Origin of the sequence: Lentzea roselyniae (assembly GCF_039537795.1) — a bacterium.
Taxonomy (GTDB): Bacteria; Actinomycetota; Actinomycetes; order Mycobacteriales; family Pseudonocardiaceae; genus Lentzea; species Lentzea atacamensis.
In genome coordinates this window covers 339,403-395,609 of the sequence record NZ_BAABBE010000001.1, presented here as the reverse complement: position 1 = coordinate 395,609, position 56,207 = coordinate 339,403, and the positions used below count along the sequence as shown (strand labels likewise).

The window sequence follows — 56,207 nt, the reverse complement described above, 5'->3', positions numbered from 1 at the left end:
GCGGCCAGCAGCGCCACCGCGAGCCACGCCACGTCGGCGATGAAGATGAACATGACGCCGGCGACCAGGTTCACGAACGCGGTCAGCAGGTTCTTCACCGCGTTCAGCCGCTGCAGGTGCTCGGCGACGAGCACTCCCATGAGCCCCATGACCAGCACGCCCTGGGCGGCCCCGAAGTAGCCGCCGTAGATGCCCGCGGCGAACACCCCGATCCACAGCAGCACGCCGCCGTCGTTGTGGCTTCTGCGGTGAGCGAGCTTGCGGTTGAGCCACGGCTGGATCACCACGAGAACCAGCGCGATCACGATCAGCACCGGCACGATCGCGGTGAACGCCTTGTCCGGCAGTGTCACCAGCAGGATGGCGCCGACGATCCCGCCCAGGATCGACGCGGGCAGCAGCCGCGCGATCCGGCTCTTCTGCCCCTTGAGCTCCTCGCGGTACCCCCACGCGCCGGACAACGAGCCGGGCACCAGACCCAGGCTGTTGGAGACGTTCGCGACCACGGGTGGATAGCCGACGGCGAGAAGCACCGGGAAGGTCACGAGCGTGCCGCTGCCGACGACGGTGTTGATACCGCCTGCGAACACACCCGCGATCACCACCGCGATTGCTTCCCAGACCGTCATGTCACCCCCAGGTACCCAACGGTTAGCGACGCTAACACTCCACTCGGGACGGCGAAGTGTGGCGCTCACGACAACAGGGCCGACACTCAGCGTGAGTGCCGGCCCTGCAGATCTTCAGTTAGGCCGTGCGACGGCGTCCGATGATGCTGGCGCCGAACCCGAAGGCCACGAGCAACGCGCCGATGACACCGAGGCCGAGCACGCTGGCACCGGTCTTGGCGAGCGCGTCACCCGAACCACCGGCACCACCGGCGCCGGCCGGACCGGCCGGACCAGCCGGGGCCGGCGGGGTGACGGTGACCTGGTCCTCCGGCAGCGGGTAGCCGGGGTCCTCGACCTCGGGACCGGGCACGAGGTGGAAGAGCTGCACCCAGCTCTCACCGCCGGCCCGCACGAGGAACCACGGGTTCATCCGGCGGATCTCGACCTTCCACGGGCCGGGGACGACCACGTCGTACTTGCCGACCGGCAGCTGCGTGACCCCGAACTTGCCGTCCGCGTCCGTGACCGTGCGCGCGACAACCTTCTTCGTACCGGAGTCGACCACGACGACGGTCGTCTTGTCCTTCGGGACCTCACCGTTCGGGCCGTCCGTCAGCAGCATGCCGACGGCGTCGGCGCGCAGGCCGGGCACCCGGAACTCGTCGCCCGCGTGGGCGGCACCGGGGTCCGACAAGTCGGGAGCGAAGGAGCAGTGAAGGGTCGCGTAACCGATGGACGCCGACTCCTTCGGCTGGTCACCCTTGACCCGGAAGGCGCGCTTCTCGCCGTTCGGGACCGACACACCGCCACCGTCCCAGGCCAGACCGCCCCAGCCGGAACCGTCGTTGTAGATCTCGCCCGGCTCGCCGGGACCGCTGCAGAGCGCGTTCACCGCGGGCAGGTCCGCACCGGTGCGGTTCTCCAGCGTGATGTCGGCCTCGAACCTCTCGCCCGCCGCGTACTCCTCCTTCGTGAAGTTCAACGTCGCGAAGAAGTTGTCGGACAGCGGACGCTCCGCACCGAGCTCGAACACGGTCTCGGCGTCGGCGCTCACGGTCATCTGGTCGCGGGAAGGCCGCACCCAGCCGTCGGGGTACTCGGCGTACACCTGGAACAGGCCGACGGGCAGGTCGGTGAACACCGCGCGCCCGGATGCGTCGGTCGTGGCCTCCACCGACTTGTACGGCCGGTTCCCGCCGTTGACGAACACCCGTGCGTTCGAGAACGTCCGCTCGTCCGCGTCCTTGCGCTTGTTCTTGTTGGCGTCGGCGTACAGCACGACTGCCGCGTCACCGCTCTTGTACGTGACCGAGGCCGTCGCCGACGCGGAGTTGTTGGCGGGACCGTGGTCGATCGGGGTGAAGAGCCTGAGCGCCAGCGACACCTTGTCGTCGTTGCCCATGAAGTACGGCGCGGTGCCGACCACCGTGATCTCACGGCTCTCACCCGGCCACAGGAACACCTTCTTGGTGGTGTCGGCGAGTTCGCCCAACTGCGACCGGTCGAACTCCAGCAGTCGCATGTTCGGGTTCTGGTAGTCGTTCTCCAGGCGTACCTCGGCCTCGCGACCGGTGCCGACGTTCTTCACCGTGACGTTGACCCGCATCGGCTCGGCGATGTCGTAGGTGTCCTTGTCGAACTTCATGGTGATCGCCATGTCGGGACGGTGACCGGCGTCGGGAACCACGACGTCGCTCGGCACGACGGTGAGATCGCGGGTCGTCGTGGTGTCGGCGACGACGTCGATGACGAACTCGTTGCCGTCCTGCGGCTTCCACGTGCCGGCGACCTGGAGGACGGTCTTGCCCGGCGTCAGGCCGTAGATCCTCAGGTTGCCGTTGCCGTCGGCGTTGATGACGTCCTTGAGCGGGCGGCGCGTCACGGGGTCGAGCACGTTGACGCGCGCGTTGGGGATCGGCGCACCGGTCTCGGCGTTCACGACCCGGCCGGAGTAGTCACCGTGCAGGCCGTGCACCTTCGCGGACACGTTGCCCACCCACGTGTAGGTGCCGATGTTGCGGCCGACGTTGCCGAACCAGCAGTTGGCGTAGATCCACGGGTTGTTGATCTTCGGCATGTTCGTGGTGACGAACACCTTGGTCTCACCACCCGCCGGCACGGTGACGCCTTCGCCGTCCGGGTGCAGCTGCGAGAAGTTGTCGCTGTTGAGGAACTCCGGGCCGGAGAGGCCGCCACCGCAGACCGCGACCACGCGGTGGAGCGGCTGGGTGCCGGAGTTCTTCAGCGTGATGTTCAGCCCGACCTCGTCCGTGACGTGGTACGACGCCTTGTCGAACGCCATGGTCGCAGACAACGAGTTGCGGACCGGGGCGACCACGGGCAGCGCGAGCTTCGTTTCCTTGTTGTGCTCCACCACGAAGTCGGTGAAACCGGGCTGCACCGCGTACCTGTAGTTGTCGACGTTCACCACGGTGTGCTTGCCCGCGACGACGCTCCACATGTTGAACTTGCCGTTGGCGTCGGTGTAACTCCAGTTCGAGCTGTCCGGTGAGCCGCCCTTGGTGCCGAACGTGACATTCGGCAGGCCCTCGCCCTGGTCGAAGGCGCCGTTGCCGTTCGTGTCGGTGTAGAGCACACCGGTGACGGTGCCCTTGAGCTGGCGGATCGTCAGGTGAGTGCTCGTGCCGTTGTCGCCCGGCGTCGGGTCGCCGACGCCGTCCACGGTCGCGCGGAACTGGAAATGCACCGAGTCCGAGGTTGACGACGTCGGCCGCAGGGCCACGCGGAAGGACTTCTCCTGACCCGGCGCGAGCGACGGGCGGCTGCTCAGGTCAGCGGCGCCGGCGGCCAGCCAGGCCTGGCTGGACTCGTAGCCGAGCCTGATGTCCGTCGCCGGCGCCTCACCCTTGTTCTTGACAGTGAGGGTGAGTCCGATGTCCTCGGCGGGCAGGAACTCCGGCTTGTCAGGCGTGACCGTCACGGAGAGATCCGGACGCGGCTCGCCGGTGAGAGCGGCGGGCGGCGTTTCCTTCTTCTCCTCCTCCGGCTTCGTGTCCGGAATGGACGGAGTCGAGGTGGACGGAGTCGTGGACGGCACCGGCGTGCTCGGTTCCGCGGGTGCGGACGGTTCGCTCGGTGGCGTGGGCTCGCTCGAGGACGGCGGCGTGGACTCGGTCGGTGACGGCGGCGCCGGGTCCGTTGTGGACGGAGGCGTGCTCGGCTCGCTCGTAGGCGTCGGCGCCGGTTCGACGCTCGACGTCGGCGTCTCCGGCTCCTGCGCGAGCGCACCGGTGGTGGCTCCGCCGAACGCCAGGACGACAGCGGTGGTCAGGGCCCCGGCTCTCAGCAGGGCGCGGCTGATCGATCTCTCTGACAATGAATCCCCCTGGTTCCGAGGATGGTGTGGCCGGCACTCGTGACGAGCACCGGCCACGTGCGAATTCAGTTGTTATGCAGTCCTGCGACTGCCGAACACGCTGGCGCCCAAGCCGAACGCCACGAGCAGCGCGCCGAGCACGCCCAGTCCCAGGACGCTGGCACCGGTCTTGGCCAGCGCCTCGTCGCCACCACCCGCGGAAGCCTTGACGGGAGGAGTGTTCGTGCCGGGTTCCTGGTCCTCCGGCAACAGATGGCCGGGGTCCTCTGTCACGGGACCCGGCACCCGGAAGAGCAACTGCACCTGCGGCTCCTCGCGCGCCTTGACGAGGAAGAACTTGTTGCTGATCCGGCGGTAGTCGACCCGCCATGGACCCTCGAGGACCACCTGCGCGAGCGCGCCGGTGGTGGCACCACCGAACTCCGGCAGCGCGGCGGTGGTCAAAGCCCCAATTCTGAGCAGGGCACGGCTGACCGTTCTTTCGGACAAAAAATCCCCCATGACCGAAGTCGGTGTGGCTCGCAGACGTCGAAGCCCCCGCACGTGTCTGCAGAACGCGGTCAAGCTACCTCAGCTTCGCCGCAGGTGGAAGCCCTTTCCGGCCTCAAACGTTCCACTGTGGAGGGAGCTTGTGAGGTTGGACTCAAGGTGTAACGCACTCGGCGCTACTTGAGTGCGGACTTGCGGCGCATCGCCGCGCCGGCGTGGGCCGTCAATCTGAGCAGGCCAGTTCTCGCGGATCTCTCGGACATCTGGTTCCCATGAGTAGTGCGGATGGATCAAGAAGTCCTGCGGCGGCCGGCTACGCGAGCGCCGAGGCCGAAGGCGACGAGCAGCACGGCGAGCACACCGAGCCCGAGCACGCTGGCACCGGTCTTGGCGAGCGCACTGCCCGTGCCACCACCGGCGCTGTCGTCGGTGTCGCCGGTGTCCACGGGATCGCCGGTGCCGGGGTCGCCACCCGGCTCGGGTCCGGGCGGCGGGCCGGGCACGACCGGGAAGCCGGAGCTCGCGACGACGTCGCCGAAGACCTGCACGTGGCCGCCCCACTCACCCTCGAACTTCCACGGCCCGTCGACCCACGCCCACCAGTTGCCCGGCGGAACCTGCTCGAAGCGCACCGTGCCCTGGTCGTCCGACACCGTCTCGGCGACGGCGAAGCCGTTCTCCTTGTCGGTGAGCAGCAGGATCCGGGTGTTGGGGATGGCCTCGCCCGCGTCGACCACGTAGTTGCCGTTGCGGTCGTGGTACAGCGGTCCCGTCAGACCGCCAGACCCACCGGGCACGCTGGCCCAGTCGAAGCCGTACGGGCCGTCGGTGTTGTAGCCGGGGTTCGGCGCGAAGTCGCAGGCGATGACCACCCTGCGCTTGTTGCGCGCCGCCGTGGGCACCTTCTCGGTGACGACGAACGTCCGGGTCTCTCGGGGGCCGACCGTCACGCCCTTGCCCCAGTAGCCCAGATCGCCCCAGCCGGTCATCGGGTCCTCGTCGCTGCCACCGAGGTGGTTGCCGTCGCCGATCCTGTTGCACGCGGCCTGGATGCCGCTGATCTCGCGGTCGCCGGTGTTCGTCAGCGTGATGGTGATCTTCGCGAGGTCGCCGACCGCATAGGTGGCCTTGTCGAGCACCACGGTCGCCTTCAACGTCTCGCGGTACGGCCGCTCCGCGCGTGCGGTGAGCTGGACCGAGGCTCCCGGCTCCACCCAGCTCTGCGGGCCATCGCCCTCGATGTGCACGAGCCACCCGTCGGCCAGCGTGTACCCGACCCAGTACGAGCCGGACGGAACGCCCTTGAACGAGAAGCGGCCGAAGACGTCCGTGGTGGTCTTGAAGTAGCCGTGCGGCGCACCGCCGTTGGCCTCGACGACGACGTCTGCGGCAGCCTCGCCGTGATCCTGCTGGCCGTTGCGGTTCCGGTCGGTGTAGACGACGCCGGTGATGTCGCCCCTGGTCTGCACCACCTCGACCAGGCCCTCGAACCCGCTGTTGTGCGGGTTCGGCCGGCCCAGGTAGCTGATCCACCGCCAGAAGCGCAGCTGGCCGCCGTAGATGTCGCGGATCTTGCCCGTGACCTCGAACGTGCGGGACTCGCCGGCGGGGATCCGGATGCCCGCACCGCCGTAGCCGAACTCGCCCCACTGCGACTCGGGGATGTCCAGTTCCCTGATCGGCGTCTCCAGGCGGGCGCGCTCAGCGGTCTGGCCACCGATGTTCGTGACGGTCAGCCACATGCGCACCGTCTCGTGCGACTCGTAGCGCGTCTTCTCGAACTTCACCGCGCCGCGCAGGTCCGCTGGCCTCGCGTACTTCAGGATCCGGTAGCCGGACCCCTGCTCGCCGGTGATGCGCACGAGATCCTGACCGGCATCGCGGAACGCCCACCCGCCGAGGACCACCGCCCGGTACTCGCCGGGCGCCAGCCCGGTGAACTCGATCTTGCCGTCCTGTCCGCTGCGCCCCTCGGCGACCTGCACGCCGGTCTGCTGGTGCAGCAGCACGACCTCCGCACCGTGGATGGCCTCGGCCGGGTCGACGCGGTTGTCGGCGTTCCAGTCGTAGCCGAGCAGCATCGTGTAGCCGCCGACGCCACCGGTCACCGCTGCCTCGTCGTGCACGGACGGGCCGTCGGGGTTCCAGTTGACGAACGGTGCGAAGTCGCAGTCGAGCGTGACGGAACCCTGCTCACGGGCGCCCGCCGGGATCTCCTCGACGATGAAGATCGTGCGCTGGTCACCGGCTTCGATCCGGAGCCCGCTGCCCTTCAGCTGCTTCCAGCCCTCGGCGCGGCCGAGCGAGTTCGCGGACTCCTCGCGGTCGCAGGCCGCCTGGATGCCGTCGATCGGGTGGTCGGTGGTGTTGGTGAGCTGCAGCTTGATCGTCGCGTTCGCCGGGTGCTTGTAGCTCTCGCGGTCGAGCGACGCGGTCACCTTGAGCTGTTCCGAGAAGGGCCGCTCAGCCCGTGCGGACACCTCGGTCGTCTGGTTCGCGGCGACCGTGATCAGGTCGCCGGCGGCCGTGGTGTGGTGCACGACCCAGCCGTCGGCCAGCGTGTAGGTGGGGTGGTAGGTCCCGGGCGTGAGATCGCGGAACGCGAACTTGCCGTCGGTGGCGCTGATGGCCTTGTGCTCGGAGCTGTCGCTGCCGCCGAAGATCGTGACCGTGCCACCTGCGATCGCCTCACCGGGGTCCTGCCGCCCGTTGCGGTCCTTGTCGGCGTACAGCACGCCGCTCACGCTGCCGGTGGTCGCCAGCTGGATCGGCGGGGGCGCCGGTTCGTTGCTCGGCGGCGGGGGCGGGGGCGTCTGCGAGGTCGGCTGGGGCGTCGGGGTCTCGGCCGGCGGTGTGCTCGTGGCCGTCGGTTCGGTTTGCCCGAACGCAGCAACGGACGTTGAGCCGAACGCCATCGCGGCCGCGGTCGTCAAAGCGGCGAACCTGAGCAGAGCGCGGCCGACCGATCTCCCGGACAATGAATCCCCCAAGACCCCCGTGACAATGCAGTCCGCCGACGTCAACGCCCCCGCACGCGCCAGCTGGACGTGCGAAAAGTACCGCACGCACAGTGTCCGGGGAAGCGTCAAGAGGTCACGAAAAAACACGCAAGATTATTTTGGGACGAGGGCAACCTTCGGCCGGAGAAAAGCGTGAGCAGAGCGCGGACAGCTGTGCCCTCGGTGGCATGCTGGTCGTCGTGACGCCTTCGGACCTCGCGCACCTGCGCCGGGCGCGCGACCTGATGGACCGCGAGTACGCCAAGCCGCTGGACGTACCCGCCATGGCCCGCGCCGCCCTGATGTCACCCTCCCACTTCGCCCGCCAGTTCCGCGCCGCCTACGGCGAGACCCCGTACGGCTACCTCATGACCAGGCGAATCGAGCGCGCGAAGGCGTTGCTGCGCCTGGGCGACCTGTCGGTGACCGAGGTCTGCATGGCGGTCGGCTGCACGTCCCTCGGCTCGTTCTCGGCCCGTTTCACCGAACTCGTCGGCGAAACCCCCTCCGCCTACCGGGCACGCGTGCACGACTCGCTGGCCGCGGTACCGGGATGCCACCTGAAGGGCCTGACGCGACCGAGCAGGTTTCGAGAAGCGACGCGCCCCAGCTCTACCTAGGGTCTCGTGGCATGAAGCTTTCGCACACGTTCCTCTTCGTCCACGACCAGGACGCCGCCCTGAAGTTCTACCGCGACGTCATCGGCCTCGAAGTGCGCACCGACGAGTCCGTGGAGGACTACCGCTGGCTCACCGTGGGTCCGGCGGACCAGCCGGACATCGAGATCGGCCTGTCCCGCATCGGCCCGCCCATCCCGCCGACCGACTACGAGGCCCTGAACGCGTTGCTGGCCAAGGGATCCCTGCAGGGCATCATCTTCGAGATCGACGACGTGGACGCGAAGTTCGAACAGGTCCGCGCGGCCGGCGCCGAGGTGATGCAGGAGCCGATCGACCAGTTCTACGGCGTCCGCGACTGCGCGTTCCGCGACCCGTCGGGGAACATGATCCGCTTCTCCACGCCGCGTTCCGTCTCTTAAATCGCTTCTGCTGGTCGGCGCGGGTGTGCTTGAGTAGAGCCTTCTGACGCACTCACCCAGACGAGGTCGATGCCATGGGCACCCCCGGACACACCGGGTGCCTTCGCCGTACCCGGTGACACACACGTCCCTTTACGTGTTTTGTGCGCACCAGGAGCTTCTACCTTGACTTGGTACACCTCGTTCTTCACCGACCTCGCCAACACCTTCTGGCGCGGCGCGGTCCAGCCCTCCCAGACGGTCGCCGAGATCGACTTCGTCGTCGGGTTCGCCGACGGGACCCGCGTGCTGGACGCGCCGTGCGGAAGCGGCAGGCACAGCATCGAGCTGGCTCGCCGCGGTTACACCGTGACCGGTGTCGACATTTCCGCCGAGGCCATCGAACACGCCCGCGCGCAGGCCCCCGCATTGGACTGGCGGCTGGGAGACATTTCCTCGCTGGCGTCTCAGGGCGTTCGCGCAGATCTGGCTCTTTGCATGGGCAACAGTTTCGGCTATTTGGATCACTCGGGATCCTGCCGCTTTCTGGCGGATCTCGCGGCTGCCGCACCGGTCCTCGTGATCGATTATTCGTGTGCGGCGGAGTCGTTGCTGCCGTCGTTGCCGGGTTCGATCGAGCTGTCCGCGGGTGGCGTCGACATGGTCGCCGTCAACTCGTACGACGTCGCCTCGGGGCGGCTGCTGATCGACTTCACCTTCAGCGACGGGGTGCGGACGCAGCGGTCTACCGCCGTGCAACACGTCTACACGGCTGGTGAGCTGACGCGGATGCTGCGGGCGGCCGGGTTCGCGTCTGTCGAGCTGTTCGGCGACACCGATGGGGGTGCGTTCGAGGTCGGCAGCCACCGGTTGCTGGCCGTGGCGCGCCGCTGACAAACCAGGAAGGCCCCTGCCGGGGTCCGGGGCGGCGCCCCGGCTGGGGTCTGGGGGCTCGGTCCCCAGAAGACACCTGGAGCGAGGACGGTCGACGTTTTCCGTCGACACACCTCACCCACGAGCGGAAGCGGAGGGATTTGAACCCCCGGATGGTTTCCCATCTCCCGCTTTCAAGGCTGCATCTTGCTGTTCCGGTTCGTTCGGGCTAGTCCGCGGTTGTCGGTGTTGCCTGGTCAGGGGTGCTGTCCCGTCCCAACCCGTCCCGGACCGTTGCTACACCCGTCGCTACACGTCGTCCTGGGCGCGCCTGGTAGCTGTCCCGTCCCGCTGGTCCTCGGTGGGGCGGCTTTGGCATGTCCGCTGGCCGATGACGCGGAGCGTTGGCGGGCGTCGATCGCCGTGCCCGGCTCGGTCAGGTCTTGGATCGCGCGATCGTCCTGACGCCTGGGTGCTGGAGCTCCTGCGCGTCGCCGTCGGTGGCGCGTTGCCGTGGATGGACGCCGACCGCGCCGCACGGCCGACGGGCGGAGCGAAGCGGGAGCCCGGCGTGCCGGGATGGATGGGAAGCCGGTGCCAACGTGACAGGCCCCGTGCGCGCCGCCGACGGCGGCGCGCCTTGATCCCATAGAGCCAAGTTCGGCAGCCGGTCTTCTGAGCCGTGACGAGGGCTATGAAGGGATTGCCCAGCCTCAGTCGCTTGCACGCTTCTTGGCCACTCCGCCAGGCCCAGCCGGAGGCTTTGGAAGTTCAGCCGGAGAGCTGGTCGGCTGATTTGGGGAGACCCAGCCGCCACGCTCTTCGTGATCCACCATCCTGGCGGCGTCACGCGAGATCCAACCACCACCCTGCACGCGGCGATCAGTGCTTCCATCGACGCTGCCGATGTCGATAGCCCGCCGCACCGCGCGCGCGGCGTCAGGGCGTGGATCCCCAACCATCCGATGGTCGGCACGCCGGCCGCCCACATCCTCACCGGCCATGGTCGCTCTCCTTGTTCTGCTGCGGCTGCACGCCGGTTACTACCCCGCCTGTGCCCTTAGGCGGAGGTGGCAGACTACGCCCAGCCCGCTCTGCTGGTGTGTTAGCTGTGTTGCTCGTGTAGCCACCGTTGCGGGGCGGAACCCAACCTTGACGCCTGCGCTGTGCCATGGTGAACCAGCTCCTCGGTCGCTCGTCGTCTCAATTCTCACCCTGAACGGCCTGGGTGTCACCTGTCTCGGCCGGACTACCCGAATCCAACAATGCTGCCTCACTCGGAGATTTGAACAACTGAATCGCAAGAATTTCCGCACAGTTGATCCACATCCCCGCAGTGTCGGTTACCTCGTCGCCGAACTCACCGTTCGCGTCAAGACTGAAAGCTCGATCAAGAAATATTTCTCGACTCTCAGGGTATGCGCTTACAAACTTTCTAGCGCCCGCGTATCCACCAAGCCAAGTCCCGTCTTTGGTTAGAATCCTGACATACCCGGACACATCCGGACCGATGTAATCCCAAGCCGTTGGGATTGGACTGTATACCCGGAACACCGACCATCGAAAGCAAGCCTGCCATCCGACCGCCCATGCCTTAATTCCCGCGACACATCGCCACCATCCCGGAGCAAGGTAGGGCGCTTCGCGAGAATGGATGAACCAAATTTGCCCGAGCGCCGCAAGAAACGCCGGAAAGGCAAAGATAAGCCCAAATGCAAGCATCGCCGATCGCTCAACGTGCAGAAGCATGTTAACCGGCTCACGGATACGCCACACCAATCTGTCCGCAAGCAGAATAAAGTACAGAATGCTGAGTATTGCAGACATTCCGAGAGACCTCAGAACTCTCGCGATCGCTTCCCGATCTTCAGGAGTTGGCCCTCGCAGTCGAGATCGCACTGCCTGAAATACGAATCCAGGAAGGATGAAGAGCGCCAGTACAACGAGCTGCTGAAAACCGGTGGGAAGCATCGAAGCTCCAAGAATTTGCCCTACAGCGAGTGGACGACACCCAACGGCCAACCGTGCGTCGTGTAGCAGGTAATCGATTCTAGGCGGTCGTACTGTTACATCAACTCAAGCCCCCGTCCGGGTGAACCGTGCCTGAGAGCCAAGCTAGCCCCGCTACCAGCAACACCTCCTACCCTGCGCTCATAGCTAGTGATCACGTCATCGACTCCTCCGGCGTGTCTTGAGGCGGACCACATCAGCGTCAGGGTGGCGACTAGATCGACTATGGAGGTAACAATACGAATACACACTGTTACGCCGTTTGGGTAACGCTCGATGGTTCGCATAGGACGACATGTTGATCGGAGGTACCTTGCGGCCATGGTGACCAGCGGCGAAGCATTGCATGAGAAGGGCCGTGATGGTGCTCGCCGCGCAAAGCGCTGGCTAGAGGCCACAACGCGGGTGAAGATGGCCTGGCTTAACACGGACCCAATCATCGGTGATCGCTGTGAGTTTCAGTGGCCACACGGGCGGCAGTTCTCTTTTGACATCGTCGGATTCCTGTCTGGCGGCCCGGTCGAGGGTCAGTCCTTCCTTGCAGAGGTGAAGAACTACTCCACTCCCGGAAATCAACCTGTAGAGTATCCTGAGTACCTGGCGAAGTGTTATGTAACATACGCTCAGCAACCTAAGTACTCAGACAACTTCATGTGGATCACCTGGCATCCGTTCAAGCAGACGGAATGGACTTCCCTCTGCTCCGCGGAGATGGTAAGGCGTTGCGTGATCGGGGAACACAAACGTGTTTTCGGCGTTGGTTCGCCAGAAGAAGCCGAGTCGCTTGTCGACATGGATATCGTCAACGCCGTTGCAGAGCGACTGTGGGTGATTGTACTTTCTGACAAGCAAGAGAAACTAGTCATTTCTCTCGATCATCTCGCCGTGATCCGTGCATACGAAGTTCGAGAAGGTGAGGCGTCGTGAGAGTACCATCTTTTACTGATGCCTTGTTCGACGCTCTACGGTCCCAGGACCAGCTGGATGGGATTTCGCGGATAAAGCAGGTTGTCATCAATGAGCTTCGCGCCACCGATGAGCGGGTATCCATCCAGAAGACTGACTACTTCAACCACTCGTTCGTGCCGGACATGGTACTCAACTGGCCCGGCGAGAAAGAATCAAGGCATCTCTTTCTTCGCCCTGAGACCACACTGGCAGACTTGCAGGATGATATCGCTCTCTCTTCCGAGACGCGGCCAATATTCTTTAGCCTGACGGGCATGGCTGGCAAGCCTAAAGGGCTCCTGGCACAGCTTGATCAAACTTCACACGGGGCCGACTCTCTAGTTACAGACTCCCAGGGTATCCAGGAACTGATTTCGCAGCGTCAAGAGCATCCGGTAGTGCGCCTTGCTTCAAGTGCCGTGCTACAGGGAGCCCGCGGACTGTTGGATGACGATAAGTCCGCTGCTGTAGCTGCTGCGCTTACGTCAGGCCTGGACGCCGCTGCCCATGTGCAACGCGAGCGGACGGAAGCCGCAACGCGAACGATCGCGTCGACATTCGACTCAACTCGATCGACTCGCCTAAACAGGCTGCTCCAGGCTGTCTGGATCGGCTCAGGTGGCAGTGCGAGCACGTTCCCTGGCCGCTACGAGCTCGCGGCCGGCCTGGATGAGGATGCACTCTCGTACCTGCTTCAACTTGAGCATGTTGAAGACTTTGAGTTTTGGAAAAGGATTGGCCGGAGACTCACCCTGGCAACCCTCTCGAAGATTCGCATAGAGCACCCGTCGGCCAACTTTCAGGCGTTAGTGACTGCCAACCTAGACGTTCTGAATTCCAAAGCGTGTCGCGTATCCCGCACGCTTCCCTACCTCACTGCTGACTCGCGTCAAGATCCTGGATATGCAACATGGGAGCTTGATAGAGGCATGCTGGTGTATAGGAGCGACCGGCACTCTGTTCACGTGGCACAGAGGAAGGACGAACTCGAACGCATATCAGGCGCAGGGTCGGCCACGCGATTTGATCAGCTCCTTCAAAGACTTGATGGGCAAGACATTGCGGTCACGGAACTCAGCTTGGGCGCAGGAGGTCGAACGGTTGCTTACTCATCCGATCGTCCCATCAATGTCATAAATGACCAGCCGCTAGCCACGGTCGCATCTGCACTTGGTGCTTCTGTCGAGGTTCGCCAGTTGGTGGCAGCGATGCGTGGACATAGTCCGGTCACCTGTGATTTTCCCACCTCGATCGTCAGTGGCAAAACCACGGCGACATACCCTGTCATGGACCTAATAGAGCTTGCGATGACCCTATTCGCAGACATGTCCAATGAGGAGCTGCTTGCGATCGAAGAGCTGACTCCAGAAATTGAAGATCTGGGTCCGCCCACACTCTTCTAACACCGCTGCGCGATCAATTTCATTTCCGTAATGATGGTATCAGGCTCGGCGGCCGCGAATTCCTCTAGTTTAGACGGTTTGTTGGCGTAGCCGATGATACGCACACCTGCGGAGCGGGCAGCCTGAATGTCGGTCAACGAGTCGCCAATAAGCACCGAATTCGAAGCTGCAGTACCGAGCGCGTCGTTTGCTTGATTCAGCAGGAAGGGGTTCGGTTTCAGGAGGCCGGGATCAGCTTCTCTTCGAGCAGACACGTTGTCGACGCAATGGGTCAGATCATGGGCATGAAAGTAGGACAGGACTGCTGCGGCGCTGTTATTACTTACGATTGCAAGCTTTCGGCCGCTGGCGTGCCACTCACGAATAAGATCATGCGTATCGGCGGTCGGCTCAGCGGTCGCTACTGCCTCAACTTCATGCGCCCGCAATGCGGCCTCGACGTATCGCGCCTCGACGTCGCCGATGGTGGCTGCAAAGCTGAAAACGTCGAACGGGTCTGCGCTCTTCTCAACTTCGGGAGGGAGATCCCCATGCCCGCCATCCGCCAGCACTTCGCGAAGTTGATCAGCCACAACCGGTGCAGGAAGGCCGGCGAAGACTGAACAGACCGGGCCATCGAAGTCCAGAAGAAGCGCGCTTGCGTTCGCCAGAATGCGATGGACGGCTGTTGGATCGTCTACAGGCACACTGCTGTCTGTCATCGCTGATACTCCGTCGACACGGTCGTCCACATGGAGTCGAACCACATGCGTGCTTGCTCGACGTACTGACTTCCAGTGCTGGTGTCGTCATCAGTGACGCTGTGGTGGAAGAGAATGGCTTCCTTGCCCACGAGGTCATAGATGGGCTTTGGTTCGCCGTCGAAGCGGATCACGTGCTCGCGGACTGGGTAGAAGCCGAAGAAGGCTTCCTCGTTGTTGAGCAGGTAGAGCTTGAACAGCGGTGCGGCGCGATGAACCTTGATCTCGACGGAGACGTCCTTGACGAGGCCGAGATCTCCGAGTTCCTGGACGTTGTCCACGATCGCGAGAGTGTGGCGACGCATGATCTCGTCCATGCGGTTGCGGAAGCCTGGGCTGTCCTGCAAGTCCTCGACCTGGCACGGGATCGCCCACGGCTGAGACGTGTCTGGGACGAGCATCCGGATGTTGATCGAGGCAGGCGTCAGCCGGCCGATTCGGATCTTGTCCAGCGGCTCCTGCATGACGCCTTGCAGGGTCTCGCCGGAGAAGCCAGCAAAGTCGATCGTGACGTGCTCCGCCTCGAACGCGCGCTCGATGTGTGGGCGGAGGCCAACCGGGCGCTCCGTGCGCTCGCGGACGAAGACGCCGCTGCCCTGTCGGGAGACGATCAGGCCTTCGTCGCGCAGCTCGCGCAGCGCGTTCTGCACCGTCATAGGCGCGACTTCGTACTTCTTCGCCAGCTCTGCGCGCGAGGGCAGCTTGTCGCCTGCCTTAAAGACCTTGGTCAGAATGGCAGCTCGCAGAGCGTTCGCGACCTGCACGTATGGCGGTCGCGGGTCGTCCGGATCCAGTGCCATGACTGCCTCTCGGTCTGTGGGAAGCGCCAGGTTCCTAGCGCTGCTCATGCATGCACGTACATAACGCACGTGCATGCATGACCCAAGGATAGGGCGGCTTGTCTAGCCCGCCTAGTGAGCTAGCTCAACCGAGGGAAACCAACCTGCTTGACTTGGCTAGACAACCTAGCTAGCTTGTAACTTGGCTAGGCCGTACAGACGGCCTAGAAGAGCTAGGGAGGTTGTCATGGCGGTTCCGTACGGGACGCGCTTCGACGCGGTGTTTGACCAGGTCTTTCCGATGGGCGCACTGATGGTCGGTGAGGTCGCTCCGGACATGGAGTACATGAGCCAGGAGGACAAGGCCCGCGGTAAGCAGGCCAAGCAGAAGATCGACGAACGCTCGGGCAAGCGGCAGTGGAAAGTCGTAGTCACCGATCCGTCGGCGGAGAAGGAGCGCGACGCCTCGGTCACGGTGACCGTGCTCGCGGACGTCCAGCCCGTTCCGCCGCACGCGGTGCAGGTCATGCCCGGTGTCGAGGTTCGACCGGTTGCGTTCGAGGGACTGACGGTCGAGCCGCGCGTCATGGGCGACCGGTTCAAGTACCAGGGCTTCACGATCCGGGCCACGGGCATCGCCTCGCCGCAGGTCGGCACCCCGCCGAAGCGTGAGGGCAAGCCTGCGGGTCAGCAGGGCCAGGGCGAGCAGAAGACGGCGGCCTGACGGTGGCGCGGCCGTCGCGTGAGGCGGTCGCCCGCTGGAACACCGCGTACGCGGAGCAGACGGCGGCGCTGTTCGCCGCTTCCAGCATCGGGGATGCACGTGCAGTGCTCCGTCTCGCTCTCGGTTATTCGGCAGTGGCGCAGGCGTGGCGGATCTTGGCCGCTGACCTGGCGGTGCCCTTGTGGGCTCGGCACGCCTGCTCCATTGCGGCTGAGGAGTTCGAACGTCGGGCGCGGGTCGAGGAGTCACGCGCGGCCCTGGCTGATCAGGACGAGGAATGAGCATGGCGAAGTCGGAGCAGTGGGTGCCTGCGCAGGAGGCCCGCACGCTGATGGAGGCGCACGACGTCGTAGGCAAGCTGATGCCTGCGCCGAACTCCGCGCCCAAGGTGATGCGGGACTTCTACGTCCGGTCCGCGGCTGTGTACGCGCGGATCGCTGAGGTGGATCGGGCCCACCACCACGAAGCCCTCTACTGGGCAACCCGTGAGCGGGAGAAGGCCGAAGCGATCGACAAGGAACTCAGCAGCAAGAAGGCCTAGCTAGTCCTTTTTAGACGGAACGCGTGACGCTGCGGGGTCACGTGGCGATGCCGCACGTCTTCTTGCGGCGTAAGGGAAACGTAGGCGCAGAAGCGGAAACCGGCTACCAACCATGCCGCTCCTGCGCTTGTCCACCCAACGTGGGAGTGAACAACGATGAGCGTAGAGCCTGGGCGCATCTGTGCGCCAGATGTGGCTACGAAACGGCGAATCTGGGACCAGATGATCGCCAGCAAACAGACGGTCTCCGCCTACACCGTGCACATGCTCGACGGTGACGTCGTCGGGATGCGGCTGACTCAGGCACAGGCCGAGGGTTACGAGTGCCTGACCTGCAAGACGGAGTGTGGCCAAGGACTTGAGGCGTTCCGGCCGGTGGGCAACATCCCCAACGTCAGCAGGGTCTTCTGCTGCGTCGCCTGCCTGGACGGTGTGCGATGAGCGGGACGAAGTGGGTTGATCCGGCTCCGTTCGAGGGTGCTCGGCCGCGCTTTCCCTGGTGGATATGGCTTCCTCGGTGGGCCAAGGTCGTTGCGCTGCCGTTCGTACTGGCGGGGCTCGTGGTGTGGCTCGGCGTCCGCCTGGTCCTCCTCGGGCTGCGGTACCCGGTCGGGGCCGGCGTGGTCGTCGTCGGGCTTCTGGCCTACCGGAACTTCGGGCTTTCGCCGCTGGTGTTGGCGCTGCTCGCGCTCGTTGCCGGGCTGCTGGTCTGGTACGGCCTGCATCGGCGCTCCTTCCTGCGGCACTGCTGGTACCGCCTTGTCACTGAGTGGCGGCGGGCCACGGTTTACGTGCCGAAGTGGCGCACGGTCGTACGGCTGGCAGATCTGGCCAAGGAGCATCGGGGCAAGGAGTACCGGCCTGCTCTCCGGCGCGTTCGGGCTGAGGGCTGGCGGGACAAGGTCCGGGTGCGGATGATCCCGGCGCAGTCTCCGGAGCAGTGGGAAGCGCGTCGGGACAACCTGGCGCACTCGTTCAACGCCCGGTCGTGCCGAGTGAGGGTGTTGAAGCCTCGGCTGCTCGAACTCGACTTCATCCACGCTGACCCGCTCGCTCGGCCGGTGGGTGTCCCGCGGCTCGACGACTCCGCGGACGTCGACCTCAAGAAGCTAGTCGTAGGGGTTACGGAGACCGGTCGGCCGTGGCGGTTGAAGCTGCTCGGTTCGCAGGTCCTCGTGGTCGGCGTTCCCGGCGCGGGTAAGGGCTCGGTGCTGTGGTCGATCGTCTGGCAGCTTGCCCCGGCGATTCGTGCCGGCCTGGTTCGCCTCGTCGGCATCGATCCCAAGGGCGGGATGGAACTCGGGCAGTGCCCGGACGCCTTCGACAAGGTCGTTTACGACAACGGGCCAGACGCGGTCGAGCTGCTGGAAGAGATCGCGGCTGAGGTCAAGGCTCGGGCCTCGCGGTACCGGGGCGTTCGTCGGCTGTGGACGCGGTCCGCTGGTGAGCCGTTCACGGTCCTGGTGGTCGACGAGCTGGCGGACCTGATCGCCTACCAACAAGACAAACAGCTGAGGGAACGTGCGGCACGTGCGGTGCAGACGATCAGCTCGCAGGGACGCGCTCCGGGTGTCGCCACGGTGGCGCTGGTGCAGGACCCGCGCAAGGAGATCGTGAGCTTCCGTCACCTATTCACGACCCGCGTTGCCTTGCGACTGGACGAGCCGATTCAGGTGGACATGGTCCTGGGCGACGGCGTTCGGCAACGCGGCGCGGCTGCTCACGAGATCAGCGAGAACACGCCCGGTGTCGCCTGGCTCAAGGAAGAAGGGCAGCGCGAACCGGAGCGGGCTCGGGCCTTCCATGTCACCGATGCGGATCTCGTTGAGCTCGGCCTGTTCCTGGCCCCGGCGACCGTTCACGACTTCCCGGCAAGCGCTGAGCGGAGGGCGGCATGAGCACGAACGTCACTACCTTCCCCGCCGATGTTGCAGGCCAGACGCGTGCGGAGCGGATGAGGCAACCGGCCGCGCTCGATGTCACCAAGGCTGCTGCTGAGCAGCACGGGGTATGTGTCCGGCCGTTCACGATGGAAGTGGAAGACCACGAGTCCTACGAGGTTCGGTACGTCGCGGTGCCGTGTGGCTCGACCGTTGAGAGCGTCTGCAAGCCCTGTGCGAAGAAGGCCAAGGCTTTGCGGATGGCTCAATGCCGCGAGGGATGGCACATGGACATTGAGCCTGACTTCACCCCGGAACCGCCCACAAAGGACCAGACGGAGCTGCTGGAGTACCGCGCTGACCTCTTCAAGGCCTTCAAGGAGGAGGGCAATTCAGCTGAGGCTGACGAGCTGCGAGAGGAGATCTACAGCGTCGACGAAGAACTTCGGCAACTCGGCGTCCGTGGTCGCCTGCCCTCGCCGGACGACCCTGGCAAGCGGCCAGTGAAGCGCTCGACGAAGCGTCGGCAGGATGCGCCGGACCTTCCTCGGCGGCGGGTTGAGAAGCGGACTGTTGGTCGGGAGTTCGCGGGAGCCTTCCGGCCTTCGATGTTCGTCACGCTGACTCTCGACACCTACGGCAAGGTGCGTGACGACGGCACGCCCATTGATCCAGACAGCTACGACTACCGCCGTGCGGCGCGGGATGCCGTGCACTTCGCGAGCCTGGTTGACCGGTGGTGGCAGAACCTGCGGCGGGTCGTCGGCTGGGACGTGCAGTACTTCGCGACGGTCGAGCCCCAGAAGCGCGCTGCGCCGCACCTGCACGCGGCACTCCGCGGTTCCATCCCCCACGAGGTCATCCGGCTGGTCACGGCTGCCACTTACCACCAAGTGTGGTGGCCGAAGCACGACGAACGCGTCTACGTGAACCGGCTGCCGGTCTGGGACAGCAACGCCAAGACGTTCATCGATCCGGACACCGGAAGGGCCTTGGTTACCTGGGAGGACGCGGAGGTCGAGGAACCGGCGCACGTCGTGCGGTTCGGGGGTCAGGTGCACTCGAAGGGCATCCTTGGCGGCACTGAGGAGGCTGGGCGGCACATCGGCTACCTGACGAAGTACCTCACGAAGTCCATCGGTGAAGTGGTCGAGCAGGACACCGAACGACAACGCCGGCATGCGGACCGCCTGGCCGACGAGTTGGCCGTCACGCCGTGCTCGGAGCGGTGCGCGAACTGGCTGCTGTACGGCATCCAGCCTCGCGGGGCCAACTCCCGGATGACGGCCGGACGGTGCAAGGGGCGGGCTCACCGACGGGCCACGCTCGGACTGCCTGGGCGGCGGGTTCTGGTGTCCCGCAAGTGGTCTGGGAAGACGCTCGCGGACCACAAGGCCGACCGGAAGCGGTTCGTGCTCCAGGCGCTCAAGGCCGTGGGGATCGAGAAGCCGGAGAAGGACCCTGCCCGGCTCGTCTGGCACAAGGTGCGGCCCGGTGATCCGAACGTGCCGCCACGAGCCCACCTGCTCATGCACGCCATTGCTCAGCGCGTGACTTGGAAGGCCGAGTACGACCGTGCGTTGCTCGCGGCCGGACCGCCCGATCTTTCGGCAACTCCGCAAGCGGCCTGATCAACCAAGGGGGAAGAGATGAAGGACATGGTGTACCGCGTCGAGGAAGTCGCTCGTGCCCTTCGGGTGGGTCGGACCAAGGTGTTCGACTTGATCAGGGCCGGTGAGCTGACCTCGGTCAAGATCGGCGGGAGTCGGCGGGTTCCCGCCTCGTCGGTTCAGGAGTACCTGTCTCGGCTGATCGCGGAGGCGGCGTGATGGCCAGGGGCAAGCGGTCCAACGGTGAGGGCTCGGTCTACCAGCGCAAGGACGGGATGTGGATCGGCGCGGCCTACGTGCTCACCACGACCGGGCATCGCAAGCGCGTCACTGTTTCGGCAACTGAAGAGGCGGAGGCCTGGAAGAAGCTTCGGAAGAAGATCGCGGACTCGGACGCCGGCATCCCCGTAGCGGCGGAGACGTGGACGGTGGAGAGCTACCTCAAGTACTGGATGTCCAATGTGGCCGCCACCAAGAGGCCTCGGACGGTCGAGGGGTATGGGGTCGTCGTGCGGCGGCACCTGGTGCCCAACCTCGGTACGAAGAAGCTGCATCGGCTGTCGGCTCAGGACGTCCGGACCTTCATCACGCGGTTGCGGCACGACTGCCGGTGCTGCGCGGAGAAGATCGACGAAAACCGGCCGAAGGACGCTCAACGCTGCTGTGCCAAGGGGAAGTGCTGCAAGACGGTGCTGTCCGACCGGACCATTCAGCAGATCCACGCGGTTCTGAGGAACGCACTGGCGCACGCGCTGCGGGAGGAGGTCATCCCGCGGAACGTCGCCAAGCTCGTTCAGGTCAAGTCACCTCGGTACGACGTAAACCGCGGCTTGACCGCCGATCAGGCGAAAGCATTGCTCAAGGCGGCGGAGAACGACCGGCTAAAGGCGTTGTACGTCCTGGCGCTCTACCTCGGAATGCGGCGGGGCGAATTGCTCGGCTTGAGGTGGACGGACATCGACTGGGACGGGTGGGACGAGCCGTGCGCGGAACACACGGACGAGTTCTGTGAGGACTGCGCGGAGCAGTACTCACCCACCTTGCAGATCCGGCAGACCCTTCAGCGGATCGGTACCAAGCTCGTGTTCGTGCCGCCGAAGACGGACCGGTCGGAGCGGGTCATGCCGCTACCGCTCCTCGTCGCCTGGGTCCTGGTCGACCACTGGGACCTCCAGGACGACGAAGCGGACGCGGCTGGCGACAAGTGGGAGGAGTCCGGGTTGATCTTCACCACGATCACGGGTGGGCCGATCGATCCGACCTACCTCCGGTCGAGCTGGTACCCGATCCGGGAGCGTGCGGGCCTGGACGGCGTGCGTTTTCACGACATCCGCCACTCGTGCGTGACGCTGCTGTTGAGGCTCGGAGTGCCGCCGCACATCGTCCGGGACATCGTGGGTCACTCGAACATCGAAGTGACGATGATGATCTACGCCGCTGTCTCCCTTGAGGACAAGCGGAAGGCCCTGAAACGACTCACGGATGAGTTGGGTTAACAGCAACCACGGAGGAATCTAGCCACCACCTGTCCGGCGATTGTGAATCTTGTTGTACAGCTGCCCCATCTGCTTATCCTGCGCCGCCAAGACGGCCTCCGCGCTCGCCTTTACGGCCAACAATGTTGTTCTAATGTAAAGCGAGAAAGCTGCTGACAGAGTTGAGACCACACCCGCAGTGACCTGCAATGCGGGGTCGGCTATGAAAAATACGCCAATTGCCCCAGAAAGTAACACTAGTAGGCTAATAAGGACTGCAAAATGCAAACTCCGCGAGCAGCGAACTACATCCTTTTGCCTAACTCTATAACTGTCGACTATGCTACCTAGCACATCTCGATCAGTCGTGCTATTGGCTCGGCTCGCTCGACGCGGCGCAGGTTCAACGAATCCCGGGGAGGCCAGCATTACGACAATTTCGGCGGAGTCGCCACTCTTCCCAGCTAAGTCCTCCTCCTTGTCGTCATCTGCATGCTTGTCGTCAAGCGCCTTCCTTTCAGGTGAATTGCGCTTGATCTCACCACTTGCAGGAGAGACTAGATAGGTTTTGAAGAAGATTCTTAAATTCCCTACAACCCCTGCCTCGTGAGTAGCTTCATGGCGCATGGTGAAGCCGTCATCATTTTTGTCGCTTCGCACGGTTTCACCTTCGCTTCGCGACTTGCTCGATCACTTCTTCGATGACCATGACCGAGATTGCCACGCTACCATCCGGGCGCTCTTCAAGTATGCCGATTTGTCGCCCGGAGCGAATGGCGGCAGTGATCCTTTCCATGAGAATGTTTTCGATCTCGTAACAAGCTTCGACCGAGAGGCCTGGGTACTGTTCTGAGATCGCGAAGGCAACGCCGCCAGGGGCAAGCTCAGCCTCGATCTTCCCTTTCCCGTCGCGACTTCTATCTCGCGGCACATACCCTCCATTAAGAACCTCGATGAGGCATCGAATCTAGAGGGCCTGATTGGCCGGAGGGCAAAAATATACACAAAAGGAGTAGTGCACGAGATTGTTACTAGTCCATACCGGTCAACTTTGCGAACGTTGGATGCAGGCACGAAGTGATACGAGTGCTTCGCGGTGTCTGCCTGACGGCTCGGAAGTAGACCAGTTGTGGCAGGGGTGACTGCGCCAAACCGAGAGCGTTGCTACACCCGTTGCTACAGCAGAGGGGCTGTGAAGGTCTCCCGACAACCTTCACAGCCCCTCTAAGCTGCGGAAGCGGAGGGATTTGAACCCCCGGACGGTTGCCCGTCTCCCGCTTTCAAGGCGGGTGCATTCGGCCGCTCTGCCACGCTTCCCAGACGCCATGGGCGTCAGCCGAGAAGCCTAGCCGTTCGACTCCCGCAGGTGTGTCATGACCCGGTCGAACACCTTGGCCAGCACTTCGCCCTCCTCGGGCGTGAGCAGGTCGACGATGTGGGCGCGGACGCCGCGCAGGTGAGTCGGGGCCGCCTCCACCAGCTGGGCCATGCCCTTCTGGGTCAGTTCGGCGAGGACGCCTCGGCCGTCTTCCGTGCACTCGCGGCGCAGGACCAGGCCGGCCTTTTCCATGCGGGCGACCTGGTGGGAGACGCGGGACTTCGAGGAGGCCACGTCTTCGGCCAGCTGGGTCATGCGCATGCGGTGGTTCGGCTGCTCGGACAGGCGTACGAGGATCTCGTAGTCGGCGAGTGACACGCCGTGGGTGTCCTGTAGCTCGCGGTGCAGGCGGTCCATGAGCATGGAGGAACCGTTCACGTAGGTGCGCCATGCACGCATCTCGCCCTCGTCGAGCCAGCGCGGCTCCTGCTCACTCGGTGTCACGGGAACAAGGTTAGACCTGCGGATGACGATCGAGTCATTCCTCTGGTAAACGCCGCGTCCGGGAGGCAGACTCCTCCGCCGTACACGCGCGTTAACCACGCCTTTGCTGGAGAGGCTCTCACCCATGAGTTCGTTCAGACGGCTATCCGTTCTGGCGATCACCGCCGCCGCGGCCACTGTCATCAGCACCACTGGACCTGCCCAGGCCGACGTCCAGTCACTGCGCGGTCGGGGCACGGTTGACGTGCGCCTGATCGGCATCAACGACCTGCACGGCAACATCGAGCCGCCCAGCGGGTCGTCGGGGCGGGTCGTGCTGGCTGACGGCACGACCGTCGACGCTGGTGGTGCCGCCTACAACGCGACGCACATCAAGAACCTCCAGGCGGAGGTCAAGAACTCGGTCATCGTCGGGCAGGGTGACCTGATCGGCGCTTCGCCGATCGTGTCGGCGCTGTTCCACGACGAGCCGACGATCGAGGTGCTCAACAAGGTCGGCATGGACGCGACCGCCGCGGGCAACCACGAGTTCGACGAGGGTTACAAGGAGCTTCTGCGCATGCAGCGCGGTGGCTGCCACCCGACGGACGGCTGCCAGTTCCGCGACACGTACCCCGGCGCGAAGTTCCCGATCCTCGGCGCGAACGTCACCAAGGCCAAGACCGGGCTGCCCGCGCTGCCGCCGTTCTGGGTGGAGATCCGCGACGGGATGCCCATCGGGTTCATCGGCATGCCGCTCAAGGACGTGCCGATCCTGGTCGACCCGAACGGCATCAAGGAGCTCGAGTTCGGTGACGAGGTCAAGGCCGCCAACAAGTACGCCAACTTCCTCGACGCCATCGGCGTGAAGTCGATCGTGCTGCTCGTCCACCAGGGCGACCAGGTGACGTCGCCCGGCGGCGGGCCCAACGCCTGCAACGTCGCGCCGCAGAACCCCGGCAGCTACATCGCCACGAACGTCAGCCCGAAGATCGACGCCGTCTTCTCCGGTCACAGCCACCAGCACTACAACTGCGTGGTGAAGGACCCCGCCGGCAACCCGCGGCCGTTCATCGAGGGCCTCGCCTTCGGGCGTGAGCTGAGCGTGGTCGACCTCAAGATCGACCGTCGGACGCGTGACGTCATCCGCGGCGAGACCAAGGCCGAGAACAAGATCGTCACGCGCACGGTCACGCCGGACCCGGAGATCCAGACCCTGATCGACGTGGCCAAGACGAAGGTCCGCCCGATCGCGAACAGGCCGGTCGGCACCATCGCCGCGGACATCCTGAGGGCGCAGGTCCCCTCCGGCGAGTCGCCGCTGGGCAACCTGATCGCCGACTCGCAGCTCGCGGCCACCACCGGCAACGGCGCTGTGATCGCGCTGATGAACCCCGGTGGCGTGCGCGCTGACCTCACCTACCTCAGTTCGCCTGAGGGCGAGGGCAACGGTGTGGCGACCTACGGCGAGACGTTCACCGTGCAGCCGTTCGGCAACATCCTGCAAACGGTCACGCTGACCGGCGCGAACATCAAGAACGTGCTGGAGCAGCAGTTCAGCGCGACCAGGACGTTCGTGCTGCAGCCTTCCGCGGGCCTGAAGTACAGCTGGTCGGCGTCCGCGCCGTTCGGTTCGAAGGTCTCCGGCGTCACGATCAACGGCGCGCCCCTCGACCCGAACGCGAGCTACCGCGTGACGATCAACAGCTTCCTGCAAGGCGGCGGTGACGGCTTCAGCGAGTTCACCAAGGGCACGAACATCACCGGCGGTGGCATCGACCTGGACGCGTTCTCCGCCTACCTGGCGGCGCACCCCGGTCAGGCGCCCCCGGCGACCGACCGCATCACGCGACTGCCGTAACCACAGGACGCACCTGAAGGCCATCTCGGTGACGAAGTTCGCCGAGATGGCCTTTTTCGTGTGTCGGACTGCTCCATTTGATCTAGGGTGAGGGTCGATGTCCTGGTTGCGTCGGCTCCTGCTGCTCGCCGGTCTGGTGACCGGCGCCTGGTTGCTGGGCAGCTCAGGTGAGGCGAACGCCGACGTCAAGGTCGAGATCGACCAGCTCGAGCTCGAGGTGGAGCTCCCCGTCGTCGACGTCGGCCTGAAGGTCGAGACCGGGCTCGTTCCGCAGCAGCCGCAGGTGCCCGTGCCACCGGTGCCGGACCCTCGCACCGAGGCTCCCGCCCTGCCCGTGGCACCGCGCACGCCGCCTCAGCCGGTCGCCGACGCGCCGGCGCCGGTCCTGACCGAGGTGCCGGAGCAGCAGCAACACACGCCGCCGTCGACGACGCGGCCCACGGACCCCGCTCCTGCCCCGCAGCCGCCGCAACCGCAGGCGGAGACACCGATCACCGGCACGCTCCCCCAGAGCGGCGCGGGTCAGGCGGGTGGCAGCCAGATCCCGGTGGGCATGCTGCCGCACGCGATGCGACCGCCCACCGCAACGACGTCTCTCATCAGTACCGAACAGCTGGACACACCGCGTAGCCTCCGCGCAGAAGAACCAACGTTTTCCCCCGATTGATCCAGTCCCGCGACTCCACAGCCGTGCACAGGGATCAGTCATTCCACTCCAGGGAGAACATTCATGCGCAAGAACCTCAACCGAACCATGTCCGCCGCGCTCCTGACCGGCGGCATCATGGTCGCGACCGCCGGGTTCGCCCAGGCCGTTCCGCTGCCGATCGACGTCGACGAAGAGATCCGCGTCGGCAACCTGGTGAGCGCCCCGGTCAAGGTCTGCGGCAACGCGATCAACATCCTCGGCGAGAGCGACGCGACCTGCGACTCCGCCCCGCAGACCGCCGACCAGCGCACGATGGCCGACAACGCGCTCGTCTCCGCACCGGTCACGGTGTGCGGCAACTCGGTCGGCGTTGTCGGCGGTGGCAACGGGAGCTGCGGCGAGACCAAGCCGGAGCCGCCCAACGGCACCATCGAGGCCCCCGTGACGGTCTGCGGCACCAGCGCGGCCGTGCTCGGCACCGCGAGCGGTGACTGCGGCAAGACCGAGGCGCCCGAGGAGCCGCAGCCGGAAGAGCCCCAGCCGGAGGAGCCGCAGCCCGAGCAGCCCCAGCCGGAGCAGCCGGGCGAGAACCCCGGTGGCCAGAACCCCGGTGGCGGCAACAACGGTGACAACAACTCCAGTGGCGGCAACCCCGGCACCGGCGTCCCGCAGACGGGCAACAAGGCGTCGCAGCAGGCGTCCCCGATCCCGAACCTGTCCAAGACCGGTGCCGACCCGCTCGAGTTCCTGCTGGTGGGTCTCAGCCTGATGACCGCGGGCGTCATGGCCCGTCGTGGCGCGCGGCGCGTGACCAAGGCCTGATCGTGTCCTGATCGTTTCCATCAATCGCCCGGCGAGGGGCTCTCTCGTCGGGCGATTGCTGTCTGCACAGTCGATCTCCGCAGGTCACCCGACTGACTTCACCAATTCAGGTTCCGGGTGAAGTGTTGAGATATATGGCGATCAAGCGCATGCTCGATAACGAGCTGGCAACCGGAAGGTGACTCAACTAGACCACCGGATGCCACGCCCAGAAGGGGTAGGTGGTGCCGTGCAGGTAACTCCTCGCTGTGGCGAAACGCGGTCTGTTGCATCCCCGCGAGTGGATCGGACGTGACCGGTCCGGTCGCGACTGCGTAGCAACTTCGAACGGGGTTTCGGGTGCCCAGGCGCCATCGGCGTCGCTCGGCGCACTTCGACGCTGTTGAGCTCGACATCGGTTTCGTCTCATGGCGTCACCGGTCGGGCGCCACGCCAACCACCGTTGGCCGTAGTCGCTACATCCAAATGGGAAAGCCTCGGTGCGGTGCCCCGACGTCGGGCTCCGCACCGAGGCGTGTTTGGTGCTTTATCGTTTGCGGCACCCATGGGGTCCTTGGCAGGAGGATTGCGGTGCAGTTCAACGAAGGCGCGGAACTCGATCTTTCTCAGGTTTCGGACCAGCGTGGCGTTGGAGGGCGCGTCGCCGGCGTCGGCGGTGGCCTCGGCGTGGTCGGCCTCATCATCTACTTCCTGGTGCAGCAGTTCACCGGCATCCAGCTGCCCGCGGGCGGCCTGGAGGGACTGGGCACCAACACCCAGGTCGAATCCGGCCAGCTGGCCGAGAAGTGCAAGACCGGCGCCGACGCGAACCGCGACAGCGACTGCCGGGTCGTCGCCACGATCAACTCGATCCAGGCCTTCTGGACCGACCAGTTCGCCCGCTCGGGCAACACCTACCAGGTCACCAAGACCAACTTCTTCCGCAACAGCGTGAGCACCCGCTGCGGCAACGCCAGCTCGGCCGTCGGCCCCTTCTACTGCCCCGCCGACTCCCAGGTGTACATCGACCTGGACTTCTTCAACGAGCTGCGCACCAAGTTCGGCGCGACCGGCGGCCCGTTCGTCGAGGCCTACGTGCTCGCTCACGAGTACGGCCACCACGTGCAGAACCTGCTCGGCACCTCCGACCGCGTCAGCTCGCGGACCGGCCCCACCTCCGACTCCGTTCGGCTGGAGCTGCAGGCCGACTGCTACGCGGGTGCGTGGGCCAAGGCCGCGACGACGACCCCGTCGGCCAACGGTCAGCCCCTCATCACGAACATCACCCAGGAGGACGTGAACGCGGCCCTGGACGCGGCGGCGCGCATCGGTGACGACTTCATCCAGCGCGAGCTCGGCGGTGGCCGGGTCGACACGACCAAGTTCAGCCACGGCAGCTCGGCGCAGCGGCAGAAGTGGTTCACGACCGGGCTGCAGACGGGCGATCCCAGTCGGTGCAACACGTTCGACACGAACAACCTGGGCTGACCGGTCATCCCGCCGGAATTGTCAGACCCTTCTGGAAAAATGAAAGCAGGGGTCCCCTTGCGGGGGACCCCTGCGTCAGCGAGAACTGCTTACGCCACGGCCGCGTGCGAGTGGTCCTCGTGCGCGGTCAGCGACATCTTGGCCGCGGCACGTGCCTCGGCCCTCTTGGCGCGCGGCGGCACGCCGTTGACGTCCTCAGTGGACACACCGTAGGCCGCGGTCACGAACGCGATGGCGCCCGCGTTGCGGCCCAGGGCCGTGCGGTCGACGTTGCCGAGGTTGTCACAGGCCGAGTGGTAGCAGGGGTCGTAGGCGATGCCCGCGGTGCCGCCCCACTTGGCTGCCTGGGCCGCGGTCTTGACGCCCTCGGCGCCGGTGAACAGGCCGCCGGCCGGGATGCCCTGCGCGATGAACTCGCCGTAGTCGGAACGGCCGGAGAAGTCGGTGCCCTCCGTCGGGATGCCCTTGGCCGCGAAGTAGTCGGCGAAGGCCTTCTCGATCTGCGCCGAGCCGAACGGGCCGGGGCCCGCGCCCACGTTGTCGGAGTTGTCGCCGTCGTAGATGAAGTACGCGGCGTTCGGGGAGCCGACCATGTCGAAGTTCAGGTACAGGGCGATGTCCAGCTGCTGCTCGAACGTCAGCGAGCGGACCCACTCCTCGGAGCCGATCAGGCCGCGCTCCTCCGCGCCCCACCAGGCGAAGCGGACCGCGTTGTCGACCTTCGGGCGGGAGCCCATCTGCAGCGCGGTTTCCAGCAGGGCCGCGGAGCCCGTGCCGTTGTCGTTGATGCCGGCGCCTGTTTCGACGCTGTCGAGGTGGGCGCCCGCCATCACGACGTTGTTCGTGCGGCCGGTGCGGGTCTGGGCGATGACGTTGCGCTGCGTCCGGGTCTCGTTGTGGAAGCGCATGTCGACGGTCACCGAGGAGCCGGCCTTCGTCGCCAGCGTGGTGCCGTCGGCCTGGGAGATGCCGCCGACGGGGATCTTGCCGGGGTTGGTCAGCGTCACGTTGGTGAGCGGGCCCGCGGTGTTGTTCGAGACCAGCACCGCGACGGCTCCGGCGGCGAAGGCGTTGAGGTGCTTCTGCTCGAAGGTGCAGCCGCCGCGGCGGATCAGGGCGACCGAGCCGGTGAAGTCCTGGCCCGCGAAGTCGGACGCCTCGCAGCCCGTGGTGGTGTCCTCCGGGACGACGCGCAGCGGGCCGGTGACGCCGCCGGCCGGGGTCTGCGGTGAGGCGGTCATGATGATCGCCTGGTAGTTCACGCCGTCGACGCGAGCCGTCTCGGCGTCGATGACCGGGATTTCGAAGCTGAAGTTCGGCGTGCTCACGATGAAGCCCTCGTCGCGGAGCTTGCCCGCGACGTACTCCACGCTGGCGTCGTAGCCGGGGGTCAGGGCGGCGCGGGTGCCGTTGTTGCGGTCGGCGATGCGCTGGAAGGCGATCAGGTGCCGGTTGACGCCCTCGACGGTCACCTTCTTCGCGAGCTTCTTGGCGAGTGCGGGGCCTGCTGGTTCGGTTGCGGCGGATGCGGTGGCGGTTGGGGCTGCGACCAGCGCCGAGATGGCAAGCAGGGTCGCCAGCTTTGATCTGCCGGACATGAACGTTCCCCTTCGTTGGAGAGTCGCTGAACCCTCACAAAAAGGAGACGTGGGACACAATCCTACGGGCGAAGGGTGTTCAGCTGGTGATCAGCTGAACACACTCAGCGAGGTCCTCGACCTGAACGCTCCACTCCGGGCGCACGAAGTTCGCCGCGTCCAGCCGCAGTCGCACGTGCTCAAGACGCTCGCCGCGGGGTGCGAGGCCGATCGTGCCGTCGTGGACGTAGCCGAGCTTCTCGCTGACGCGGTTCGACGCGTGGTTGCCCTCCCACGCGGCCGAACGCGCGATGCGGGCACCCAGATGGTCGAACGCGAACTGCAGCACGGCGATCCGCATCTCGGTCCCGAACCCCTGGCCCTGGAACTTCCGGCCGATCCACGAGCCCGTGTTCACCTCCCGCAGCACCGCGAAGTCCCGCGCACCGACGTCCTGGACGCCGATGACCTTGCCCTCGTGGCGGACCAGGAACGTCACCGTCCAGTCGCCTGCCGCCAGCTTCGCGCGCTGGCTCCAGAAGAACTGGACCATGCCACGGCCGTTGTCGTCGGCGAGGCGGTCGGTCCACGGCACGTTGAACGGCATCTCCGCCGGGTCGTGCACGCCGTCCTTCGCCACCTCGACGAGCTCGAACAAGCCCTCGTCGTCGTCAGGGCGCAGCTCCAGGCGCGGGGTGCGGAGAACGAGGTGCCGCAACGGCCAGGGGTCCATGTTCCGATGGTGCCTTCCCCGTCCAACGGATTACGGTCGACTGTATGCGTGCCATCACTGTTCGCGAACCCGGCGGCCCGGACGTGCTCGAGTGGACCGAGGTCGCAGACCCGGTGCCCGGCAAGGGCGAAGTGCTGATCGACGTCGCCGCGAGTGCGGTCAACCGCGCGGATCTCCTGCAGCGCCAGGGCTTCTACCCACCACCGCCCGGCGCGTCGGACATCATCGGCCTGGAGTGCTCCGGCACGATCGCCGCAGTCGGTGAGGGCGTGACCGGCTGGAACGTCGGCGACGAGGTGTGCGCGCTGCTCGCCGGTGGCGGCTACGCGGAGAAGGTCGTGGTCCCGGCGCCACAGGTTCTCCCGCTGCCGAAGGGCGTCGACGTCGTCACGGCGGCCGCGCTGCCCGAGGTGGCGTGCACGGTGTGGTCCAACGTCGTGATGGACGGCAGGCTCAAGACGGGTGAGACGTTCCTCGTCCACGGCGGCGCGGGCGGCATCGGCACGCACGCGATCCAGGTCGCCAAGGCGCTCGGCGCTACGGTGGCGGTCACGGCCGGGTCCGACGAGCGCCTGCGCAGGTGCGCGGAGCTCGGCGCGGACATCACCGTCAACTACAAGACGCAGGACTTCGTGGCCGAGGTCAAGCAGGCCGACGTCGTCCTCGACAACATGGGCGCCTCCTACCTGGCGCGCAACGTCGACGTCCTCGCCCCCGACGGCCGGTTGATGATCATCGGCATGCAGGGCGGTGTGAAGGGCGAGCTGCCGATCGGCAAGCTCCTCACCAAGCGGGCGATGGTGATGGCCACCGGCCTGCGGGGGCGCAGCGTCGACAGCAAGGGCGCGATCGTGGCGCAGGTCCGCGAACACCTCTGGCCGTTGATCGAAAGCGGCGCGGTGCGGCCGATCGTCGGCGAAACGGTGCCGATGTCGGACGCGGCGCAGGCGCACCGGCTGCTGGACGAGGGCGACGTCTTCGGGAAGGTCCTGCTCAGGCGAGAGCGGTAGCACCGGCGAGCGAGGTCCGGGGAGCCGTGCGGAACTCCAGCCCGAACTCCTCGGACCACCGCGCGAGCACGGCCTGTTCGTCGGGCCGGTCGACGTCGTCGACCAGCACCGTCGCTCCCGGCGCCAGCACGGCGCGCAGCACGGGCAACGCCGGATAGCGCGAGTCGCCCAGCCCCGGTCCGTCCACGAGCAGGAGATCCACGAGGCCGAACCGGTCGACGAACCCGAGCACCTCGTCGTGCACCTGCTGTGGCGCGTACCACTGGCCGTGCCGCGACAACGCCGCTGGATGCCGTGACAACGGCGCGTGCACAACGCGAGCGACCGAGCCCAGCCCTTCACGCCGCAGCTGCGAGGCCACGAAAGCTGCGGTGCGTTCGTCGTGCTCGATCGACAGCAGATGCCCGAAACCTCGCTGCTGCAGCAACCGGGCCAGCAGCACCGAGGAAGACCCGCAGCCCAGCTCCACCAGGACGGTCCGGGCGCCGAGCACGATCTCGTCCATCACCGCGACCAGGGCCGCCGGTCGCAGGTCGCCGGCGATCGCCGGCAGGTACTCCGTGTTCAACGATCCGAGACGCTGCAGAGCCGAGAGATCGGCGAGCTCGCGAGCAAGCGAGTCGTCCAAACAAGATCTCCCAAACCTCAGCCCAGCTCGGCCACCGCCCTCACCAGGTCGTCCACCTCGACCGCGTTCGTGTAGTGGGCGAGCCCGACGCGGATGGCGCCGCCGACCTCGCCGACGCCCAGCACCGAGAACACCCCGTGCTGACCGGGGTCGGCGAACGCGCAGACACCTCGTGACGCGAGGTGCTCCACGCTGTCCTCCGCCTTGACCCCGGCGATCGTGAACGCCAGCGCGGGAACCCTGCGCATGGCGTCGCCGATCACCATCACGTGTCGCAGCGAACGCAGTTCGTTGATGAGATTAGCGAGCAGCCCGGCCTGGTACGCCTTCACGGATCCCAAAGACGTGACGAGTCGCTCACGGCGCGTGCCCGAAGCCGCGTCGTCGAGGTCCGCGAGGTACTCCACGGACGCGACGAGACCGGCGAGCATCGGGTAGGCGTGCGGGCCGAGCTCCAGCCGTTCCGGACCGCGGGCCATCGGGTCGACCGAGCAGGACGGCAGCCGCTCCAGCATCGCCGGGTCGCGGAACACCAGCGCGCCGACCGGCGGCCCGCCCCACTGACCAGCGGAGAGAGCCACGACGTCTGCGCCCATGCCAACGATGTCCAACGGCACGAACGGCGCGGCCGAGGACGCGTCGACGACCATCAGCGAACCGTGCGCGCGAGCCACCGCGGAGATCTTGGCGAGGTCGGGGCGGGTGCCCACCACACCGGACGCCGCGGTGATGGCGATGAGCTTGGTGCGGTCGGTGACCAGCTCGTCGTACTGCCAGCTCGGCAGCTCGCACGTCTCGATGTCGATTTCTGCCCATTTGACCGCGCTGCCGGTGCGCTGGGTGGCGCGCAACCACGGCGCGATGTTCGCCGGGTGATCCAACCTGGACACGAGCACCTCGTCGCCCATGAACCAGTCGTCGGTCATCGCGTCCGCGAGGCGTTGCAGCAGCACCGCCGACGACGGGCCGAGCACTACGCCCGCCGGGTCACCGCCGACGAGGTCCGCGACGGACCTGCGAGCAGCGTCCACGATCGCCTCTGCCCGTTGCGAGGCAGGGAAGATACCGCCTGGTCCGGAGACCGGGGCGCGCAGCGCGGTGGAGACGGCGGTGGCGACCTGCTCTGGCACCTGCATGCCGGCCGGTGCGTCGAGGTGGACCCAGCCGTCGCCGAGCGCGGGGAAGAGCCCTCGTACCCGTGCGACGTCGAACGCCATGCCACACACCGTACGTATGAACGCAAACACGGTGTCGGCCAGCCCCCACCCGGATAACCGTTGACGAACGAAAGAGGCAAGGATGGAGACCATGAACCAGGAGCAGCCCGTCGTCATCGTCGGCGGCCAGGACGGTGACATCACCGACATGGTCGAGCAGCCGGCGAAGGTCATGCGGATCGGCACGATGATCAAGCAGCTGCTTGAGGAGGTGCGGGCGGCACCTCTGGACGAGGCGAGCCGCAACCGCCTCAAGGAGATCCACAAGCGGTCCATCGAGGAGCTCGAGGACGGCCTCGCACCGGAGCTGCGCGAGGAGCTGGAGCGCCTCTCGCTGCCGTTCACCGAGGACGGCACTCCGTCCGACGCCGAGCTGCGCATCGCGCAGGCACAGCTCGTCGGCTGGCTGGAGGGCCTGTTCCACGGCATCCAGACGGCTCTGTTCGCGCAGCAGATGGCCGCACGCGCACAGCTTGAGCAGATGCGCGGCCGCGCGCTGCCCGCCGGCGGCAGCGGCGATGCCCACGAAAGCGGCAGCACCGGCAAAGGCACCGGTCAGTACCTCTAGCGCTGACACCAGGGCCTGGCTCTACTATGCGCTGAACTTTCGGGAAGGAGCCGTCGTGCTCGAACGCGTCCGCCGCGGTCTGCAGGCCGAGCAGCTGCGCCACAAGCTGCGTGTCAAGGCGATCGAACTGATCCAGGACGCGATCGCGCCGCAGCGCGAGCAGATCGCACGGCTGCAGGCTCAGCTCGACGACTTGAGCAAAGAGGTCGCACACCAGGCGGACCGGATCGTCGACCACACAGTCGCTCACGAGGTGCGGGCACGCCGCGACATCGTGTTCGCCGCTGACCGGGAAGCATCGCTGCAGAGCGCGCGGTTCGTGCAGCAGCACATGCCGCGCGTACCGCACTTCGGCGCACCCCACGAGACGCTCAGATACGCGCTGGGTCTGGCTCCGGAGGGCGGCATGGCCCTCGAGTTCGGGGTCTACACCGGCGCCACCCTCAAGATCATCGCCAAGGCCAGGGAGACCGAGGTCTACGGCTTCGACTCCTTCGAGGGTCTGCCGGAGGACTGGCGCAACGGTTTCCCCGCCGGCACGTTCACGATGGACGGCCTGCCGGACGTGCCCGGCGCCGAGCTCGTCCCCGGCTGGTTCGACGAGACACTGCCGAAGTTCCTCGAACAGCACGCGGGCCCGGTCACGTTCCTGCACGTCGACTGCGACCTGTACTCGTCCACCAAGACCGTGCTCGACCTGGTCGGCCCGCGGCTGGTCGAAGGCAGCGTCATCGTGTTCGACGAGTACTTCAACTACCCGCAGTGGCAGGAACACGAGTACAAGGCCTGGATGGAGTACGTCGAGGCGCACGGCGTCGAGTTCGAGTACCTCGGGTACACCTATGACCACGAACAGGTCATCGTCAAGGTGATCAAGGTCTGAGGCCGGTAATCGCACCGTGACCGCCCAGCGAGCAGGCCTCGGGACGGACGCCGGTACGCTCAGTCCTCGTGCAAGCCACCAGTACCGTCGACCATCCTGAGGCACCGCCCGCCGTCAAGTCGCGCAGCTTCAAGCGCGCGTTCGGGGACGTGCGTGAGGCGTGGGACCACCGCGAGCTGTGGGGCCACCTCGGCTGGCAGGACATAAAGCAACGCTATCGCCGCTCTGTCATCGGCCCCTTGTGGATCACCATCTCGATGGGGACGACAGCGCTGGCGCTCGGCTTGCTGTACTCGGTGTTGCTCGGCGCGGAGCTGCCGGCGTTCCTGCCGTACATCACGGCGGGCTTCATCGTCTGGAACTTCATCCTCGGATGCGTCACCGAGGGCACGGACGTGTTCATCGCGAACGAGGGGCTGATCAAGCACCTGCCGGCGCCGATCACCGTGCACGTGATGCGCATGGTGTGGCGCCAGGTGCTGTTCCTGCTGCACAACCTCGTGATCTACGTGATCGTCATGATGATCTTCTTCGGCACGCTCTCCGAGCCGTACAGGATGACCCAGGACGGCCCGCTTCAGCCCGGCCTGAGCTGGACGGTCGCGCTGGCGATACCCGGGTTCATCCTGCTGGCGATCAACGCCGTGTGGGTGTCGCTGCTGTTCGGTGTGATCAGCACCCGCTTCCGCGACATCCCGCCGGTTGTGAACAGCTTCATCAACCTGGTGTTCTTCATGACGCCGATCGTCTGGGACGCGAGCATCCTGACGAAGGTCACCAAGGGCAGCCCCGAGGACGGCGCCTGGCGCATGTGGATCGCCGAGCTCAACCCGGTGTACCACTTCGTCGAGATCGTCCGCGCCCCGCTGCTCGGCCACACGGTCGACTGGCACCACTGGGCGGTCGTCGGCGGCTTCACGGTGGTCGGCTGGCTGCTCGCACTGGTCATCCTGCGCAACTACCGCGCTCGCGTCTCCTACTGGGTCTGAAAGGAGGTCGACTCACACCATGGTCAGCATCGACGTCTGGAACGCATCGGTCGACTTCCCGATCTTCGACGCGAAGTCGAGGTCGCTGAAGAAGCTCGCGCTCGGCAAGGTCGGCGGCAAGATCGGCTCGGAGGGCCGGGTGCCGATCATCGAGGCGCTGCACGACATCACGCTGTCGCTCAAGGACGGCGACCGGGTCGGCCTGGTCGGCCACAACGGCGCCGGCAAGTCCACGCTGCTGCGCCTGCTGGCGGGCATCTACGAGCCGACGCGCGGCCACTCGCGCATCGTCGGCAAGGTGGCGCCGGTCTTCGACCTCGGCGTCGGCATGGACCCGGAGATCTCCGGGTACGAGAACATCATGATCCGGGGTCTGTTCCTCGGCATGACCCGCAAGCAGATGGAAGCCCGCGTCAACGACATCGCTGAGTTCACCGAGCTCGGCGACTACCTGCAGATGCCGCTGCGCACGTACTCGACCGGTATGCGGGTGCGGCTCGCGCTCGGCGTCGTCACCTCGATCGACCCCGAGATCCTGCTGCTCGACGAGGGCATCGGCGCCGTCGACGCGGCGTTCATGGCGAAGGCCCGCGACCGCCTCAAGGACCTCGTGAAGCGGTCCGGTCTGCTCGTGTTCGCGAACCACTCCGACGAGACGCTGCTGGACTTCTGCGACAGCGCGATCTGGATGGACGAGGGCCGCGTCAAGATGCACGGCGGTCTGCGCGAGGTGCTCACCGAGTACAAGGGCCACGACCCGTTCGAACGGATGAGCGCGGAACAGCTGGCCAGGCTCGGCTACACCTCCCCCGTCCTCAGTGGAAATGGCGGCGAATAGACCGTGAATCTCCAGGCACTGCCCAAGGGCTCCGTCGTCGCGGTGGTGGTCACCCGCCACCGCCGCGAGCTGCTGGCCGAGTCGCTCAAGGCGCTGGCCACCCAGACCCGTGTCCCCGACCACCTGGTCGTCGTCGACAACGGCCCTGACCAGCCGGTCGACGACCTCGTCGAGCAGTGCCCGCTCCCCACGACCTACCTGCCGTCGCACCGCAACCTCGGTGGCGCCGGAGGCTTCGCGCTGGGCATCCTGCACGCGCTCTCGCTGGGCGCGGACTGGGTGTGGCTCGCCGACGACGACGGCCGTCCTGCCGACGAGAACGTGCTGGCCGTGCTGCTCGAGGAGGCAGACCGCCGCAAGCTCGCCGAGATCTCGCCGGTCGTCACGAACATCGACAGCCCGGACAAGCTCGCGTTCCCGCTGCGGCGCGGCCTGACGTGGAAGCGTTCGGCGGCGGAGCTCGGCACGAACTTCCTGCCCGGCATCGCCTCGCTGTTCAACGGCGCGCTGTTCCGCGCGTCCACGCTGGACGTCATCGGCGTGCCGGACTACCGGTTGTTCTTCCGCGGCGACGAGGTGGAGATCCACCGCCGGCTCGTCCGCTCCGGCCTGCCCTTCGGCACCTCGCTGCGGGTCGCGTACGTGCACCCGGACGGCTCCGACGAGTTCAAGCCGATGCTGGGCGGCAAGTTCCACGCCCAGGACCCGGAGAACCCGATCAAGCGCTACTACACCTACCGCAACCGCGGGTACCTGCTGTCACAGCCGGGCATGCGGAAGCTGGGCGCACTCGAGGTGTTCCGGTTCGGCCTGTACTTCCTCGCCGTGAAGCGGGACCCCAAGGCGTTCGTCGAGTGGCTCAAGCTCGTGCGCCTGGGGCAGCGGGAGCGCTTCTTCCGCAAGTGATCTGCTGAGGGCGGAATCGCTGCGCGCGAAACCGCCCTTCAACAGCTTCGGCACGCGGTTTGCTGAACGGCATGAGCCGACTTGTGCTGTTCCTCGCCGCCAACCCGAACCCGATCACCCTCACGGTCACCGACGAGACGCGGGACGATCTTGCGCCGCGCCTGACGCAGATCGTCCGCAACGGCCACACGCAGCCGATCGCGGGCCCGGACGGCCGTGAGTACGTCGTCAACTTCTCCAACGTCGTCGTCGCGCACTTCGAGTAACCACTCGCGCACCGGACGTGATCGGAGTAAGACGTGATGGGTGATCTCCCGACGCAGACTTCTCTCCTTGGCGGGCGCGAGCGCGCTGCTCGCGGCGTGCGGCTCGAACACCGGCAGGGGCGGCAGCGGCCAGGCCCTGAAGCAGTGGTACCACGCCTACGGCGAGCCCGGCGTGCAGCAAGCCGTGGAGCGGTACGCCAGCTCGTACCCGAAAACTCAGGTCGACGTGCAGTGGAACCCCGGAGACTACGACTCCAAGCTCGCGACGAGCCTGCTGTCCGACGGCGGACCGGACGTCTTCGAGTCCACCCCGCAGATCAGCTCGGTCCGGGCGGGTCAGCTCGTGCCGCTCGACGACGTCTTCGGCGACGCCAGGAACGATTTCTCCGAGTCGATTCTCGCGACGCACACCGTTGACGGGAAGATCTACGGAGTTCCGCAGGCGGTGGACATGCAGATGTTGTTCTACCGCAAGAGCTTCCTCGCACAGGCCGGAGTCCAGCCTCCATCCACTGTAGACGAACTGATCGACGCGGCCCGGCGGCTGACCCGGGACGGGGTCAAGGGGCTGTTCGCCGGTAACGACGGTGGCGGCGGGGTGCTGGGCGGGCCTGCGCTGTGGTCTGCGGGGCTCGACTACGTGCGCGACCATCAGGTCGGGTTCGACGATCCCCTTGCGGCTCAGGCGATCGGCAAGCTGCGCGAGCTTTACACCAGCGGCGGCCTGCTGCTCGGCGCGGTGAAGGACTGGGCTGAGCCGGACGCGTTCAACCAGGGCCTCGTCGCGATGCAGTGGACCGGGTTGTGGGCCGTTCCCGCCGTGCAGAAGGCGCTGGGCGACGACTTCGGTGTGCTCCCGTTCCCGAAGCTCACCGGCAGCGGCAGGCCCAGCGTGCCGGTAGGTGCGTTCGGCGCGATGGTCAACGCCAAGTCGAAGCGGGTCGACGAGGCCAAGGAGTTCGTGCGCTGGCTGTGGATCGAGCGGACCGACTACCAGGAGGACTTCAACCTCGGCTACGGCTTCCACATCCCGCCGCGCAAGAGCATCGCCGAGAAGGCCTCGAAGCTGACGACGGGCGCGGCGGCCGATGCTGTGAAGTTCGTGCGGGACAACGCGAAGGCGTCCAACCCGCCGGACTGGACATCGGTGATGCGCACCGCGTTCAACGACGCCGTGTCGCGGGTGGTGCGTGACGGCGCTCCCGCCGACGCCGAGATGAAGGGTGCGGCGGGGAAGGTGCGGGACGAGCTGAAGCGCCTGTACGGATGAGCAACGGGCGCGCGTTCTGGCTGTTTGTCGGGCCGTTCGCGATCGGACTGCTCGTGTTCGTGTACGTGCCGATCGGGTGGAGCCTGCTGCTGTCGTTCTTCGACGCCCGCAACACGGTGACGCCCACCGAGTTCGTCGGGCTGCGCAACTACGCGGACATGCTGACGGACCAGCCGTTCCTGTCGAGCCTGGGGACGTTCAGCGTGTTCGCGGCGTTCATCGTGCCGCTGACGTTCGTGCTCGCGCTGGCACTGGCGTTGCTGGTCAACCAGATCACCTTCATGCAGGCGTTCTTCCGGTCGGTGTTCTTCCTGCCGACGGCGTGCTCGTACGTCGTGGCGTCGCTGGTGTGGAAGCTCTCGATCTTCAACGGGGTGCGGTTCGGGCTCGCGAACACGGTGCTGGGGTGGTTCGGCGCGGAGCCTGTCGCGTGGACCGTGTCGACGTCGCCGCCCTGGTACTGGCTGGTGCTCGTGACGCTGCGGCTGTGGTTGCAGCTCGGGTTCTACATGATCCTGTTCATCGCCGGGCTGCAGCGGATCCCGCAGCACCTGTACGAGGCGGCGTGGATCGACGGGGCTCGGCCAGGTTGGCAGACGCTGCGGTACATCACGTTGCCGCAGTTGCGCACGACGTCGGTGGCTGTGGTGCTGTTGCTGCTCGTCGCGGCGTACCAGGCGTTCGACGAGTTCTACAACGTGCTGGGGACCGACCGCGGCTACCCGCCGTTCGCGCGACCACCGTTGATCTACCTCTACTACACGGCGCTGGGTTCGGGCGGGCAGGACTTCGGGCACGGCAGCGCGGGCGCGGTGATCCTCACGCTGCTGATCGCGGGCGTGACGTTGCTGCAGGGCCGGGTGATCACGCGATGAAGGCCGTCCGGTACCTCGCGCTGTCGATGGCGGCGGTGTTGTTCCTCATCCCCTTCTACCTGGTGCTGCGCAACGGTTTGGCGACCGAGCAGGAGATCGCCGCACCCTCGTGGACGTTCTGGCCGAGCGAGATCCACTGGGAGAACTTCGCCGCGTTGTTCAGCAACCCGGCTGTGCCGATGGTCCGCAGCATGGTCAACTCTCTCGTCGTCGCCGTGCTGCAGACTGCGGGGCAGCTGCTGTTGTGCGGGCTCGCGGGGTATGGACTCGCGCGGATCCCCTACCGGTACGCGAACGTGGTGCTGTACTTCGTCGTCGCCACGCTGATGATCCCGGCGGCCGTGACGTTCGTGCCGACGTTCGTGGTCGTGTCGACACTGGGCTGGGTCTCCGACCTGCGCGGGCTGGTGATCCCCGGCCTGTTCAGCGGGTTCACCACGTTCCTGTTCCGGCAGTACTTCCTCACCTTCCCGGGCGAGCTGGAGGAGGCGGCGCGGATCGACGGGCTCGGGCACTGGGGCACGTACTGGCGGGTCGTGGTGCCGAACTCCCGGGGATTCTTCGCGGCACTCGGGGTCATCACGTTCGTGACGTCGTGGAACCAGTTCCTGTGGCCGTTGGTGATCGCGCAGGACCAGGACGCGTGGACGGTGCAGGTGGCGCTGTCGACGTTCCTCACGGCGCAGTCGATCAACGTGCACGAGCTGTTCCTGGCGGCGGCCGTCTCCATCGCGCCGTTGGTCATCGTGTTCGTGGCCATGCAGCGGTTCCTCGTGCGCGGCGTGACGGAAACCGGAATCAAGGGTTGACGTCAGAATTGCTCAGCGACGAGACCACCCGGTCAGGCCACGGAACTGGCGAAGTCACCCGGTGGGGCCCACGGGACACCGGGGTGGAACACCCGGCCGTCCGGCTGGTACCGCCTGCTCAGCGCAGCTCGCCAGCTGAACGCGTTCAGCTCAGGGTCGTGCGGCCAGTACTCGTCCCAGATCTCGGTCTTCTTCTCGCGCAGGAACCCGTGGACGTTCTCCGGGAACGTGAGCACCTTGTACCCGACGTACTCGCAGCGGAGCACCGCCGTCCGCCCCGCACCATCGGTGTTCGCGTCGGCGACGAGGATCGCGCCGGCCGTGTGGTCGACGTGGTCGCCCTCGCGGTGGCCGATCGAGCTGCTCGTGCGGATCAGGTCCGGGTCGGCCTTGGCGATGAGGCCGCGGATCATGCCGACGAACCCGTCGTACGTGTACGGAGGCCGTCCGTCGATCGGCTGGGCCTCGAAGCCCGGCACGTTGAGCAGGCGCCACAGGTCACCGAAGTTGTCCTCAGGACCGGCTGCGGCGTGGATGTACGTGTACACGATCCGCACGTTCGCGCCCACGAGCTTGTTCGTGGCGACCGGGTGGCCACCGAACGTCATCTGTTCGAACGCCCACTCGTTCGCCACCCCGGCTGTCCGCGCGTACGCCGCACGCGCCCCGTTGAGGCGCATTTCCGAGTATTCGATTCCACCGGGCTTGTCGGGACGATGTGGAATGTCCCCTGCGGTCAAATACACGACCCAGACATCGTGGCCGTCCCACACGTTCGCCGCGATGTCCGGATTCATGAACAGCAGGTCGTCGTCCGGATGCGCTACAAAGCTGACTGTAGTCACGGGTCCCTCCCCAAAGACCGTGCGTCTCTTTGAAGAAGGAGGGCCGAACTACCGCTCGAATACCTTTCGCCACGATTCCGTCGACGTCAGCTCCGGCAGGGCTTCCCGGTAGACCCGCTTGAGCTGGTCCCACTCCTGGCCGAGACGGCGGTAGTTGCGGACCGCCCGCTTGGCCAGCGTGCGGAACTCCTCCGGATCGCGCTTGTAGAACGCCACCGCGGTGCCGTCTGCGGTGGACACGGTCGCACTGTCGAGGTTGCCGAGCAGGAACCAGCGCGCGCTCAGCGCCGGCACGTTCATCTGCGGGCGGCCGGCGGCGTCGGGAGCTGGCTTGCTGAAGTTGTGCAGCAACGACTTCGCGGCGCGCTTGGCGGTGGTGATCCGCGACTGCGACGGCTGCAGCATGGCCTCGGCGCGCACCTGGTCGAAGGTCGGCGGCGGGAACTCCCTCGCCGAGGGCAGGGTCTGCGCGTCGGAGTACTTCGCGCGCAGCTTGCGCACCTCCGGCAACGCCGTGCGAAGCGAGTCGAAGAGCAGCGAAGGACCGGCGAGGAAGTCCTCGATCGCCTTCTGCTGCAACGCGACCGTCGAGTACTCCATCGACAGGAGGTGCCGCAGCGTCAGCTTCAGGCCGTGCTTCACGATGTTGGTCTTCACGTCGTACGGGCTGTGCAGCGCGGCCAGGATCAGCCGGTTGCGCGTGTGGAAGTACGCCTGCCAGTCCGTCGAGTCGTTCTTGTCGGTCCACGGCATGTGCCAGACCGCCGAACCCGGCAGCGACACCGTCGGGAAGCCGTGCTCCAGCGCCCGCAACGAGTACTCGGCGTCGTCCCACTTGATGAAGAGCGGCAGCGGGTAGCCGCTGCGGCGCACGACCTCACGCGGGAACAGGCACATCCACCAGCCGTTGTAGGTGGCGTTGACCCTCGGGTGCAGTGCCGCGGTCTCCCGCAGCGAGTCGGTGGCGAAGTTGTGGTCGGTGACCGCGCCTGGTGCCGCGCGCCAGAAGCACGTGTTGAGATCGACGATCTCCGCGAAGCTGTGCAGGCGCGCACGCGAGTGCAGGTTCAGCATGTGGCTGCCGACGATCACCGGTTCGGCCGCGGCACGGGCGAACGCGTTGGAGCGCAGCACCGCGTCCGGCTCGAGCCGGATGTCGTCGTCCATCAACATGATCTGGTCGGCGTCGCTGTGCTCGATCGCCTCGAACATGCCTCGGGTGAACCCGCCGGAACCACCGAGGTTGTCCTGCTCGATGACCTCCAGCTTGTCGCCGAGCAGTGCCGCTGCCTCGGCGAAACCCTTGGTGTCACGGACCTTCACGTCGCCCTGGTCGGCGACGAAGACCTTGCTGAGCACTTCGAGCACGGCCGGGTCCTCGCCGAGCGCGCGCAACGCGATCACCGCGTCGACCGGGCGCATGGTCGTCATCCCGATGGCGACCTTCTGCACGGGCAACGGCTCGCGCACAATCCACGCCGCCTCGCGGATCTCCAGCGGCGCGTCGTCGGTGAAGACGTCGAACCAGATCCAGCCGCCGTCCTCGAACGGCTTGAGCGACACGGTGAACTCGACGTCGGCCCACTCGGCCGCGTCGCGGACGTACTGGCCCTCGATGTGGATGATGTCGCCGGACGGGCGGGAGCGGTACACGTCGATGCGACCCGTGCCGCGCACCGCCAGGCGCAGCACGACCTCGTCGACGGTCGTCCAGCGCTTCCAGTAGGAGGCGGGGAAGGCGTTGAAGTACGTGGCGAAGGAGACCTTCGCCGACGGGGGAACCGTGGCGCTGCGGCGGGACGCGACGTGGCAGTTCGTCGTCTCCGGCTCGTCCAGGTACAGCGGCCGGACGTCGAGCGGATCTTCGTCCCTGGGCAGGATCACCCGCTGCAGCACGCAGTTCTGGTCCACAGACCTTCCCCTGTCAGTAGTGCGGGCGGCCCGGAAGATCCGGACCGCCCGTGCGAAGCGTTGTGGAAATCAGAGGTCGTACAACCGCGACCAGGTGTCGCGGCTGGTGAGCTTCCCCATCGCATCCCGGTAGGAGCGCTGCACCTCCGGAGCCCTGCGGTACAGCTCGCGGAACAGCTTGGCGCCCTGCTTGGACAGGCGCACCGCGAGCTCCTTGTCCCGCTTGCGCACCCGCACGCCTTCCTGCGACGCGTCGGTCACGACCGCCGTGTTGAACAGCGAGACGTGCCACCACGCCGCGTCACCCGCGGGGACAGCGCCCGCCTCGTGCGCGGACTTGCCGAGCAACTGGTTCACGAGGCGCTTCACGAACACCGGCGCGATCAGCTTCGGCGTCGGCGCGGCAGTGATCATCGGCAGGCTGCCAGGCTTGAAACCGGGGATCTCCGACGCGGGGTGCCGCACGGTCTCCGGGTACTCGGCGCGCAGCTTGCGGATGTCCGCCGCCGCCTGCACACCGCCGTCCGAGAGGAAGTCCGGGCCCTTGAGGAAGTCCTCGACCGCCTTGAGCTGGGTGGCGGCGAGACCGTACTGCATGCCCAGGATGTACGTGGCGAACTGCTTCGCCATCCCGCGCACGATCATCTTCGGGTCGAACCGGCTGTGCAGCGCGGACGTGATCAGGGCGTTGCGCAGGTTGAAGTACCTGTGCCAGTCGTCCCAGTCCTTCCAGTGGAAGTCGGCGTGCCAGACGCCGGCACCGGGCAGCGACACCGTGGCGAAGCCGTGCGCACGGGCGCGGTAGCCGTACTCGATGTCGTCCCACTGGAAGAACAGCGGCAGCGGGTAGCCGACCGCCTTCACGATCTCCGACGGGATGAGGCACGACCACCAGCCGTTGTAGCCGGCGTCGACGCGCTTGTCCTGGACGTTGCGCTTGCCCGTCTCCTCGTCGTACCCGGTGAGGTCGGCGTTGAACAGCGCGCCTTCCACGACCTGGCCCGGCGCGAGGGTGTCGAGGTTCGCGTACTCGGCACCGACGTGCAGGAAGTTCGGGTGCAGCAGGTAGAGCATCTGACCGCCGACGATCGTCGGCTGCGTCGTGCGGTTCGCGAACGCGGTGAGCCTGATGACGATCTCGGGCTCGCACAGCACGTCGTCGTCCATGAACAGGACGTTGGCGTGCTCCGCGTGGTCGATCTCGGTGACCTCGTAGAGGCCGCGCGTGAAGCCGCCGGCGCCACCGAGGTTCGGCTGACGGATGTAGCGCAGCTTCGACCCGAGCGCGGCCGAGACGTCGGCGAACCGCTCACGCGACTCGACGGCGTCCGTGCCCTGGTCGACGACGTAGATCGTGTCGACGAGCTCCAGCGGCTCCGGGTCGGAGGCGAGGGCGGCCATCGTGTTGAGGCAGTCGTCCACACGGTTGAACGTGCAGATGACGACCGCGGTCGGCCGCACCGTCTTGGGCGGCGCGACCGTCCAGCGGACCTTCTCGACCGCGAGCGAGTCGTCGGCGGTGGTCACGTCGAACCAGAGGCCACCGCCGTCGGTGAACTTGTCGATCTTCGCGGAGAGGCGCACCGTCTGCGCCTTTGCGCCGACGACCTTCTCCGCGGCGACCGTGCGGGTCTCACCCTCGGAGTCCGAGGCGACGAGCGCGACCTGGCCGGAGCCGGTCACCTCGAGCTCGAGCTCCACCTCGGGGCTCACGCACCACCGCTGCCAGTACGACGCGGGGAAGCGGCCGAAGTAGGTGTTCATCGAGACCGTGGCGTTCGGGTGCACCACCATGCGGTGGCGCTCCCGGTCCGCGATCCCCCGCTTCACCTCGGCGTACAGGTCCTCCGAGACGATCTGCGAGGGACCGGCGAACAGGCCGCGCTGCGTCAGCAGCTTCTCCGGCGCCTCGTGCTCCACGAGGTTGGACTTGCCCGGCATTGCGATTCAGTCCTCCAGAGACCCGTCCAGCGCCTGACCGGACGCCAGGTGCGGAGCGATCTTGTTGTCGAACACACTAAGCGCGGAACCGATCGCCATGTGCATGTCCAGGTATTTGTAGGTGCCGAGGCGCCCGCCGAAGATGACGTTGCGGTCTGCGGCTTCCTTCTTCGCGAGCTCGCGGTACCGCTCGAGCTTGGCGCGGTCCTCGGGCGTGTTGATCGGGTAGTACGGCTCGTCGTCCTTCTCCGCTGCGCGGGAGAACTCACGAACAATAACGGTCTTGTCGTTCGGGTACTCGCGCTCCGGATGGAAGTGACGGAACTCGTGGATGCGCGTGTACGGCACGTCTGCATCGTTGTAGTTCATGACCGACGTGCCCTGGAAGTCGCCGATCGGCAGCACTTCCTGCTCGAAGTCGAGCGTACGCCAGCCGAGCCAGCCCTCGGAGTAGTCGAAGTACCGGTCCACCGGACCCGTGTAGACGACCGGCGTGCCGGCCGGGATCTCGTCACGCACGTCGAAGAAGTCCGTGGACAGCTTCACGTCGATGTTCGGGTGGTCCGCCATCTTCTCGAGCCACGCGGTGTAGCCGTCGACCGGCAGGCCCTCGTAGACGTCGTTGAAGTAGCGGTTGTCGAAGGTGTAGCGCACCGGCAGGCGGCTGATGACCGCCGCGGGCAGTTCCTTCGGGTCGGTCTGCCACTGCTTGGCCGTGTAGGCCTTGATGAACGCCTCGTAGAGAGGACGGCCGACCAGCGAGATGGCCTTCTCCTCGAGGTTCTTCGCGTCCTTGGTGTCGATCTCCGAGGCCTGCTCGGCGACCCACGCCCTCGCCTCCTCGGGCGACATGTAGCGACCGACGAACTGCGAGATGAGGCCGAGTCCCATCGGGAACTGATACGCCTGGCCGTCGTGCATCGCGAACACGCGGTGCTGGTAGTTCGTGAACGAGGTGAACTGGTTCACGTAGTCCCACACGCGCTTGTTGGACGTGTGGAACAGGTGCGCGCCGTAGCGGTGCACCTCGATGCCCGTCTCGGGCTCTGCCTCCGAGTAGGCGTTGCCTCCGATGTGGTCACGGCGCTCCAGCACCAGCACCCGCTTGTTCAGCTGGGACGCGGTGCGCTCGGCGACCGTGAGGCCGAAGAATCCGGAACCGACGACGATCAGGTCATAACCTGCGAAGCTCACGGCAAGCGAGGTTACCTGTATGCCCTGAGTGCCCGGAAATCAGGGCCGCGCTTGGACAAGTTGTTCTTCGGCGCTCGCGATGCGCTTGTCCAGCTCCGCACGCACGCCTTCCAGCTCACAACGCAGCAGAGCGATCTCTTCGACCGTCGTGCGCACCTCTTCTTCGAGGTGACCCACCTCACTCGACAGCTGCAGCACGACGAAGAGCAGCGTGAACGCGGCGGCGGCGAACAGGAAGTTGGCCGCCAGCTGGATCCCGGTGAGGTTGGACAGCCACGTCGGAAGGCCTGGGATCGCACCCAAGCAGACCACACCGATTCCGACGAACAGCCACATTCCCGCGTACTTCTCGCGAAGCTTGCGGCGCCGCATCATTTCGATCACGACGACCAGAACGAGCGCCGCGACCACAATCGCCAGCAATCGGAACGCAGACACGGGGAGCCTCCTAAGCGGCTTCGAAGGAACCGGTCTTGGGCTTGCGGCGAACGAGAGCGAGCGTCAGCGCCAGGGTGGCCCGCAGCAGGTAGACGGCGGACTTCACGGGCGACGTGCTCGGCGTACCGCCGGCGCGCACGCGCATTTCGACGGGAACCTGCACGATCTTCAGATCGGCCCGTGCCGCCATGACGAGCGCTTCCAGCGTGTCACCGAGGTACTCCGCCGGGTAATGGGCGGCGAACAGGCGCACAGCACGCGGACCGGACGCCTTGAACCCCGACGTGACGTCGGTGAGCTTCGTGCCGGAGATCGCCGAGATCACCACGGCGAAGAGCTTCATGGCCCAGCGGCGCGGGCCGCGGGCCTTGTAGTCGCCCTTGCCCGCGAACCGGGCGCCGATGACGATGTCCGCGCGGTCCAGTTCGCGCAGCAGCTCGGGCACGTGCGCGGGGTTGTGCTGGCCGTCGGAGTCCACCTGGACCACGACGTCGAAGCCGTTGCGCACGGCGTAGCGGAACCCGGTGCGCATCGCGCCGCCGACACCGAGGTTGACCGCGAGGCGCGCCACCCTGGCGCCGCTCTCACGGGCACGCAGCGAGGTCTGGTCCGTGGAACCGTCGTCCACGACCAGCACGCCGGCGTCCGGCAGTGCGGCCTTCACCTCGGCGATGACCTTCTCGATGTTGTGCTCCTCGTTCAGGGCGGGAAGCACGATGAGCACTCGTCGCAGGTCGACAGAGTCAGACACGTCGAGGAGCCTAACCAGTGGTGGTTTCAGCGCGAACACCAGGCCGCAGCACGAAAGCGATGGCCACGAAAGCACCGATGGTCGGCGCGATCACCAGACCGAGCACGGCACGCAACACCAGGTCACCGGGCGCGAACGTCAGCACCAGCACGCTCAGTGCCGCGACGATCGCCCACAGAAGAAGGACTTTGCCGCCCTCGGTGCGTGCGACCAGCACCGCGGCAAGCAGCATCACGGCGCCGAGCAGCACGGACGACCACACGAGACCTGCGACGACCCAGCCGGGAACGTCGTACTTGGCGCTGAAGAGCAGCTGGACGACCCACGGGCCGATGAGCCAGCCGAAGGCCGCACCGACCGCCGCGAGCCCGAACGCGGCAGCTGAACCTTTGACCAACAGGCCACGAAGCTTTCCGTGCCCGTCCTCGTCCTGAGAGAGCCGCACGACCGTAGGCACCGCCATCGCCTGCACCGGCGACAACAGCAGCAGCGGGATGCGGGCCACGCTCAGCGCGAGGAACAGGCCGCCGAGCGCTTCGAGCTCCTCCTTGCTGGAGGCGAAGAGCTTCACGATCGCCGGGTAGCCGGTCAGCACCGACGCGGTGAGGCCGGCACTGAGCATCAGCACCAGGATCCGCCTGCCCACGACGCCCCACGGTTCGGCGTCACCGGTCAGGTCGAGGTGCTTGCCCGCCCGCACGCCGAACGGCAGGAAGGCGAACGAACCGGCGGCGACCGCGATCGCGAGCGGCACCACACCGTTGAGCCCGAGCAGGAGGAACAGCCCGAGCAGCACGATCCGCACGGCCGCCTCGGTGACGACCAGGCCACCGAAGGACTTCGCCTCGTGGAAACCGATGAGCGTGCCTCTGGTGCCGAACTGCACGGCGAACGCGAGACCGGAGGCCAGGGCGACGAGCGCGAGCACGGTGTACTCGCCGAAGAGCCTCTCGCTCACCGGAGGCAGCGCGACGAGGAGCCCGAACAACCCCACGGCCGCCGCCGCGACCGCGACCGTGCGCACCGCGGTCGCGGTGACGCGCTTGCCCGCCACGTCGGCCACCGCCGCGAGGCGCGACAGCTCCTGTTCGACCGGTGCGAGCGTGCTGCCGACGCCGAAGACGATGCCCCAGAACGTGAGGAAGACCGCGGTATCCGCTTCGGACAGGACGCGGCCGGTCACGATCAGGATCGGATAGCCGAGCCCCGCCGCGATCAGCACCGCGATTCCGACGGTGCCGAGCGATCTGCCGGCGGTCTTCCCGCTCACTTCGACAGTGCCTTCTTCAGCGCGAGGAACAGGCCGCGCACCACGCCGGAGCCGAAACTCGCGGCGAAGACCGGCAGCAGCTTGGTCACGGCCAGCGCCTGGCCCTTGGACGCACCGGCCTTGCGGGCCACCGCACCCGCCGCGACCATGCCCAGCAGGACGAGCACGAGTGCCGTCTTCGGGAACTTCGCCGCGATCACGAGCCCGACGACGCCGACAGCCATCGCGGCGAACAACGCGTTGCGGGCGGGGCCGGGCGAGTCGAGGTAGCTGTCGACGAACGTGGTGCCGCGGAAGTACGCGTGCTTCACGAACTTCTTGAACGAGTCGCGGCTGTTGTAGGTGGCGGCGAACTCCGGCGTCAGGTGGATGTTCTCGCGCTCGGCGATCCACCGCAGCATGCGCGTGTCGTCACTGGCGAGCTTCACGTCGTCGAAGAGGGACTCGAACGACCGCGCCGCGGCCTCGAGCAGCTCGCGCGGCGCACAGAAGAAGCCGGTGCCCTTGGGGTAGACGTCGAACTCGTCCGCGCCGAACGACACCAGGCGCGGGTTCGCCATGTAGCGCCGCCAGCCGATCGCGACCAGCCCGGCCCAGAACCCGCCGTAGGGGTTGCCGTCGGTGCTGACGTTGATGTGCCCGTTCCACACCTTGCGTTCCGGGTGCCGCAGGAACTGGTCCTTCAGGAACCCGAAGGCGTCCGGCTCGATGATGACGCGGGCGTCCAGCAGCAGGATGCGCTCGCCACTGGCGGCGCGGATGCCCGCCTGGCGCGCGGCGAAGCGGCCCGCGTTCTCCTGGCTCACCACGGTGATGCCGAACTGCCCGGTGAGCTCGACGAGGCGCTTCGGCGTGCCGTCGGTGCTGCCGTCGTCGACCACCACGATCTCGGCGGGCCAACCGGCACGGTCGAGCGACGTCGTCAGCGCCTCGATCGAGCGGCCGATCCAGTCCTGCTCGTTGTAGACCGGGATGACAATGCTGAGGCTGGGGACGTCGGGGAGGGATTTGCTCCGGCTCGTCACACCTGACAGTATCCAGGCGGTCCGTTGATCCCGAGCCTCAGGGGTCCTTCCCGTGATCGCCTTCATCGCAGGTACCACCGCTGAACTCATCAAGGTGGCACCCGTCTACCACGCGCTCGTCGCCCGCGGCACGAAGCCGCTGCTGTGGTTCACCGCCCAGCACTTCGACGAGGTCGCCGACGTTCTCGAAGACCTCCAGCTGCCGGAGCCGGACCTGTGGCTGGTGCCGCGGGGCAAGGCCCGCAACCTGGAGACCCCCAAGCAGGTTCCCGGCTGGGCGCTCTCCGTCGCGCAGACCGCGTGGAGCCAGCGCAAGGAGCTGCGCCGGTCGCTCACCACGGACGGCAAGCCCGGTCTCGTGGTCGTCCACGGCGACACCTTCACCACCCCGTACGGCAGCCTCATCGCCCGCCGCCTGCTCGGTGCCCGCGTGGCCCACGTCGAGGCCGGCATGCGCTCGGGCAGCCTGCTCTCGCCGCTGCCGGAAGAGCTCAACCGTCGCATTGCGACGAAGCTCACGGACGTCCACTTCGCACCGTCGCAGAACGAGGTCGACAACCTCCGCGGCGCCCGCGGCGTCGTGGTGAACACCGGCGCCAACACCGTCATCGACGCGATGCGCCTCGCGATCAACGCGAACACGACCGAGGACCTCCCCGAGGAGTTCGGCCTCGCCACGCTGCACCGCTTCGAGCTCGTGTCCCGCACGGACAAGTTCCGCGAGGCGCTGGAGCTGTTGAAGAAGGCCAGCGAGAAGACCCCGATGCTCTACCTCGCCGGTGCACCGGAGCGGGAGCGCATCGAGCGGCACGGCTGGGGCCACCTGTTCGACGGCGAGCGCTTCATCATGCGTCCCAAGAAGCGCTACCTGCAGTTCCTGCCGATCCTGGCGCGCGCCAAGTTCGTCGTCACCGACTCCGGTGGTCTGCAGCAGGAGTGCTCCTACATCGGCATGCCGTGCGCGATCCACCGCGAGCGCACCGAGACCAAGCAGGGCCTCGGCCAGAACATCGTGCTGACCGGCATGGAGACCGCGAAGCTCGAGAAGTTCCTCGGTGAGTACGAGTCGCTGCGCCGTCCGTCCATCATGGAGAAGTACCACCCGAGCGAGATCATCGCCGACACGCTGGCGCAGCTCGGTTACGTGTAAGTCCTCTGAGGACGAAAGGGGGCCCGCCGATGGCGGGCCCCCTTTTGACTGTCCTGTCAGCGCGCGGTCAGGAGGTCTGACCGGTGCCGGGCTCCACGAACTCGTAGATGGTGGCCTGCGGGTTCTCGTACACCTTCCGCACCTCGGGCAGCCTCTCCAGGGCCATCAACCCCGGCGCGGGCCTCGAGTTCGACCGCACGTAACCCGCCCCGACGACGATGTACTTCACACCGAGGGCGTTGATCGCTTTGCGGACGTCCGGGTTCTTGTCGATCTCCTGCAGGTGCCACGTGATCTGTCCGGCGCTGGTCTTCTCGTCGGCGCCGTAGAACGTCCACTCCACGGGCTTGACGCCGGCCAGCGCATACATCCACACGGAGCCGTCCAGCCGGTCGTTGGCGACCGGGCGGTCCTTGGAGTGCTCGGCGAGCCACTTGTAGGCCTCGCGCTCGCCCCTGGTGACGGTCGCGCCCTCGTTGTTGGTCTCTGACAGGCGCTCCGCGTTGCGGCCGATGTAGGCGCCCTTGCCCAGCAGGCCGAGCACGAGGACGCCGACGACACCGATCACGACGGGCGCGGCGAACGCGGCTCGCTGCGCACTGACGCGGGAGCCGAGCTTCGCGGTCAGGCCAGTGGCGACGGTGTGGCCGAGCTCGCCCACGGCGATGGCGCCGGCGAGGGGCAGCAGGGCCGCGAAACGCCAGGCGTCGTTGTAGAACGGGCCGCTGAGCATGTTGACCAAGGAGTTGTTCAGCGAGGCGGTGCCGGCGTACATGGCGCCGAACACGACGTAGGCGGCGATGATCCACGGCAGGCGCCGGTGCTTGATCATCAGCACGACGCCCGTGATCGCGGCGATGCCGAGGAACCACTGCGGGTACCGGACGACCGGGGAGAACAGCAGCGTCTGGCCGATGCCCTCCGCGGGTGACGCGAACTCGTCCCACTGCGCGCCGGTCACGCCGGCGGACTGCACGAGGGCCGGCATCATGACCGGGATGACGGCGAGGAGGCCGAGCCCCGCGGTGAGGGCGAGCGGCTTCCAGCTCGTGCGCCAGTCGATCGGCTCCAGCTTGAAGGCCAGGGCCAGGATCAGCATCGCGAGGTAGACGAAGGCGATGAACACGAGGCTCGTGTGCAGGCCGGTGAGGCCGGCGACCGCGAGCGCGAGGCCGAGCGGGCCGGTCAGGCCGCGCGTGGTCAGCACCTTGCGGGCGATGGCCACCGTGGCGGGCACCAGGGCGACACCGGCGACGTAGGGCCACAACGGACCGCGCCACAGCGAGTCGTACGGGAACGCGGTGAACCACGTCGAGACGGCGGCGGCGATCGCGGCGCCGAGCGGCGGCATGCGCCACGCGAGCGCGAGCGCCGCGATGCCCAGCGGCCACGCGAGGATCACCGAGAGCGCGGCGAGGTTCAGCAGCTCCGGCATGCCCGCCACCTTGTCGAGCAGCGGGGCGAGCAGCGCGTGGTAGGTGTTGGGGTAGAAGTACTTCGTACCGGCCGGCAGGTTCGCGATCGGTGCCAGCGCGGACGGCAGCGCGGTGGCGTGCTCGGACATCCACCGGATGGCGTTGCCGTGGAACGGCGCGTCCCAGTCCTGGTTGATCGTGCTCAGCGTGCCGCCGATGCCGCGCAGGAACGTCGCGGCGCCCACCGCCATGCCGAGCACGACGCCACCGAGGACGACGAGGTTCTCGCCGAGCGAGCGCTTCGGCTCCTCGATCAGCGGCTCACCACCGGTGCGGCGGGCGACGAGCCACGTCACCACGCCGACCACGGCCGCCAGCACCACTGTCCACAGCGCCACCGTCAGCAGGTTCCACGGGATGCCCAGGTTGCCGAGCACCAGCGTACCGAGCGCGACGGTGCCGAAGGTGAGCACCGGCGCCGCAGCCGCGAGGGTCCAGCCTCTCAGCCGCAGCGCGAGCCCGACCGCGAGGCCGGGCAGGATGAACGCCAGAACGACGAATGCACCCATCAGAAGTCAGTTCCTCGAGTTCAGCCGGCAACCGCGGCGGACTTCGCCTTGACCTCGGCGACGGCGCGGTGCGAGGGCAGGATGCGGCGGCGCTCGTCCTCGGCGTCCAGCTTGCCCGCGATGAGGTCGAGGAAACGGTCGAGCTGGGTCGCGAGCGGCTCGCGCGCGGTGACCAGCTCGGGGATCTCGATGACGGTCTGCTGGCGGTAGCCGCGGCCATCGGGGTCCGAGTCGTGCGAGATGTGCTTGTAGATCGTCACGTCCCTGCGCAGCAGGTCGACCTCGATCGAGCGGTCCAGCTCCTGGATCGTGAGGGACCGGATCTTGCGCTGGCCGATGCGGCTCGCGGACACCGTGGCGATGCCGCCGGACGGGAACGTGAGCAGCGTGTCGACGACGTCCTCCGCGCCCGGCACCGACGACGGGTGGAACTGCGCGACACCGGCGGACACGCGCTCCGGCTCGGCACCGCCGAAGCACTGGATGGCGAGGTCGACGTCGTGCACCAGCAGGTCCCACGCCACACCGGTGAGGATGCGCGGCGCGTACGGCGAGTGCCGGATCGCGGAGACGTACACCGGCTCGTTGATCAGGCCGAGCGCCGTCATCACGGCCGGGTTGTAGCGCTCCAGCAGGCCGCACATGACCGGCAGGCCCTTGGCCTCCGAGGTCGCGAGGACCTCCTCGGTCTGCTCCAGCGAGGCGCACACCGGCTTCTCGACCAGCAGCGGCTTGTTCTTCGCGAGCACCTCGAGCGCGAGCCCGTGGTGGGTCTCGGTGCTGGAGGCGAGGACCACCGCGTCGATGCCGTCGAGGTCGCCCATCTCCGGCGCCCACGTGGTCTCGAACTTGTCGGCGGCGGCCTTGCCGACGTCCTCGCGCGGGTCGACGATCAGCGCGAGCTCGGCCCGCTCGGACTGCGCGGTCACGCGGGCGTGCAGCGAGCCCATCGTGCCGACGCCGATGACGGCGATGCGGGGAAGGCTGCTCATGCGCCCAGCACCTCGCGAACCGTCGTGATGATCGTGTCGAGGTCGGCGTCGGTGAGCTTCGGGTGCACCGGCAGCGACAGGGCCTGGCGCGCCACGCGCTCGGCGACCGGCACGTCCGAGGCGATGACCTTCGGGTTGTCCCGGTAGCAGTCGTAGTCGAACACCGTCTTCGGGTAGTAGATCCCGTTGCCGATGCCCTTCTCGGTCAGCTTCGCGGCGAACTCGTCGCGGCTGATCGGGGCGTCGTCGGTGATCAGCACGGTGTACTGGTGCCACACGTGCGTGCGGCCCGGCAGCACCTGCGGCAGCTTGAGGCCCTTCACGCCGGCGAGCCCCTTGTTCAGGGCCTCGGCGTTGGCCTGGCGCGCCTTGGTGATCTCGCCGAGGCTCTCCAGCTGCGGGATGCCGATCGCGGCGTGGATGTCGGTCATCCGGTAGTTGTGACCGGCGACCTCGTACTGGTAGCGCTGCCGCATGCCCTGGTTGCGCAGGACGCGCAGGCGGTCCGCGAGCGTGTCGTCCGACGTCGTGATGACGCCACCCTCGGCGGTGGTGATGTTCTTGGTCGCGTAGAGCGAGAAGCAGCCGAGGCCGAAGCTGCCGGACGGGCGGCCCTCGTAGGTGGCGCCGACGGCCTGCGCGGAGTCCTCGACCAGCTTCAGGCCGTGCTCCTCGACGACGGGCATGATCTTGCCCATGTCGGCCATCTGCCCGTAGAGGTGCACCGGCATGAGCACCTTGGTGTTCGGGGTGACGGCTGCCGCGACCTCGTCCGCGTCGATGTTGAAGTCGTCCTCGCGGATGTCCGCGAACCGCGCGGTCGCACCAGCCTCGAGAATCGCGTTCAACGTCGCCACGAACGTGAACGGCGAGGTGATGACATCGTCCCCCGGCTGCAGGTCCAGAACCTGCAGGGAGGCAACGAGCGCAGTGGTCCCGTTGTTCACCGCCACGGCGTGCGGAACGCCCGCGACGCCCGCGAAGGCGTCCTCGAAACGCTTCACCATCGGGCCCTGCGCGATGGCTCCCGAGCGCAGCACCTGTACCACCAGCTGCTCGGCAGCGGCGACGTCAACAACAGTAATCGGGATCATTCAGCAGTCTCTCGCCTTCGGGGATCTCCACCGGCGCGGCCGGTACAGTGCTTGGGCCTGCACGCGGGGCTTCACGGTACCCGTACGGGCTAAGTCGCCTGTCCCCACCTCCTGATCGGACGCTCGTGGTCAACCACATCCATCGCAGTGCTGTTGTCGGTGACGGCGTCGAGCTCGGCGACGGCATCACCATCGGTCCGGGTGCCGTCGTGCTCGGTCCGTGCGTCGTGGAGGACGGTGCGTGGATCGGCCCCGGCTGCGTCATCGGCACCCCGCCGGAGATCACCTCGGCCGAGCACAACCGGGCGTGGGACGGCGACCTGACGCACGCCGGCGTGCACATCGGCGCGCGAGCGGTGATCCGCGAGCTGAGCACTGTCCACCAGGGCTCGTACCGGGCGACGACCATCGGCGCCGACTCGTGGCTGCTCAACCGGGTGTACGTGGCGCACGACGGCCTGATCGGTGCGGGCGTGACGCTCTCGGCCGGTGTGTCGCTGGGCGGGCACGTCCAGATCGGCGACCGGGTCAACGTGGGCATGAACGCGGCCGTGCACCAGCGCCGCGTGATCGGCACCGGCGCGATGGTCGGGATGAACACGCCGGTGTCGAAGGACGTGCCGCCGTTCGCCCGCGCCTACGGCAGCCCGATCCGGCTGAACGGCGTGAACTCGGTCGGCATGAGCCGCTCCGGCATCTCCGACGCGGCCATCACCGCGCTCGCCGAGGCCTACGCGGCGGGTCGCCTGCCCGCTGAGATCCCCGCGGAGCTGGAGATCGCCTTCAAGTGGTGGGCCGAGGTCGAGCCGGCGAAGCCTCTCGTGGCCTAGAACCAGCGCTCGAGCACCATCGCGACGCCGTCCTCGGAGTTCGGGCCGGTGACCTCGTCCGCGGCGGCCCGAGCGGCCTCGTGGCCGTTGGCCATGGCCACTCCGTGCCCCGCCCAGCCGAGCATCTCGACGTCGTTCGGCATGTCCCCGAACGCGATGACGTGCTCGCGGTCGAC

General features: G+C 66.7%; 55 protein-coding genes and 1 tRNA gene (2 of these 56 only partly in view). 29 read left to right on the top strand and 27 right to left on the bottom strand.

The genetic code is table 11. From position 1 onward, the window contains the following. The 4 genes from ABFX45_RS01980 to ABFX45_RS01965 form a co-directional block, all read right to left on the bottom strand. Positions 1-629: the 5' portion of a sulfite exporter TauE/SafE family protein gene (locus ABFX45_RS01980; protein WP_112232497.1), read on the bottom strand. The gene continues 121 nt to the left of window position 1, outside the view; the window shows 629 of its 750 coding nt (coding positions 1-629); its start codon is at positions 627-629; its stop codon lies beyond the left edge, outside the window. A gap of 118 nt (positions 630-747) precedes the next feature. Continuing rightward, positions 748-3,948, bottom strand: coding sequence for a hypothetical protein (locus ABFX45_RS01975; protein WP_346127095.1), 3,201 nt, complete (start codon positions 3,946-3,948; stop codon positions 748-750). Between the two features lie 72 nt (positions 3,949-4,020). Further along, positions 4,021-4,392, bottom strand: a complete 372-nt coding sequence (locus ABFX45_RS01970; protein WP_346127093.1) for a hypothetical protein — start codon at positions 4,390-4,392, stop codon at positions 4,021-4,023. Positions 4,393-4,727: 335 nt separating this feature from the next. Further along, positions 4,728-7,415 (bottom strand): SdrD B-like domain-containing protein, encoded by a 2,688-nt coding sequence (locus ABFX45_RS01965; protein WP_346127091.1) that lies wholly within the window; start codon positions 7,413-7,415, stop codon positions 4,728-4,730. 209 nt (positions 7,416-7,624) lie between these two features. Between ABFX45_RS01965 and ABFX45_RS01960 the strand changes: the two genes are divergently transcribed. From ABFX45_RS01960 to ABFX45_RS01950, 3 genes are all read left to right on the top strand, one after another. After that, positions 7,625-8,056 carry a helix-turn-helix transcriptional regulator gene (locus tag ABFX45_RS01960; protein ID WP_211337126.1) on the top strand — a complete coding sequence of 144 codons (432 nt, stop codon included), beginning with the start codon at positions 7,625-7,627 and terminating at the stop codon, positions 8,054-8,056. Between the two features lie 11 nt (positions 8,057-8,067). After that, positions 8,068-8,475: a VOC family protein gene (locus tag ABFX45_RS01955; protein WP_109630615.1), complete on the top strand. Its 408-nt coding sequence runs from the start codon at positions 8,068-8,070 to the stop codon at positions 8,473-8,475. Positions 8,476-8,640: 165 nt separating this feature from the next. Then, positions 8,641-9,348 (top strand): class I SAM-dependent methyltransferase, encoded by a 708-nt coding sequence (locus tag ABFX45_RS01950; protein ID WP_346127088.1) that lies wholly within the window; start codon positions 8,641-8,643, stop codon positions 9,346-9,348. A gap of 1,182 nt (positions 9,349-10,530) precedes the next feature. Here the strand turns inward: ABFX45_RS01950 and ABFX45_RS01945 are convergent. Further along, complete coding sequence (locus tag ABFX45_RS01945; protein WP_346127086.1) at positions 10,531-11,298, bottom strand: DUF6338 family protein; 768 nt, start codon at positions 11,296-11,298, stop codon at positions 10,531-10,533. Between the two features lie 360 nt (positions 11,299-11,658). On the opposite strand from ABFX45_RS01945, the gene ABFX45_RS01940 reads away from it, so the two are divergent. Next, the gene (locus ABFX45_RS01940) at positions 11,659-12,264 is read left to right on the top strand and encodes a hypothetical protein (RefSeq protein ID WP_346127084.1); all 606 of its coding nucleotides are present in this window, start codon (positions 11,659-11,661) and stop codon (positions 12,262-12,264) included. Beyond that, positions 12,261-13,688: a hypothetical protein gene (locus ABFX45_RS01935; RefSeq protein ID WP_346127082.1), complete on the top strand. Its 1,428-nt coding sequence runs from the start codon at positions 12,261-12,263 to the stop codon at positions 13,686-13,688. Before ABFX45_RS01940 ends, ABFX45_RS01935 begins: the two co-directional genes overlap by 4 nt. On the opposite strand, the gene ABFX45_RS01930 is transcribed toward ABFX45_RS01935, so the two are convergent. Beyond that, positions 13,685-14,389 carry an HAD family hydrolase gene (locus ABFX45_RS01930; RefSeq protein WP_346127080.1) on the bottom strand — a complete coding sequence of 235 codons (705 nt, stop codon included), beginning with the start codon at positions 14,387-14,389 and terminating at the stop codon, positions 13,685-13,687. The genes ABFX45_RS01935 and ABFX45_RS01930 overlap by 4 nt on opposite strands. Then, positions 14,386-15,228 (bottom strand): GntR family transcriptional regulator, encoded by an 843-nt coding sequence (locus ABFX45_RS01925; protein WP_346127077.1) that lies wholly within the window; start codon positions 15,226-15,228, stop codon positions 14,386-14,388. The genes ABFX45_RS01930 and ABFX45_RS01925 overlap by 4 nt, the downstream gene beginning before the upstream one ends. A gap of 226 nt (positions 15,229-15,454) precedes the next feature. On the opposite strand from ABFX45_RS01925, the gene ABFX45_RS01920 reads away from it, so the two are divergent. From ABFX45_RS01920 to ABFX45_RS01885, 8 genes are all read left to right on the top strand, one after another. Continuing rightward, positions 15,455-15,931, top strand: coding sequence for a hypothetical protein (locus tag ABFX45_RS01920; RefSeq protein WP_346127075.1), 477 nt, complete (start codon positions 15,455-15,457; stop codon positions 15,929-15,931). Positions 15,932-15,933: 2 nt separating this feature from the next. Then, the gene (locus tag ABFX45_RS01915) at positions 15,934-16,212 is read left to right on the top strand and encodes a hypothetical protein (RefSeq protein WP_346127073.1); all 279 of its coding nucleotides are present in this window, start codon (positions 15,934-15,936) and stop codon (positions 16,210-16,212) included. A 2-nt stretch (positions 16,213-16,214) separates the two neighbouring features. Next, complete coding sequence (locus ABFX45_RS01910; protein WP_346127071.1) at positions 16,215-16,472, top strand: AMED_5909 family protein; 258 nt, start codon at positions 16,215-16,217, stop codon at positions 16,470-16,472. 222 nt (positions 16,473-16,694) lie between these two features. Further along, positions 16,695-16,913, top strand: a complete 219-nt coding sequence (locus tag ABFX45_RS01905; protein WP_346127069.1) for a hypothetical protein — start codon at positions 16,695-16,697, stop codon at positions 16,911-16,913. Next, positions 16,910-18,370 (top strand): FtsK/SpoIIIE domain-containing protein, encoded by a 1,461-nt coding sequence (locus tag ABFX45_RS01900; RefSeq protein ID WP_346127067.1) that lies wholly within the window; start codon positions 16,910-16,912, stop codon positions 18,368-18,370. The genes ABFX45_RS01905 and ABFX45_RS01900 overlap by 4 nt, the downstream gene beginning before the upstream one ends. Continuing rightward, positions 18,367-19,983 (top strand): replication initiator, encoded by a 1,617-nt coding sequence (locus tag ABFX45_RS01895; protein WP_346127065.1) that lies wholly within the window; start codon positions 18,367-18,369, stop codon positions 19,981-19,983. Before ABFX45_RS01900 ends, ABFX45_RS01895 begins: the two co-directional genes overlap by 4 nt. Before the next feature lie 18 nt (positions 19,984-20,001). After that, the gene (locus ABFX45_RS01890; protein ID WP_090060377.1) at positions 20,002-20,181 is read left to right on the top strand and encodes a helix-turn-helix domain-containing protein; all 180 of its coding nucleotides are present in this window, start codon (positions 20,002-20,004) and stop codon (positions 20,179-20,181) included. Beyond that, a complete protein-coding gene (locus ABFX45_RS01885) occupies positions 20,181-21,458 on the top strand; it encodes a tyrosine-type recombinase/integrase (RefSeq protein ID WP_346127063.1) in 1,278 nt (425 codons plus the stop codon). The genes ABFX45_RS01890 and ABFX45_RS01885 overlap by 1 nt, the downstream gene beginning before the upstream one ends. Before the next feature lie 18 nt (positions 21,459-21,476). On the opposite strand, the gene ABFX45_RS01880 is transcribed toward ABFX45_RS01885, so the two are convergent. The 4 genes from ABFX45_RS01880 to ABFX45_RS01865 all read right to left on the bottom strand — a co-directional run bounded on the left by ABFX45_RS01880 (position 21,477) and on the right by ABFX45_RS01865 (position 23,214). Further along, entirely contained in the window at positions 21,477-22,097 is a 621-nt protein-coding gene (locus ABFX45_RS01880; RefSeq protein WP_346127061.1) for a hypothetical protein, read from the bottom strand. A gap of 4 nt (positions 22,098-22,101) precedes the next feature. Further along, positions 22,102-22,368, bottom strand: coding sequence for a hypothetical protein (locus tag ABFX45_RS01875; RefSeq protein ID WP_346127059.1), 267 nt, complete (start codon positions 22,366-22,368; stop codon positions 22,102-22,104). 301 nt (positions 22,369-22,669) lie between these two features. Next, positions 22,670-22,754, bottom strand: a tRNA-Ser gene (locus tag ABFX45_RS01870). Between the two features lie 28 nt (positions 22,755-22,782). Then, positions 22,783-23,214: a MarR family winged helix-turn-helix transcriptional regulator gene (locus ABFX45_RS01865; RefSeq protein WP_109633015.1), complete on the bottom strand. Its 432-nt coding sequence runs from the start codon at positions 23,212-23,214 to the stop codon at positions 22,783-22,785. 169 nt (positions 23,215-23,383) lie between these two features. Here ABFX45_RS01865 and ABFX45_RS01860 point away from each other — a divergent pair, with 169 nt between their 5' ends. The 4 genes from ABFX45_RS01860 (at position 23,384) to ypfJ (ending at position 28,037) form a co-directional block, all read left to right on the top strand. Next, complete coding sequence (locus ABFX45_RS01860; RefSeq protein ID WP_346127057.1) at positions 23,384-25,099, top strand: bifunctional metallophosphatase/5'-nucleotidase; 1,716 nt, start codon at positions 23,384-23,386, stop codon at positions 25,097-25,099. A gap of 97 nt (positions 25,100-25,196) precedes the next feature. Continuing rightward, positions 25,197-25,766, top strand: a complete 570-nt coding sequence (locus ABFX45_RS01855) for a hypothetical protein (protein WP_346127055.1) — start codon at positions 25,197-25,199, stop codon at positions 25,764-25,766. A 63-nt stretch (positions 25,767-25,829) separates the two neighbouring features. Next, positions 25,830-26,570, top strand: a complete 741-nt coding sequence (locus tag ABFX45_RS01850; RefSeq protein WP_346127053.1) for a hypothetical protein — start codon at positions 25,830-25,832, stop codon at positions 26,568-26,570. Between the two features lie 570 nt (positions 26,571-27,140). Beyond that, complete coding sequence (ypfJ, locus tag ABFX45_RS01845) at positions 27,141-28,037, top strand: KPN_02809 family neutral zinc metallopeptidase (protein ID WP_109630598.1); 897 nt, start codon at positions 27,141-27,143, stop codon at positions 28,035-28,037. An 89-nt stretch (positions 28,038-28,126) separates the two neighbouring features. Here the strand turns inward: ypfJ and ABFX45_RS01840 are convergent, their stop codons facing one another. Both ABFX45_RS01840 and ABFX45_RS01835 read right to left on the bottom strand, forming a co-directional pair. Further along, entirely contained in the window at positions 28,127-29,635 is a 1,509-nt protein-coding gene (locus tag ABFX45_RS01840) for a M28 family metallopeptidase (RefSeq protein WP_109630596.1), read from the bottom strand. A gap of 79 nt (positions 29,636-29,714) precedes the next feature. Then, positions 29,715-30,347 (bottom strand): GNAT family N-acetyltransferase, encoded by a 633-nt coding sequence (locus tag ABFX45_RS01835; RefSeq protein ID WP_112232447.1) that lies wholly within the window; start codon positions 30,345-30,347, stop codon positions 29,715-29,717. 44 nt (positions 30,348-30,391) lie between these two features. Here ABFX45_RS01835 and ABFX45_RS01830 point away from each other — a divergent pair, with 44 nt between their 5' ends. Continuing rightward, positions 30,392-31,357 (top strand): NAD(P)H-quinone oxidoreductase, encoded by a 966-nt coding sequence (locus ABFX45_RS01830; protein WP_109630591.1) that lies wholly within the window; start codon positions 30,392-30,394, stop codon positions 31,355-31,357. On the opposite strand, the gene ABFX45_RS01825 is transcribed toward ABFX45_RS01830, so the two are convergent. Continuing rightward, positions 31,341-31,985: a class I SAM-dependent methyltransferase gene (locus ABFX45_RS01825; protein ID WP_109630588.1), complete on the bottom strand. Its 645-nt coding sequence runs from the start codon at positions 31,983-31,985 to the stop codon at positions 31,341-31,343. The two genes, ABFX45_RS01830 and ABFX45_RS01825, sit on opposite strands and share 17 nt — an antisense overlap. A gap of 17 nt (positions 31,986-32,002) precedes the next feature. Further along, positions 32,003-33,202 carry a cysteine desulfurase-like protein gene (locus ABFX45_RS01820; protein ID WP_109630585.1) on the bottom strand — a complete coding sequence of 400 codons (1,200 nt, stop codon included), beginning with the start codon at positions 33,200-33,202 and terminating at the stop codon, positions 32,003-32,005. Between the two features lie 82 nt (positions 33,203-33,284). On the opposite strand from ABFX45_RS01820, the gene ABFX45_RS01815 reads away from it, so the two are divergent. The 9 genes from ABFX45_RS01815 (at position 33,285) to ABFX45_RS01775 (ending at position 40,606) form a co-directional block, all read left to right on the top strand. Then, on the top strand, positions 33,285-33,770 hold the full coding sequence (locus ABFX45_RS01815) for a bacterial proteasome activator family protein (RefSeq protein ID WP_112232445.1): 486 nt from the start codon (positions 33,285-33,287) through the stop codon (positions 33,768-33,770). A 55-nt stretch (positions 33,771-33,825) separates the two neighbouring features. After that, positions 33,826-34,653: a class I SAM-dependent methyltransferase gene (locus ABFX45_RS01810; protein WP_170154710.1), complete on the top strand. Its 828-nt coding sequence runs from the start codon at positions 33,826-33,828 to the stop codon at positions 34,651-34,653. Between the two features lie 68 nt (positions 34,654-34,721). Next, the gene (gene wzm / locus ABFX45_RS01805; RefSeq protein WP_109630575.1) at positions 34,722-35,642 is read left to right on the top strand and encodes a galactan export ABC transporter permease subunit Wzm/RfbD; all 921 of its coding nucleotides are present in this window, start codon (positions 34,722-34,724) and stop codon (positions 35,640-35,642) included. A gap of 19 nt (positions 35,643-35,661) precedes the next feature. Further along, positions 35,662-36,480, top strand: coding sequence for a galactan export ABC transporter ATP-binding subunit Wzt/RfbE (wzt, locus tag ABFX45_RS01800; RefSeq protein WP_109630572.1), 819 nt, complete (start codon positions 35,662-35,664; stop codon positions 36,478-36,480). A gap of 3 nt (positions 36,481-36,483) precedes the next feature. After that, a complete protein-coding gene (glfT1, locus tag ABFX45_RS01795; RefSeq protein ID WP_109630568.1) occupies positions 36,484-37,386 on the top strand; it encodes a galactofuranosyltransferase GlfT1 in 903 nt (300 codons plus the stop codon). A gap of 71 nt (positions 37,387-37,457) precedes the next feature. Next, entirely contained in the window at positions 37,458-37,652 is a 195-nt protein-coding gene (locus ABFX45_RS01790; protein ID WP_146231381.1) for a hypothetical protein, read from the top strand. A 67-nt stretch (positions 37,653-37,719) separates the two neighbouring features. After that, entirely contained in the window at positions 37,720-38,922 is a 1,203-nt protein-coding gene (locus tag ABFX45_RS01785; protein ID WP_233442573.1) for an ABC transporter substrate-binding protein, read from the top strand. Continuing rightward, positions 38,919-39,797, top strand: coding sequence for a carbohydrate ABC transporter permease (locus ABFX45_RS01780; protein ID WP_109630554.1), 879 nt, complete (start codon positions 38,919-38,921; stop codon positions 39,795-39,797). Before ABFX45_RS01785 ends, ABFX45_RS01780 begins: the two co-directional genes overlap by 4 nt. Beyond that, positions 39,794-40,606 (top strand): carbohydrate ABC transporter permease, encoded by an 813-nt coding sequence (locus ABFX45_RS01775; RefSeq protein WP_109630551.1) that lies wholly within the window; start codon positions 39,794-39,796, stop codon positions 40,604-40,606. The genes ABFX45_RS01780 and ABFX45_RS01775 overlap by 4 nt, the downstream gene beginning before the upstream one ends. 32 nt (positions 40,607-40,638) lie before the next feature. Here ABFX45_RS01775 and ABFX45_RS01770 read toward each other — a convergent pair whose 3' ends face one another. The 8 genes from ABFX45_RS01770 to ABFX45_RS01735 all read right to left on the bottom strand — a co-directional run bounded on the left by ABFX45_RS01770 (position 40,639) and on the right by ABFX45_RS01735 (position 49,981). Next, entirely contained in the window at positions 40,639-41,451 is an 813-nt protein-coding gene (locus tag ABFX45_RS01770; protein ID WP_146772092.1) for a PIG-L deacetylase family protein, read from the bottom strand. 48 nt (positions 41,452-41,499) lie between these two features. Beyond that, positions 41,500-43,362, bottom strand: coding sequence for a glycosyltransferase (locus tag ABFX45_RS01765; RefSeq protein ID WP_233439136.1), 1,863 nt, complete (start codon positions 43,360-43,362; stop codon positions 41,500-41,502). Between the two features lie 69 nt (positions 43,363-43,431). Continuing rightward, on the bottom strand, positions 43,432-45,303 hold the full coding sequence (locus tag ABFX45_RS01760; protein ID WP_109630543.1) for a glycosyltransferase: 1,872 nt from the start codon (positions 45,301-45,303) through the stop codon (positions 43,432-43,434). 6 nt (positions 45,304-45,309) lie between these two features. Further along, complete coding sequence (glf, locus tag ABFX45_RS01755) at positions 45,310-46,497, bottom strand: UDP-galactopyranose mutase (RefSeq protein WP_109630540.1); 1,188 nt, start codon at positions 46,495-46,497, stop codon at positions 45,310-45,312. A gap of 39 nt (positions 46,498-46,536) precedes the next feature. Next, positions 46,537-46,935: a DUF2304 domain-containing protein gene (locus tag ABFX45_RS01750; protein ID WP_109630537.1), complete on the bottom strand. Its 399-nt coding sequence runs from the start codon at positions 46,933-46,935 to the stop codon at positions 46,537-46,539. A 10-nt stretch (positions 46,936-46,945) separates the two neighbouring features. Then, positions 46,946-47,686: a glycosyltransferase family 2 protein gene (locus ABFX45_RS01745; RefSeq protein WP_109630533.1), complete on the bottom strand. Its 741-nt coding sequence runs from the start codon at positions 47,684-47,686 to the stop codon at positions 46,946-46,948. 10 nt (positions 47,687-47,696) lie between these two features. Continuing rightward, positions 47,697-48,956: a lipopolysaccharide biosynthesis protein gene (locus ABFX45_RS01740; RefSeq protein WP_109630530.1), complete on the bottom strand. Its 1,260-nt coding sequence runs from the start codon at positions 48,954-48,956 to the stop codon at positions 47,697-47,699. Then, the gene (locus tag ABFX45_RS01735) at positions 48,953-49,981 is read right to left on the bottom strand and encodes a glycosyltransferase family 2 protein (protein WP_233439135.1); all 1,029 of its coding nucleotides are present in this window, start codon (positions 49,979-49,981) and stop codon (positions 48,953-48,955) included. The genes ABFX45_RS01740 and ABFX45_RS01735 overlap by 4 nt, the downstream gene beginning before the upstream one ends. Positions 49,982-50,033: 52 nt before the next feature. On the opposite strand from ABFX45_RS01735, the gene ABFX45_RS01730 reads away from it, so the two are divergent. After that, positions 50,034-51,131 (top strand): UDP-N-acetylglucosamine 2-epimerase, encoded by a 1,098-nt coding sequence (locus tag ABFX45_RS01730; protein ID WP_112232435.1) that lies wholly within the window; start codon positions 50,034-50,036, stop codon positions 51,129-51,131. Positions 51,132-51,198: 67 nt separating this feature from the next. Here the strand turns inward: ABFX45_RS01730 and ABFX45_RS01725 are convergent, their stop codons facing one another. Genes ABFX45_RS01725 through ABFX45_RS01715 form a run of 3 tightly spaced genes read right to left on the bottom strand, consistent with a single transcriptional unit; the run spans position 51,199 to position 55,201 of the window. After that, a complete protein-coding gene (locus tag ABFX45_RS01725) occupies positions 51,199-53,115 on the bottom strand; it encodes a DUF6541 family protein (RefSeq protein ID WP_346127040.1) in 1,917 nt (638 codons plus the stop codon). A gap of 20 nt (positions 53,116-53,135) precedes the next feature. Beyond that, complete coding sequence (locus ABFX45_RS01720) at positions 53,136-54,107, bottom strand: Gfo/Idh/MocA family protein (RefSeq protein ID WP_109630520.1); 972 nt, start codon at positions 54,105-54,107, stop codon at positions 53,136-53,138. Next, a complete protein-coding gene (locus ABFX45_RS01715; RefSeq protein ID WP_346127037.1) occupies positions 54,104-55,201 on the bottom strand; it encodes a DegT/DnrJ/EryC1/StrS family aminotransferase in 1,098 nt (365 codons plus the stop codon). The genes ABFX45_RS01720 and ABFX45_RS01715 overlap by 4 nt, the downstream gene beginning before the upstream one ends. A 125-nt stretch (positions 55,202-55,326) precedes the next feature. Between ABFX45_RS01715 and ABFX45_RS01710 the strand changes: the two genes are divergently transcribed. Beyond that, positions 55,327-56,031: an acyl-ACP--UDP-N-acetylglucosamine O-acyltransferase family protein gene (locus ABFX45_RS01710; RefSeq protein WP_109630514.1), complete on the top strand. Its 705-nt coding sequence runs from the start codon at positions 55,327-55,329 to the stop codon at positions 56,029-56,031. Here the strand turns inward: ABFX45_RS01710 and ABFX45_RS01705 are convergent. Continuing rightward, a protein-coding gene (locus tag ABFX45_RS01705; protein ID WP_233442570.1) for an HAD family hydrolase crosses the window boundary here: on the bottom strand, positions 56,028-56,207 show its end. 624 nt of this gene lie beyond the right edge of the window; 180 of the gene's 804 nt are visible here — the last part of the coding sequence; its start codon lies beyond the right edge, outside the window; the stop codon is at positions 56,028-56,030. The two genes, ABFX45_RS01710 and ABFX45_RS01705, sit on opposite strands and share 4 nt — an antisense overlap.

Coding starts and splice junctions, on each gene's coding strand:
- ABFX45_RS01910 (WP_346127071.1), top strand. CDS start 16,215: ATGGCGAAGTCGGAGCAGTGGGTGCCTGCGCAGGAGGCCCGCACGCTG.
- ABFX45_RS01945 (WP_346127086.1), bottom strand. CDS start 11,298: ATGCTTCCCACCGGTTTTCAGCAGCTCGTTGTACTGGCGCTCTTCATC.
- ABFX45_RS01855 (WP_346127055.1), top strand. CDS start 25,197: ATGTCCTGGTTGCGTCGGCTCCTGCTGCTCGCCGGTCTGGTGACCGGC.
- ABFX45_RS01775 (WP_109630551.1), top strand. CDS start 39,794: ATGAAGGCCGTCCGGTACCTCGCGCTGTCGATGGCGGCGGTGTTGTTC.
- ABFX45_RS01940 (WP_346127084.1), top strand. CDS start 11,659: ATGGTGACCAGCGGCGAAGCATTGCATGAGAAGGGCCGTGATGGTGCT.
- ABFX45_RS01885 (WP_346127063.1), top strand. CDS start 20,181: ATGGCCAGGGGCAAGCGGTCCAACGGTGAGGGCTCGGTCTACCAGCGC.
- ABFX45_RS01890 (WP_090060377.1), top strand. CDS start 20,002: ATGAAGGACATGGTGTACCGCGTCGAGGAAGTCGCTCGTGCCCTTCGG.
- ABFX45_RS01955 (WP_109630615.1), top strand. CDS start 8,068: ATGAAGCTTTCGCACACGTTCCTCTTCGTCCACGACCAGGACGCCGCC.
- ABFX45_RS01905 (WP_346127069.1), top strand. CDS start 16,695: ATGATCGCCAGCAAACAGACGGTCTCCGCCTACACCGTGCACATGCTC.
- wzt (WP_109630572.1), top strand. CDS start 35,662: ATGGTCAGCATCGACGTCTGGAACGCATCGGTCGACTTCCCGATCTTC.
- ABFX45_RS01960 (WP_211337126.1), top strand. CDS start 7,625: ATGCTGGTCGTCGTGACGCCTTCGGACCTCGCGCACCTGCGCCGGGCG.
- ABFX45_RS01760 (WP_109630543.1), bottom strand. CDS start 45,303: ATGCCGGGCAAGTCCAACCTCGTGGAGCACGAGGCGCCGGAGAAGCTG.
- ABFX45_RS01720 (WP_109630520.1), bottom strand. CDS start 54,107: ATGAGCAGCCTTCCCCGCATCGCCGTCATCGGCGTCGGCACGATGGGC.
- ABFX45_RS01815 (WP_112232445.1), top strand. CDS start 33,285: ATGGAGACCATGAACCAGGAGCAGCCCGTCGTCATCGTCGGCGGCCAG.
- ABFX45_RS01850 (WP_346127053.1), top strand. CDS start 25,830: ATGCGCAAGAACCTCAACCGAACCATGTCCGCCGCGCTCCTGACCGGC.
- ABFX45_RS01790 (WP_146231381.1), top strand. CDS start 37,458: ATGAGCCGACTTGTGCTGTTCCTCGCCGCCAACCCGAACCCGATCACC.
- ABFX45_RS01930 (WP_346127080.1), bottom strand. CDS start 14,389: ATGACAGACAGCAGTGTGCCTGTAGACGATCCAACAGCCGTCCATCGC.
- ABFX45_RS01820 (WP_109630585.1), bottom strand. CDS start 33,202: ATGGCGTTCGACGTCGCACGGGTACGAGGGCTCTTCCCCGCGCTCGGC.
- ABFX45_RS01715 (WP_346127037.1), bottom strand. CDS start 55,201: ATGATCCCGATTACTGTTGTTGACGTCGCCGCTGCCGAGCAGCTGGTG.
- ABFX45_RS01830 (WP_109630591.1), top strand. CDS start 30,392: ATGCGTGCCATCACTGTTCGCGAACCCGGCGGCCCGGACGTGCTCGAG.
- ABFX45_RS01895 (WP_346127065.1), top strand. CDS start 18,367: ATGAGCACGAACGTCACTACCTTCCCCGCCGATGTTGCAGGCCAGACG.
- ABFX45_RS01725 (WP_346127040.1), bottom strand. CDS start 53,115: ATGGGTGCATTCGTCGTTCTGGCGTTCATCCTGCCCGGCCTCGCGGTC.
- ABFX45_RS01780 (WP_109630554.1), top strand. CDS start 38,919: ATGAGCAACGGGCGCGCGTTCTGGCTGTTTGTCGGGCCGTTCGCGATC.
- ABFX45_RS01860 (WP_346127057.1), top strand. CDS start 23,384: ATGAGTTCGTTCAGACGGCTATCCGTTCTGGCGATCACCGCCGCCGCG.
- ABFX45_RS01835 (WP_112232447.1), bottom strand. CDS start 30,347: ATGGACCCCTGGCCGTTGCGGCACCTCGTTCTCCGCACCCCGCGCCTG.
- ABFX45_RS01920 (WP_346127075.1), top strand. CDS start 15,455: ATGGCGGTTCCGTACGGGACGCGCTTCGACGCGGTGTTTGACCAGGTC.
- ABFX45_RS01840 (WP_109630596.1), bottom strand. CDS start 29,635: ATGTCCGGCAGATCAAAGCTGGCGACCCTGCTTGCCATCTCGGCGCTG.
- ABFX45_RS01925 (WP_346127077.1), bottom strand. CDS start 15,228: ATGGCACTGGATCCGGACGACCCGCGACCGCCATACGTGCAGGTCGCG.
- ABFX45_RS01900 (WP_346127067.1), top strand. CDS start 16,910: ATGAGCGGGACGAAGTGGGTTGATCCGGCTCCGTTCGAGGGTGCTCGG.
- ABFX45_RS01865 (WP_109633015.1), bottom strand. CDS start 23,214: ATGCGTGCATGGCGCACCTACGTGAACGGTTCCTCCATGCTCATGGAC.